The sequence below is a fragment of the Malaciobacter halophilus genome, assembly GCF_002837275.1.
Taxonomy (GTDB): Bacteria; Campylobacterota; Campylobacteria; order Campylobacterales; family Arcobacteraceae; genus Malaciobacter; species Malaciobacter halophilus.
This window is the reverse complement of record NZ_NXIF01000005.1, coordinates 1-57,671: the sequence shown is the minus strand read 5'-3', so window position 1 is coordinate 57,671 and position 57,671 is coordinate 1. Positions and strand designations below refer to the sequence as shown.

The following is a 57,671-nucleotide window of genomic DNA, read 5'->3' as shown; positions in this document are numbered from 1 at the left end:
TAATTGTTTTATATGATAAAGTAAATCAAAAAGGCTTAAATATGGATAATTTTTTTGAATCACCTTTTATAGGTAAGCCAATTAAAGAGCAAATTAGCAATCCAAATATTATTTGTGAAGATTATAGTTACTATTCTGGATACTATCATGGTCATAGTTTTGATGAGTGTGCAAGATATCTAATGCCAAATAGAGATGATGTTGATAAACTAAGAATTGGTAAATTTTGTTCTATTGGAAGTGGTGCAAGCTTTATTATGGCTGGAAATCAAGGTCACAACGCAAAATGGATAAGTACATTTCCTTTCTTTTATCAAGATAATGAGCTATTTTTAAAAGCAAAAGATGCTTTTACTAAAGCTGGAGATACAGTAATAGGCAATGATGTATGGATAGGAAGTGAAGCTATGATTATGCCAGGAGTTAATATAGGTCATGGGGCAATTGTAGGAAGTAAAGCTTTAGTTACAAAAGATGTAGAACCATATAGTGTTGTAGGAGGAAATCCTGCAAAAGAGATAAAAAAAAGATTTAGTAAAGAAGATATAAATATACTTTTAGAGATAAAATGGTGGGATTGGGATAAAAAATATCTTAAAAATGCTATTGAAATTTTATGTAGTGAAGATATTTCAAAACTTCATAACTATTATTTAAAAAAAGTAAAAAAGGAACAGTCTAATTAGACTGTTCCTTTCTCATACATAGCTCTTAACTTCTCTTTCTCTTTTTGTCTTTTTAATTTGTCAGCCTCTTTAGCTCTAAAGTCTGCAATAGAGAACTTTAATTGAACTAAAAATGATGCAGCAATAAAAATAGAAGAGTAAGTACCTACAATAATACCCACAAGTAGAGTAAATGCAAATCCATGAATAATCTCTCCACCAAATGCAAATAGTGTAGCAACAACAAAGAATGTTGTTAATGAAGTAAGTGTAGTTCTTGATAATGTTCTACTTACTGACTCATTTACAATTAGTTTTAAAGCTGTCTCTTTAGAAGTTTGCACACCCTCTCTAATTCTATCAAAAACAATAATTGTATCATTTAATGAATATCCAAGAATAGTCAAAATTGCTGCAAGGATATCAAGATTTACTTCAACAGAAAATAGTGAAATAGCTCCTAAAGCAATAGTAATATCATGAATAAGTGCTAAAATAGAAGCAACGGCAAATCTCCATTCAAATCTATATGATACATAAATTAAAATAATAAAAATTGATAAGCTTAATGCCATCAAACCTTTCTCTCTTAACTCTCCACCAACTTTAGGTCCAACAATATCAACCCTTCTAATCTCAAAGTTTCCTGTTGGGTCTAATACTTTATGAATTCTATCACTAATATCAGTTGATAAATCAGAAGAAGAACCAGAAAGTCTAATAACAACTTCTTTGTCACTACCAAATTTAGAAATTATAGCATTAGCATACTCTGGTTTTGTTTTTAAAACATCTCTAATATCAGGTATTGGAGCAGCTTTTTCATACTTAACTTGAACAATAGTTCCTCCAGCAAAATCAATACCAAAGTTTAATCCTTTAACTAAAAGTAAAACTATTGAAGCAATAAATAAAATAGAAGATAATCCTAAAAAAGGGATTCTTCTTCCCATGAAGTTATATACTTTATTTGATTTAAAAATTTCCATTAACTAACTCCAAACCATTTTTTAGCATTTTTATCTTTTGAGATTTTTGGTAATAATGCTTCGTAAATACCATGTGTTCCTAATATTGCTGTTAACATAGATGCTAAAATACCAATAGAAATAGTTACAGCAAAACCTTTAATAGGACCTGTTCCATATGCATATAAAATTACTGCAACTAAAAGAGTAGTAATATTCGCATCAAGAATTGCTCTCATTGCATTTGCATATCCATCTTCAATTGCTTTTGGAATTGACATACCTTTTTTAAGTAACTCTCTAATTCTTTCTGTAATAATAACATTGGCATCAACTGCCATACCCACGGTTAAAACAATACCTGCCATACCAGGTAAGGTTAAAGTAGCTCCAAACATTGCCATAACAGATACAATAATAAAAATATTAGTAATAAGTGCAATATTTGCAACAATTCCTGCAAGTCTATAATAAACTACCATGAATACAACTACTAAAACAAAACCCAAAATAAGTGCAATCATTGAAGCTTCAATTGAGTCTGCACCAAGGCTTGGACCAACACTTCTTTTTTCAAGTAGTTTTACAGAAGCAGGTAATGCACCACTTCTTAAAGCAATAGCAACATTTCCAGCTTCAGCAATAGTAAATCCACCAGAAATCTGACCACTTCCTCCACCTATTCTTTCTCTAATTGAAGGAGCTGAATATACTTTCCCATCTAATACAACTGCAAGTCTTTTTCCTACACTTTTTGCAGTAAAATCACCAAAGATTCTTGCACCAGCTGAGTTTAAAGTAAAATTAATGATAGGTTGATTTGATTGGTCAAATGCTACTTTTGCATCAATTACTTGATCTCCACTTAAAATAGGAATCTCTTTTACTAGATATAAAATATTTGGATTATTTGTATCTTCTAAAATAATATCCCCATACTCTGCTGCTTGGGCATCACTCATTGTATATACTTGGTCGGCTCTCTCTTCATCAACAGCCATTAACTCTAAATTTGCAGGTTTTGAAATAAGTTCCCTTGCAGATTTCTCTTCATCTTGAGACTTTATCCCTGGTAGTTGAACAACAATATCTGTTTCACCTTGTCTAATAACAGTAGGTTCAGCTAAACCAAATTGGTCAAGTCTATTTCTAATAGTTTCAACTGCTTGAGATACAGATAAATCTTTTGTTCTTATTGCTTCTTCTTCAGTTAAACTCACATCAATATTAAGTCCATCAATAGCAATATTTAAACCATCGATTTTCTCTAACATTTTCTCTATTTTTGGAATTTCATCACCATCTAATACTGTAAAACTTACACTATTTTCATTTATACTTAATTCTTCAATTAGTAGGTCTTCATCTTCAGCAAAATATTTAATTGATGAAGCAATACTTTTAATTTTTGAAGTTACAGCTTCATCAGTCTGAACTCCTAAAAGCATATGTAACCCACCTTGTAAATCAAGTCCTAGTGCAATTTTTTTACCAGTATCTGTCTGCATAAATGAAGGCATTGAAAAAACAACTCCAAATATGATACTTAATATAAAAATTATTAGTCTATAATTAAAGATTTTCAATCATTTTCCTTAGCTTGTAGTACATAGAAAATTTAAAACATACAAAAAGTTGTATGTTTTAAAATAGGTATATTAGTCTAAAAGTTTTGCAACAAACTCTTTTTTTAACTTCATTTCAGTGTTATCATGATTTTTAACAATTAAAAAGTCTTCTTCAACTTTTGTAATTTCTACCATTAAGCCACCATTTGTTACAATCTTATCACCTTTTTTTAATTCAGTTATCATTTGCTTATGAGCTTTAGCTTGCTTCTGCTGTGGTCTGATAATTAAAAAATAAAAAATTGCAAATAATGCAACTAGAGGTAGTAATGAGCTTATTAAATCAGCACTTTGACCTTCCATTAAATTTCCTTTTAGTAAAGTATTTTCTATGTTTTTAGTAAAACAGGTTAATTTTAACAAAACTATTATAATAAAAGGCTTGTTAACTGCTATTTTACTTAGCTGTTTTATTTACTTATCACATTTTAAAATAGAAATAAAACTTCTTAACTCTATTTTAGGTCTAGCCTCTATTTATATGCTACTTACAATTCCTAGATTATCATTAGTAATTGCTGGTTTTTTTACAGGAATTTTATGGTTTTATTGGATTGCTTTTAGCTTTGTTTATTATGAACTAAGCTATTTAATTCCTTTTATCACAATAAGTTTTGGTCTTGTTATGGCTTTATTATTTTTCTTAATAGATTTTATAAAAAAGCCTATATTTAGAGCATTTGCCATTTTTGCATTAACTTATATTGAACCTTTTTCATTTAACTGGTTTAAACTAGAATTACTTTTTATTGATTCTTATTTCAATACATCAAAACTAGCTTTTGCATTAATAATTATAAGTATGTTTTTTCTTACTAGAAAATTAAAATATAAACCTCTTGCAATTGTTTTTTTACTTTTTGCAATTGATTACTCAAAACCAATAGAGATAAAAGAGCCTAAACTGAAAATATATATGTCAAAACTAAATATTTCACAAAGTTTGAAATGGAGTAATAAAAATAGATTAAATATAATTGATAGAAATATAGATGAAATAAATAATGCTATTGATAAAGGCTATGATTTAGTTATATTACCAGAAACAGCTTTCCCATTAATTCTAAACAAAAATCAATTTCTTATGGAGTTTTTAAAGAAAAAATCTATAAAAATTGACATAATCACAGGTGCCATGTCATCTGATAAAAATGGTTATTATAATTCAACTTTTCATTTTTCAAATACAAAAGTAAAAATTGCAAATAAAGTAGTTTTAGTTCCTTTTGGAGAAGAGATACCTCTTCCAAAAATTTTAACAAATTTTATAAATAAAATTTTCTTTGATGGAGCACAAGATTACTCAAAAGCGACACTTCCTACCAACTTTGATATAAATGGCTATAGTTTTAGAAATGCAATTTGTTATGAAGCAACAACAGATGAGATTTTTCAAAATCTAAATAAAACAAAATATATTATTGCAATATCAAATAACGCATGGTTTGTGCCATCAATTGAACCAACAATACAAAAACTTCTAATGAAATATTATGCTAAAAAGTATGGTGTAATAATTTATCATATTGTAAATAAAAGTGATAATTTTATAATAAAACCTTAATGATACTTAATTTTTATTTGTTTTAAAATAGTTTCTTTATCCAGATTTTCATCTATTTGTAAATCTAAAGCATAATCTAGTATTTCTTTGAATTGTTTTGATGGTTTATATCCCAAATCAATCAAATCTCTTCCTAAAACTAAAGGTTTTAAAGCACTATTTTCAATATTTAACTCTTTTGCTTTATTTAGTAACCAATTTATAGCTTTTGGGCATTTTTCTTTATCTTTTATATCTCTTCCTAAACAGTCTGCAAGGCATACTAAACACAAATCTTCAATATTAACTTTTAAAGATAATCTTTTAACTGCTTTTAGTGATGAATTTGCTAAATAGAGTTGAAAAGGAGCTAAGTGAGTCTTTACAAGTGGTATTACTTTTTCTATTAATTTTTTTTCATTTGTAAGTTTTGAAAGAAAGCTAGTTGTTGGCTTTTCACCTAAGGTTTCATGTTTGTGTGAAGTAATTTTTCCATCAATTAATTTTGTACAGTATGGTTTACCTAAATCATGACAAAGTATCGCATAAAATAGATATAGTTTTCTACTCTCATCTTCAATTTGTTCTTTTTTTAATATTTTTGCTAATTCATCAATAGTCATTAGAGTATGAACCCATACATCTCCTTCTGGATGATACTGTTTATCTTGTACACACCCAACTAATGCTTGCAACTCTTCAAAGTGTTTTAAAATTTCTAAACTCTTCATAAGTTCAAACCCTATTGAAGGTCTATTTGATTTTAAAAATAGTTTTTTAAACTCTTCAAAAACTCTCTCTTTAGGAAGTTGTGTTAACTCATTATTATCAACCATACTTTTACATAAATTAAAAGTAGATTCACTCATTTTTAATTCAAACCTAGCACAAAACTGTACTGCTCTATATACTCTTAAAGGATCTTCAATAAATGTTTTATCATTTACATGTCTTAAAATACCATTTTTTAAGTCTTGTATTCCATTATTAGGGTCTAGTAACTTATCCTCAAAATAGTCATATCCAATAGAGTTTATTGTAAAATCCCGTCTTAAACTAGCTTGTTTAAAACTCATATCTTTATTAGTTAAAACTTCAAAACCTTTATGTCCTAAACCTACTTTTTTCTCTTGTCTTGCAAGTGCAAAATCAAAATCGTAGCCATCAACATTTAAAGTTAAAACTCCAAATGATTTCCCCACAAGTTTTACACTTCCAAAAGAGAATAAAACTTCTTGAATATCTTCAAGTTTTTCTATATTAAATAGTTCAATATCATAATCTTTACAAGGAATTTTTAGTAAATTATCTCGAATGCAGCCACCTACAAGAATAGGCTTTGCACCTACTTCTTGTAAAGCTTTTAGTATATTTTTTAGTATTTGAGGAAGTTTAGCTTTTATGTTTATATACATGTACATCTGTTTGTGGATAAGGAATAGAAACTCCTTCTTCATCAAATCTTGTTTTAACTTTTTCTGTTAAATCAAATTTAACAGCCCAATAATCAGGGGTATTAACCCAAGCTCTAACAACAAAATTAACTGATGAATCTGCCAATTCTGAAACAGCAACAGTATTTGCTTCTTCTTGTAATATTTTATCATTTGATTTAAGAATATCTTGAAGAATTGTTTTTGCTTTTTTTATATCATCATCATAGCCAATGCCAACAACTAAATCAACTCTTCTTTTTTCATTTGCATTAACATTTGTAATTGTATTACTTGTAATAGCTCCGTTTGGAACAATTAATCTTTGGTTATCTGGTGTTTTTAAAATTGTATTAAAAATAGAAATCTCTTCAACTGTACCACTAGAACCACCAGCTGTTACATAATCTCCTACTTTAAAAGGTCTAAACATAATAATCATAACACCAGAAGCAAAGTTTCCTAGTGAATCTTTAAGTGCTAAACCAATTGCAAGACCAGCAGCACCTAAAATTGCAAAAAATGATGTAGTATCAATTCCTAATTGTTTTAATGCCGTTAAAGCAACTATTACCATTAAAACATAATAAATAATATTTTTTAAAAACTTTACTAATGTTTCATCAACTCTATTACTTTTTGTCAAAAGTTTCATTGAAGTATCTGTTAACTTTGTTGCAAGCCACTTACCAATAACAAAAATAACAATAGCAATAGCTATATTAAAAGCATAAGTTCCGATTAAATCAGATACTGATTGTACACTTCCTTGCATTTTATATCCTTATTTTATTAGCTCTTCTAATTTAGATACAACTTCAGTGATTAAAACTTCAGTTTTCTCCAACGTTTTTCTATTTACAATTTCAACCATACCATCTTTTAGCTTCTTTCCAACTACAACTGCAAAAGGAAAACCAATAAGTTCGAAATCACCCATTTTAAAACCAAATCTAGCATTTTTTCTATCATCTAAAATTGTTTCAATTCCTGCTTGTTTTAATTGATTATAAATATCAACTCCAACTTCTAACTCTTCATCTTTTTTTGCATTTGAAACAATTATATCAACCATAAATGGAGCAGTAGCTTTTGTCCAAATACAACCTTTTTCATCATGGTTTTGTTCAATTACTGCTGCAACAAGCCTACTTACTCCAATCCCATAACATCCCATGATAAATGGTTGTGCTTTTCCATTTGCATCTAAAAATGTTGCATTCATAGCACTTGAATATTTTGTTCCAAGTTGAAAGATATGTCCTGCTTCTATTCCTTTAGTATGAGATAAAATTCCCCCACAACAAGCACAAGTATCTCCATGTTTTACAGCTATTAAATCAGCAAACTCTAAATCAAACTTAGTTAAGTCAACACCAGTTAAGTGATAATCAACCTCATTTGCTCCGCAAACAACACTATTTTCATCTTTTAATTCTTTATCAAAAACTACTTTAATATCTTTAGGAAAATTTACTATTCCACAAAAGCCAGCTAATAAATTAGCATCTTTAAGGTCTTGTTCTGTTGCATCTTCAAGCTCAATAGCACCCACTGCACCACAAGCTTTTGTCTCTTCAAGTTCGTCTGTTCCTCTTACAAAAAATACAACTGTTTGAGTTTTATCTTCAAAAATAGCTTTTTTTATCACTGCTTTAATAGAGTAATATGGGTCAACTTCTAAGAAATTTGTCACTTCTTCAATTGATTTTAGATTTGGTGTATGTACTTTTTTTATTTCTGTTGTTTGTAAAGGCTCTTTTTTTAATACTTTTCTAGTAGCTGCTTCAATATTTGCTCCATAATCGCATGAATCACAAACTACAATTGTATCCTCTCCTGAGTTTGCCAAAATCATAAACTCTTTTGAACCACTACCACCAATAGCTCCACTATCAGCTTCAACTACTCTAAACTCTAATCCTAATCTTTCATAAACTTTTTTATAAGTTTCTTCCATAAGATTAAACTCTCTTACTAAATCCTCTTGTGAATCGTGAAAAGAGTAAGCATCTTTCATAAGAAACTCTCTACCTCTCATTAGACCAAATCTTGGTCTTGCTTCATCTCTAAACTTAGTATTTATTTGGTAAAGATTAATTGGTAAGTCTTTGTATGAAGTAATTCTATTATTTACCATATCAACTAAAGCTTCTTCATTTGTAGGAGAAAGCACAAAACTTGCATTTTTTCTATCTTTAAATTTTAGAAGTTCAGGCCCCATTGTATTTGCTCTACCTGATTCTTCCCATAAAGATGTAGGAGTAACAAATCCCATTTGTACTTCATTTGCACCTGAATTATCCATTTCTTCTTTTACAATGGCTCTAATTTTCTCTAATACAATTTTTCCAAGTGGCATAAAGTTATAAATACCTGCACCTACTTGGTTTACAAAACCACCTCTTACTAAATATTGGTGGGATGCTAAAGTTGCATCTTTTGGTGCTTCTTTAGTAGTTGGTATAAACATATTTGAAAATTTCATTAACTATTATCCTCTTTCATTTATTTTCAATGCGTGTTCACATTTATATTTATTTAACATATTTGAGTCAGTATTTAAATCAAACATTGATTGAACTGCTCCTAAAACAATATCACACTCCATATTTTTTGATAAATGTTTCATTTTTTTAGAAGGATGATGTAAATACTCTGTTAAAACTGTTTTGCAAAGTTTTCTAATATTTGCTTCATCTTCTTTTTTTATAAAACCTTTTTTTATAGCATTATTAACTTTTTTATCAATAACCTCATCACCTTTTATATATAGATGCTTAATTACAGGTTCTACTTCTAAAGTCTTTAGCCAATCAAAAAACTCAACTGACATCTTACCTACTATTCCATATGCAGTTTTTGCTTGTTTTGCTTTTAATTCCATATTTGAATTTACAATAAACTGTAAATCATCTACGGAGTAAATTGTTAAGTTAGGCGATTCAATCTCATCAATATCTCTTGGTACTGCAATATCAAACCAATACCTATCAAATTCACATTCACTTACCATCTCTTGTGTAATAATAGGATAAGGTGCAGCTGTTGCTGTAAGCATAACTGGAATATGATTTAACAATTGCTTTAAATTACTGTACTCTTCAACTTCTATGTGCTCTTCAAAACTTTCAGCTAAAATCTTAGCTTTTTTAATATCCCTACTAATTAAAGTTACTTTAAAGCCTTTTGAGATTAAGTGCTTAACAGTAAGTTCACTCATCTCCCCTGCTCCAATTACTAAAGCTTTAATTCCGTCTTGATTTTCAACTACTTCTTTTGCTTTTAAAACTGCTGTACTAGCAACAGAAACAGAACCTGTTCCTAAACTTGTTGCCGTTCTAACTGCAGCAGCACATTTAAATGCATAATGAAGAGCTCTTGGTAGATTTTGTTGACAGTAGCCTTTTGAAAGAGAGAATCTAAAGGCATCTTTTAATTGTCCTACTATTTGCGTTTCTCCAATTACTAAGGAGTCTAAAGCTGAAGCAACAGAAAACAAGTGATGGATTGCTCCTTCGTTATCATAAATATCTGCTCTTTCAAATAAATCATCATAATCTAATTGTGAATATTGAGCTAATCTTTTAATAATTAGTGACGATGCATAAGATACATTTGAAGTTGAAATAACAATTTCAACTCTATTACATGTAGATAATAAAATAGCCTCTTTTATAACAGCTTCTGCATGTAACTGTTTTAAAAATCTATCTTTATTCTCTTCATTTGGAAAAGCAAGTTTTTCTCTTGTTTGTATATCAGTATTTTTATGTGAAAAGCTTATTACTAAATAACTCATTACTAAAACTCTCTTTCAATCATAGCTTTCATTATTTGAACCAAAGAGTCATCTTTTTCATTTTCAACTGCTTTAATAGCCTCTAAACCTAAAGTTTTTGCTTGCTTTATACTATCATCTAAAGCTTTTGTAGCTTTCATTTGCTCTTTAATCCAAGAGCTTTGTTCAATAGTTAACTCTTTTTTATAAAGCTGTTCTAATTTTTCTTTATCTTCAACTCTTTCATGTAAAAGTAAATATGGAATAGTAACCTTTCCTTCTACAAAATCTAAAAGTGCAGGTTTACCAAGAGTTTGTGAATCTTGTGTAATATCCAAAATATCATCAATCATCTGAAAAGCCAATCCTAGATTTTTCCCATAAAGTGCAAACTTTTGTGCATCTTTATTTACTAAAAGAGCTGCAGCTTTTGCACTAGCTTCAATTAAAGAGGCAGTTTTTTTATAAATCATATCTAGATATTTTTCATATGAAGTATTAAACTCTTCTGTTAAATCAACATCTAACATCTCTCCAATACTTAATAGAGTAACAGCACTAGAAACAGTAGTGGCAACTTGTGTTGGCATTTTTGCTAACTCAGTAAAAGCTTTTGAATATAAAACATCTCCAAACATAATAGCTGTTTTATTATCATACAAAGCATTTACAGAAGGTTTTCCTCTTCTTGTATCTGATTCATCAATTACATCATCATGCAAAAGAGAAGCTGCATGTATCATCTCAATAACAGCACAAAGCTTTATTGATTCTTCACTAACTCCTGCTATTTTTAACACAAGTTTACTTCTTAACATTTTTCCTGTTGATAGTTTATCTAATAACTCTAAACATTTTTTATCATTACACTCTTGCACAAAAGTGTGTATTTGTGCTTTTACTTTTTCTAATTCAATCAATTTTAATACCTTATGAGTCTAATCTTTGTATTACTTCACCAGTAAACTCTATATATAGACTTTTTTTCATTTCATGGACTTTATCACTATTTTTTAAAGCATACTCATCTAATATTTTATTTATATCAAAGCTTTCATCTTTATTTTCACTAAGAATTAACTCCATAATTGCATACTTTTCTATTATTTTATCTAATTCATCGTCCACTATTTGTGTATTAGCATTTCTCATTGCATCTAAAAACTTAGATTGAGGAGTACCTGTAAAAATATCATCCTCATCTTCAAATAACGCATCATATTTTGACATCAATTGTCCTTTTTTAACCTTACTCTTACAGACTCTGCGTGAGCTGTTAACCCTTCAGTATCTGCTAATATAGCACAAGCTTCTCCTAATTCGTCAATTGCTTGAGATGAGAAGTTAATAATAGAAGACTTTTTCATAAAATTTTCTACATTTAATGGACTATAAAATTTTGCTGTACTTCCAGTAGGAAGTGTATGATTTGGCCCAGCTATATAATCACCAATTGGTTCAGGAGTATTTTCTCCTAAAAATATTGCACCAGCATGTTTTATTTTTGAAAGAAGGTCAAAAGGATTTGTAGTCATAACCTCTAAGTGTTCAGGAGCTATTTCATTCATCAACTCACATGCTTCATCCATAGAGCTTGCTACAATAATTGCACCTCTTTCATCAATAGATTTTCTTGCAATTTCACTTCTACTTAAAGTTTTTAAATAGTTCTCAACTTCAATTGATGTTTGCTTTGCAATATTCTCATCTATTGTAATCATAATAGAACTTGCCATTTCATCGTGTTCCGCTTGAGACAGCAAGTCAATTGCTAAATATTTTGGTTTTGCCGTACTATCACTTAAAATTCCAATTTCACTTGGACCTGCAATCATATCAATATTAACCTCACCAAAAACTAACTTTTTAGCAGTTGCAACAAAAATATTTCCAGGTCCAGTTATTACATCTACTTTTGGAATAGTTTGTGTTCCATATGCCATAGCTGCAATTGCACTTGCTCCCCCTACTTTAAAAGCTTTTGAAATATTACAAATATGACAAGCAGCAAGCAATAACTCATTTACTTCATTGTTTGGTGTAGGAGTACAAACTACAATCTCTTCAACTCCTGCAACAATTGCAGGAATTGCATTCATAAGTAAACTACTTGGATATGCAGCTTTTCCTCCTGGGATATAAAGACCTGCTTTATCAACAGCAGTTACTTTTTGTCCTAAAATTGTTCCATTTTTTTCAAAATCAATCCAAGACTTTGGTAGCTGTTTTTCATGGTAAGCTTTAATTCTATCATAAGCAGTATGTAGTGCAGATTTTAAGTTTTCATCTATGTTTTCATAGGCTTTTTTCATATCCTCTTTTGATATTAAAAGTTCTTCATCACTTTTTACTTCCCACTTATCAAACTTTTGAATATGTCTTTTTAAAGCGCTATTTTTCTCTTCTATTATTTCAGTTATAATTTGTGTAACTATTGATGAAACACCTTTTATATCAGTTTTAGCTCTTGCTAAAATTTCATCAAACTCTTTTTTAAAACTATCACTTTGTGTACTAATAATTTTCATATTTCCCTCTATATGTTTTTAAGTATCTCATTTGTTATATCTATAATATCTCTATTCTCTACACTAACAGTAATATCTGCAACTGCTTCATACTGTTTAACTCTTAAATTAAAAAGTTTTTTCGCTTCATCTAAATTTTGTAGAAGTGGTCTTTTTCTTAACTTTTTTTGAGCATTTTCTGAGGCATTTATCCTATTTAAAATACCATCAAAACTTGATTGCAAATATATTACTTTACCAATTTTTTTGATATTTTCTTGTTTATAAAAGCCTCCACCAGTTGAAATAATAGTATTAGCTTTTACATTTTCTTCAAGCCATAATGCACATCTTTTTTCTAAGGCTCTAAAATAAGCTTCCCCATCTGTGTCAAAAATTTTTTTGATTTTTCTGTTCTCAACACTTTGTATTAAGTCATCAGTGTCTATTGCGAACATTGAAGAGTTTTTTACAAGACTTCTTGCAACTGTACCTTTACCTACTCCCATAAAACCTATAAGTATAATATTACTCTTATTCAACAAAACTTTCCTTATGATTTATAACAAGACAATATTATATCCAAAATTAGGTAAAACTCAAAATGATTTAAATCAACTTGTTTTATAAATGAGAAGGTATAGTTATTATAAACTTTGCACCTTTGTAAGAGTTTCTATTGTAAATAAATTTTGAATTGACAGCTTCAATTCTTCCATGAATATGTTCATGTACAATTTGATAAGCCATATATAAACCTATTCCTGTTCCATCGCTTTTATGTTTTGTTGTAAAATATGGTTCAAAGATATTCTCTATTATCTCTTCTGGAATACCTCCTGCATTATCTTTTATACTAATTACAACACCTTGTGGTTTTTTAATAGCGTCTATAAAAATCAACTTCTCTTCTAAGTTTTTTTGTTTAAATGCATCATTTGCATTATTTAAAATATTTAAAAGTGCTTGAGTTAACTCATTTTTATATGTATTTAACTCTAAATTCTCATCTACATTAAGTTTTATATTTATAAAATTTGTTTTAAAAATACTATCTAAAAGAACTAAATTTTGTTCAATTAATGAACTTACAAAAAATCTCTCTTTTTTCTTATCTGGTTTAAAAAAGTTTCTAAAATCATCTATTGTTGAAGATAGATGCTGAGAGGTTGTATTAAGTTTTTCTAAAAACTCAATTGACTCTTCTTTATTATCTGTTTGTGTCTCTATTTTCAATTTTAAACCTGTTGAAATTGTTGAAATTAGACTTAAAGGTTGTCTCCATTGATGGGCAATATTTCCTATCATTTCTCCCATAGAAGCAAGTTTTGATTGTTTAAATAGTAATCTTTCTTTATTTTTTAATTCAGTTAAGTCAACAATTGTAAATAACTTAACTCTTTCATTATTAAGATTAATATATCTATCTTTTACAAGTGCAGGAAAAGTTGTTCCATCTGTTCTTACAAACTCAATTTCATATGAATCAAGGTTTTTATTTAAAGACTCTTTTAAAGTAACAATAAAATCATCATGAACATGGTGGTAAAGATTTTGACCAAGTACTTCTGATTTGCTACTATATCCAAGAAGTTTATAACCTACTTTATTAATATCAATACAATCATGGTCTTTAAATACTAAAACAGCCTCCATTGTAGAATCAAGTAGAATTTCAAAATTACGAACTGACTCTTTTAAAGCATTTTGTGTAGCTTTTAACTCTTTATTTTTTTGTTCTAGCTTTTCTCTTTGTTTTTGAATCTTCTCTTTATTGCTTGCAAGTTCTTTATATCTATATGTTATTATTAATACTATTACTGCAAAAATTAAAAATATTTTCCAAAAAAATGAGTAATCAAAACCTGCATCATAATTAAAACTTATCCATTTTTTTAAAATATCATTTTTTGTTTGTACATCTAATTTCTGAACTAATTTATCAAAAATAGAATAAAGTACAGCATCGTCATTTCGAATACCAATTCCTAAGCTATATTTTTCATCAAATTTACCTGCAATTTTAAGCTCTGAGAAGTAACTATTTTGAAGTTTATAACCTATTGTTGTTATACTATCAATAAGTCCAAAAAGTTTTCCTTGAGCAACTAACTGTAAACCTTCATCAACAGAAGAGACATTAACAAATTTTTTATTAGGATACTTTTTCTCTAAAATAGAAGTATAAGCATATGATTTAACAACTCCAATTTTTTTATCTGCTAATAAATCATCTAAACTATTTATAAATCTTGCTTCAATTTTTGTTGCTATTACTAAAGGAAATTCTAAATAAGGTTTTGTAATATTCATTATCTTTTCACGTTGTTTATCTTTTACAACAACAGATAAAATATCACATTTTTTATCCTTTATTGAACGTAAACTCTCTTTCCAAGATTTAGTTTCATATAAAACAATTGGCACTTTTAATTGTTTTTGAAAAAACTTTATATAGTCACTTACAATTCCTATATGTTTACCATTTTGTATCTTTTCATAAGGCATCCAAGAAGGATCTGTACACATTTTAATTCTTTTTTTTCTATTTAAATACTCTATTTCTTCATTTGTAAAGCTGTATGTTTTTGAGTATTTACTAAAAGAAAATACTATATCATTAATACTTAATGACCTATCTACAATATTTCTATTTTTTGCACTTTTCAACTCTTCTTCAATGATAGTTTTTCTAATCTCTCCTAATTTATAAACATCTAAAAGCATCACTTTTTCTATTTTATTAGCCTCATATAAAAGAGCCTGTTTAGTTTTATATTTAGAGTACTTTTCATAAATTATATCTACTAACTCTTCTTTATTGTCAAGTGCATACTTCCATCCTTTGTTTGTTGCTTTTATAAACTCTTTTATTTTTTCAGGATTTTCTTGTACATATTTTAAAGAAGCAAAAAGATTTCCTCCAAAACTATCTATTTCATAATTTGAAGGAGTAATTAAATTATAAGGAACTCTTTGTTTATCTAAAATATATGTTTGATTAGTAATATATGCAGAGATTGCATCTGCTTCATTTAAGATAAATGAGTCCAAAGAATCAATAGAACTAATAAGATTAATATCTGATTTTTTAATATTAAATTTTCTAAAAAGTTTTGATAAAGATGAGTTTTCAAATTCAAACTCACTCATATATATTTTTTTATTTATTAAATCTTTAGGGGAAAAAATAGACTGTTTTGTTATTAAAACTAAAGGAGATTTTTTTAAATAGTTTGCTAAAAGAATTATTGGTTTTTTTTTATCATAATTTGATAAAATTGATGAGTCATATATTCCAAAGGTTGCTTTATTATTTTTTACTTCTTCTATTACATTTGTATCTTTTTTTAACTCTTTTAAAGTTACATCAAAACCTACATCTTTATAAAAACCTTTTTCAATAGCGGCAATATAACCTGCAAATTCAAACTGATACTTCCAATTTAATTGTATGGAAACTTTTTTTGTTTCATTTGCAAAAGAGTAATTAAAAAATATTAAATATATAAAAAACAAACACCTAAATATACTCAATTCAAACCTTTTAAAAGTGTTACAAAATTATACCATTAATTATTAAAACTTAACTTTCTCATATATCTTTGCTTCATAGATTCGTTTCCTAAAACTCCTCCTTGATGGATATATAACAAACTATAATTAGAATTAAAATATTTAGAGTTTATAAGAGATATAAATCCTAAAGGGTCATAAAGTAAATCAAATTCAATATTTGTGCTACTTTTAAGCTCTTCCCAAATTTCATAAAACTCTTTATAAAGCTTACCAAAATGATAATTCTTTTTTGTTTCTAAGATAATAGGATGATACTTTTCATCTTCTTCTAAAGAGAAAAATTGCTTCTTTAAATACTCTTTTTTCCCTACACAAGCACAAGTTATAACTTTACAATCTAAAAATTTTTGTAAAAAAAGAGCTGTTGTTCCTGTTCCACTTGGTAAAGCAACAACTAAATTTTTAATTGAGTTACTCTCTTGCCACTTTTTAATTTCTAAAGCTAAAACTTCAACTCCAAATGCAGCCTCTTTTACCCTTCCACCTTCTTGAATATACAAACTTGTATCATCTAAACAATTATTTGTTATATATTCATGCAAACAATCTTCATCTTTTTCAATTATTTGTGCATTATTCTCTAAAGCAGCCTTATAATTTCCTTGTGGATTATTTTTTAAATAATTTGATATATGCTTTACGTAAAACTCTAATTTCCAACCTTTTAATTTTGCTAAAACAGACATAGAATAGAGTGAGTTTGCTTGTGCAGAACCATAAGAAACTATTTTTTTAACTTTTTTAAAATCATGCTTTAAAAAATAGTAAAACTTTCTTGCTTTATTTCCAGAAAAATCAGTATGAAGTAAATCATCTCTTTTAATATAGATATTTTGTTTTTTAAATTTTACTTTATGTATGGGTGAGTCTGTAAATTTCATATGTGATTGTACCATTTATTAATAAAAATTCTGTACAATATCAAAAAAATAGAAAAAGGTATTTTATGAATTTAATGGAATATATAGATAAAGGTGGAATAATAGTTTATATTTTAATCTTTTTAAATGTGATTGGATTTACTATTATTATCTGGAAATTCTTTACTCTTCCAAGAAAAAATGCAATGATTAATAAAATCAAATTAAGACTTGATGAGAATAGTGATTTAAAAACACAAATTGAGTATGAAGTTCAAAAACTAGAAATAGGCTTAACATACATAAAAAATATTGCTTCAGTTGCTCCACTTTTAGGTCTTTTAGGAACAGTTTATGGAGTTTTTAAAGCTTTTGAAACAATTACAGCACAAGGATTAGGTGACCCTACTTTATTCTCAAATGGTATATCAATAGCACTTATTACAACTATTGCAGGATTAATAGTTGCAATTCCCCATCATATTGCATATAATCATTTTATATCACAAATTGATGCAATTGAACTAAAAGCAAAAAAAGAGCTTATTAAATGAAACGAAGAGAACCCTTAGGTGCAGATTTGACACCCATAATTGATGTGGTGTTTATACTTCTTATATTTTTTATTGTTACATCTGTATTTAAAAAAGATGAATTAGCTTTAATGCTTGACCTACCTAGTTCTCAAGCAAAAGAGTTAGAGGTAAATAAAGAGCAAATATTTATTGAGTTAAGTGAAGATAAACTAGCAATCAAAGGAATAGAAGTATCTTTTATATCTTTAGAAGATAACTTAAAAGAAGTAAAGAATAAAACCAAACCAATAGTAGTAAGAATTGATAAAAATGTAAAATATGAAAGAGTTGTAAAAGTTCTTGATTTACTTCAAAAATATGATTTAACTAATCTTGCTTTAATTACGCAAGAACAATAAAAACTAAGCTTACTGCTTAGTTTTTATTTAATGCTTGAAGGTCAGAAAATGCAACTTTAAGTCTAGCTATCATAGACTCTTGACCAGCTCTTAACCATTTTCTTGGATCATAATATGATTTATTTGGTTTGTCTTCACCTTCTGGATTTCCAATTTGACCTTGTAAGTAATCTCTTTTTTCAGATTCATACTTTCTTACACCATCCCAAAATGCCCATTGTGTATCAGTATCTATATTCATCTTAATTACACCATACTCAATAGCTTCTGTGATTTCACTAAGTGCAGAACCAGAACCACCATGAAATACAAAATCAACTGGTTTTTTATCAGTATTATGTTTTTGCTCAATGAATTTTTGAGAGTTATCTAAGATTTTTGGACTTAATACAACATTTCCTGGTTTATAAACACCATGTACATTACCAAATGAAGCTGCTATTGTAAAGTTCTCTCCAACTTTTCCTAACTCTTCATAAGCATAACATACCTCTTCTGGTTGTGTGTAAAGTAAAGCATTGTCAATATCTGTATTATCAACTCCATCTTCTTCACCACCTGTTATACCAAGTTCAATCTCAATCATCATATCAAGTTCATTCATTACTTTAAAATAATCTACACAAGTAGAGATATTCTCTTCTAAACTCTCTTCACTTAAGTCAAGCATGTGAGATGTATATAATGGTTTACCTGTTGCTTTAAAGTGCTCTTTTCCAGCCTCTAATAAACCATCAATCCAAGGTAGAAGTTTTCTTGCAGCATGGTCTGTATGTAAAATCACTGGAATACCATAAGCTTCAGCCATTTGGTGAACATGCTTAGCACCTGAAATTCCACCTAAAATTGCTGCATTAGAAGTTTTTAACCCTTTACCTGCAAAGTATTGTGCTCCACCATTTGAAAACTGAATAATAATAGGTGAATTAACTTTAGCAGCAGCCTCTAAAACTGCATTTACAGAGTCAGTTCCTACTACATTAACAGCAGGAATTGCAAAACTATTTTTCTTAGCATAAGCAAAAAGTTTTTTTGCTTCGCTACCACTTAATACTCCAGGCTTTACCACATCTAGTACACCCACTTAACTCTCCTTATTTAATAACTATTTTTGCTTGTTTTTTTAATCTTTTAGCTGTATCACTAATAGATTTTCTAAATTTATCTTGAAGTAAAAACTCTTCAATTTTCTTTTGAACTTTAGCATACTCTAAAGTTTTTGCAGGCTCTTTTGACTCTAAGAAAATTACATGATAACCAAATTGAGTTTTAACTGGTTTTTTTGAATATTCACCAACATTTAAAGCTTTTGCACCAGCACTAAACTCTGGAACCATTCTATTTTCAGGGAATTTACCTAAATACCCACCTTTTGAAGCAGTAGGACCTTTTGACATCTCACCAGCTAATTTAACAAAAGTCTCTTTTTTATTTTTTGCTTTATTTAATTTTTCAATAGCTTTTTTAGCATCAGCTTCTGTTTTTAATAAAATATGTCTTGCTTCTAAAGTAGCAGGTGTTTTAAATCTACTTTTATTAGTGTTGTAGTAATCTTTTTGCTCTTTTTCAGTAACTTTAATCTTTTTAAACTGATTTTGCATCCAAATTTCTAATGCTAAATCTTTTTTAATTCTTTCTAAAGCATCTTTAAATGCTTTATCCTTTTGAACACCACTTTTAATTGCTTCGCTTGTTAAAAGTTTCTTTTCAATAGCTTGCTGAATTGCTTTGTCTTTTCTATCTTTTGGTAGTAAGTCAAAGTCTATATTTGGATTTCTTAATACTACTTCTAAGTCATTTTTAGTGATTTTTTCACCATTTACAGTAGCATAACTATCTGCTGCACTTAAAGTAGCTGTACTTAAAGCTAGTGTAGCAATTACACTTGTAACAATCTTTCTCATAATATTCCTTTTGTTTAGTATGGAGTTATTCTATCTATATTTTATTAACAATTAGTTAATTTGAAAATAATGTAAATTTTTTTTCAAAATAAAGGATACATTATACCTAAAATAAGATTATAAAAATCCCTTTACTAATAAAATTTCAAGATTTAACTTAAAAAGCCTTTAAATTTTTAAATTTTTATGGTACAATTCGCACAAAATTTAAACTTTACTTAAATTTAAGGGAATTATGACATGAGAATTTTAATTATTGAAGATGAAATAACATTAAATAGAACTTTGCAAGAAGGTCTAACTGATTTTGGTTATCAAGTAGACGCTGCAGAAAACTATAAAGATGCTGAATATTTTATCGATATTAGAAATTATGATTTAGTATTAACTGACTGGATGTTACCAGATGGTGATGGTATTGAATTATGTAAAATCGTTAAAAATAGAAGCTCAAGAACAGCTGTTGTTATTATCTCTGCAAGAGATGATAAAGAGAGTGAAATCGAAGCTTTAAAATCTGGTGCAGATGACTATATCAAAAAACCTTTTGATTTTGATATTTTACTTGCAAGAATTGAAGCAAGATTAAGATTTGGTGGAACAAATGTAATTGAGATTGAAGATTTAATCATCAATCCAGATGAAGAAAAAATTATTTACAATGATGAAGAAATAGAGCTAAAAGGTAAACCTTTTGAAGTATTAACTCATCTTGCTAGACATAGAGATCAAATTGTTTCAAAAGAGCAATTATTAGATGCTATTTGGGAAGAGCCAGAATTAGTTACTCCAAACGTTATTGAAGTTGCTATAAATCAAATTAGACAAAAAATGGATAAACCATTAAATATTTCAACAATTGAAACTATTAGAAGAAGAGGTTATAGATTCTGCTACCCTGAAGCACACGAAGATACTGAATAATTTTTAAGGGATTATATATGAACACGAAAAGCATTTATAAACAGTTTTATCAAAAACTAATACTTGCAACTTCGTTGTTCATAACTACTCTTTCGTTTATATTTTATGGCTATACAAAAGCTACAATTTACGAAGAGTTAAAAGAGAGTCTTGTTTCAGACGCACAATTAATTTATAAAATCAGTAAAAGTAAAGATGCGAATAAAACTAATTTCAATATTATTACTCATACAGGAATTACTGTTGATTTAGTAACTATTGATAACTTATCAGAAATTAGTTTTGAAACTTTTAAAAATGGAGAAGACCACTATGTTGAACTTCTTTATCCATTTGATATAAAAAGTAAAAAATTTATTAAAATAGTAAAAAATATAAACTCATCAAGAGAAATGCTTACTAAAATTTTTAATAATCTATTATTTTTATCTCTTGGTGGACTAATTTTAATTATACTATACGCTTTTACTGTATCAAAAACTCTTCTTAGACCAATTTTACAAATCAACAAAAAACTATCAAATATGAATGAAAATTATCTTACACAAATACAAAAAGATACTTTGCCAATAGAGTTTCATCCATTAGCAGACTCAATTAATTCATTAACAAATAGAATTGAGACTTATGTAAAGTTTAAAAAAGAGCTTTTTGTTGGTGCCGCGCATGAACTAAAGACTCCTTTAGCAGTTATGAAGTTAAAAAACGAAGTAACATTAATGAAAAAAAGAGAACCAGAAAAATATCAAGATACTTTAAAACTAACAATCAAACAAATTGATGATATGAATAAAATGATTGGTTCTATACTTGATATTGGTAGGGCAGAAGGTGCACAATTTGAAAAACCAACAGAGATTGATTTAGTACAATATATGCAAAGAAAAACAAATGATTATAGAATGCTAAGTGCACAGAAAAAAATTACTATAACATTTTATGCAAATGTAAACTACTATAATACTTTACTTCAAGTAACTTTACTAAATCAGATTATTCAAAACTTTGTTCAAAATGCAATAAAATTTACACCTGAAGAACACACAATTGCAATAAGACTTGAAAAACAAAAAGATGTTACAACTATTACAGTAACAGATGAAGGTATTGGAATTGATGAAAGTATTGATCTTTTTGCTCCATTTAAAAGAGTAGGAAATGAAAGTGGTGCAGGACTTGGATTATTCTTAGCAAAAAATGCAGCAGATGCTATGGGAGCTAAGCTATATCTTGAAAATAGAAAAGATGGAAAATCTGGATGTGTTGCAAAGCTTATGCTTTACAACAACCTAGTTTGTAAACTATCTTAAAATAAAGCAGCATGCTCGATTTTAGTGCAATTATTTTGCACTACTTTCATTCCTGCTTGCTTTGCTTTTTTTGCAGCATCATTATTTACTAACCCCAATTGCGTCCAGATGGTATTTATATCACCTCTTTTTATTGCTTCATCTACAACTTTTTCTATAACTTCTGGTTTTCTAAAAATATCCACCATATCAATTTTAAATGGAATATCACTTAAACTTCTATACACTTTTTCACCTAAAATTTCATCCTCTTTTGGATAAACAGGAACGATTTTAAATCCAGCATCTTTTAAATATGCTGCAACCTTATTACTAGCCTTTGAAGTGTCTGGAGAACAACCAATAATAGCAATTGTTTTTGTAGTTTCAAAGATTTCTTTAATCTCTTGTTTATTTGAATTAATAGTTGCAAATTCGCATTCCATTGGGTATCCTTTGTATAAAATAATCTAATATTATAACAAATTTTATAAAATTAATTATAAACAAAAAAATTAATAATTTTACAAAAGAGCTATAAAGTGTCAAAATACTTAATTTAATTATATTCTTGATATAATAATTTTCAATAAATATTTAAGATTATAAAGAGAACCAATGACAAAAAGATACTTTTTTATTATTTTTATTTTTATAGAAATTACTATATTTTCAATATTTTATATAAATTACAATTCTAAAAAGCAAACTATTTTAAACTCAACTAATAAACTAGTTAAATCACAATTTAAAACTATAAATGACTCTTTTCAAACTTTAGCTAATACTGTATTTAAAGGTTACATTAATTCAAAAGAGATATTAAATAGCTTTGAAGTAAAAAACAGAGATAGATTATTTAAACTTTTACATAGTGATTATAAATATTTAAGGCTAATTGATTTTGAACAAGTACATTTTCATCTACCAAATAATAAATCCTTTTTAAGAATGCATAAACCAAATAGATACGGAGATGATTTAAGTAATATAAGATATAGTGTAAAATATGTAAATAAAAACAAAAAAGCAATTTCTGGTTTAGAAATGGGAAGAGTTTTGCCTGGCTTTAGATTTGTTTATCCTTTATATAATAACAACAACTATATAGGAAGTGTAGAAACATCTTTTTCTATAAAAGCTTTTATAAAAAAACTAGAAAAAGTATATAATGTTCATGTTCATTTTTTACTCAATAAAAATATCTACAATGATAAAGTTTTTCAAAAGTATAAACAATATTACTCTTCTAGTATTGAATCAAATGATTTTATACTTTTGAAAAGAGCCATTTACCATAAAGGTGAAAAAAAAGAGAAATATATAAAAGAGTTTTATCAAAAAAATCTAAAAAATTTTTTAAAAGATAATATAAATAAAAAAGGTACTTTTAGTTTTGAAATAAAACTTAACTCATCTGCATTTAAAAATAGCCATAAAATTGTGACTTTTTTAAATCTAAAAAATATTCAAAATAGAAATATTGGATATTTTGTTATTTACCAAGATAATAAAGAGTTAAAAGAGATTGAAGAGGAATTTTATGAAAATATTTTACTATTTTCAATAATTCATATACTTTTATTTTTCTATATATATAAAGAGCTATCAACTAAACTAATTTTAGAAAAAAAAGTAAAAGAAAAAACTAAAGAGTTAAAAATATTAAATAACTCCTTAGAAAAAAAGATAAAAGAAGAGGTTAAAAAGAGTAAAAAAGCACAAGAACAGCTATATGAGTATGAAAAACTAGCACAAATGGGTGAACTAATTGGAAATATTGCACATCAGTGGAGACAGCCACTTAGTGCAATTTCAGTTGCTGCATCTGGGCTTAAATTAGCTGATGAATTAAAAATTCTTAATAGTAATGATATAAAAGAACATACAAATAGTATTATTAAAAATACTAAGCAATTATCAAATACTATTGATACTTTTAGAGATTTTACAACACAAAATTCAAAAATAAAATATTGTTTAATTCAAGATTGTATAAAAGATAGTTTACATATGATAAAACCTTCTTTAGAAACAAATCATATTAAATTAGAGACAAGCCTAAGTGAATCTCGTGCAATTTACAAATATCTAGTACCAAATGATATTTCACAAATTGTTATTAATATAGTAAATAACTCTAAAGATGCTTTAATAAAAAATAGTATTGAAAATCCACATATAAAAATATCTTTAGAAATTTATAAAGACTATTTTAAAATCTTATTTCAAGATAATGCAAAAGGAATTAAAAAAGATATAATAAATAAAATATTTGAACCATATTTTACTACTAAACATCAAGGACAAGGTGTTGGACTTGGACTTCACATATGTAGAAAAATTGTTACAAATAAATTAAATGGTACAATTGAAGTTCAAAGTTGTAATATGGGTACAAAATTTATAGTAAAAATTCCATTTAAATAAGGATAAAAAATGAATCTACCAAAAGATGCAAAAAAAATCAAAATAGATAATAGCACTGTTGATTTTTATACATTTATAAAAGATGGAACAAAATATTACTATTTTGATACATCAATTTGTGCAGCTCCAGAGCCTATGATAAATGCAATGGCAGGATTAAAAATAATAAATGATACAAATGATAAACTAATTATGCTAAATCATCAAATACCTTCAGGATTATTTCCAAGAATTGATAAAGTTTTTGATTTTGAAATAGAAAGATTAGAAGAACAAAATAATGTTCTTATTACTTTTACCTACAAAAAAGAGTCATTAGCAGAAGTAGATTTTAATAATAATTCATGTGCAGGAGTATAGAGTAGTTTTACTCTATACTTTTTAGTTTTTCTTGAACATAAGTTTTTACTTGTTCATAATCAATTGTTTCTTTAAAATCTTCAAACTTTGCTCCACTTGCATTTACATGGCCACCACCATTTGCAAGTTTTTGAGCAATATATGAAACATCTACTTTTCCATCTGCTCTAAAACTAGCATTACCTTTTCTTCCAACATCAATAAAAAAGTCATAATCAGGATTAGCTTTTAAAAAAGCATTTGCAGGAATAGAAATAGAACCTAAAGTATAAGTTAAAATTCCTTTGTGCCCTTTGTAGTAAACAGTTAAATTCTCTTTTATACCTTCTAAAGAGTGAACCAAAAATTTAGCACTTAAATTATCTATTGTATCATCCACTCCTGTTGTATTTAAAAACTCTTTTTTAAGTTTATGAATATCATTGTCAAGCTGAATATTTGCATTCTTTTTTGTAATATATGTAGCTGCTTTTTTTAATAAAAAAAGTCTAAATTCTCTATTTAAATCAGCAAATAAAATATTATTAATCTCTCTTACACGACTTATCATGCTTAAAAGAACTTTTCCAAATTCAAAATTAAAAGTCTCTTCATCTAACCAAATATCAATAGCATTTACACTATTTATTAAAGGCTTAATCCACTTATCATCATCTTTAAATCCACCATACTCTTGTGTTAGATAATCATAAGTAATTTTTGCAGCACATCTATTTAAATCTAAATAATACCACTCATAAGAGTCTGCACTTTTCTGTCCTGTTGCATGGTGGTCTAATAGTTGAAGTTTTATATTAAAACCTTCATCTTTTAATCTGTTTATATCTTTATTTAAATCTTTTGATTCTTGATAAGTCAAATTTAAATCTGTAATTAAAAAAAGTATCTCTTCACTTTTATCAAGCTTACTAATTAGTTCTAAAACTTTTTTTATGCTAAGCTTTACTTCAAGCCCATAGTTTGCATTTAGAAAAACTCCACTTTTAAAAAGTTCTTTTGTTAGTAAATGGCAAGAGAAACCATCTAAATCCGTATGTGAAATATGGAATAATCTCATGAAGCGATGTCCTTTAGAGTTAAATCCTCTAAGAACACGTTTATTTTATTTTGTAAATTATTTAGTAAAGGCCAAATTGTACAAGTATTAGCAATATCTGAAGGACAAGAGTTTACTGAAGGAGAACACTCAAAGACCGAAGGAACTCTCTCTTCTGCTGCTGTTGTTATTTCTAATATTGTAAGTTTATCGTATGCTTTTTTTAAAGCAAATCCACCATTTACACCTCTATGAGATACTACAATATCATGCTTTGCTAGATTCTGCATAATCTTCGCTAAAAAAGATTTTGAAATATTAAGCTCTTTTGATAAAACATCTACATTCTTTGGTTTATCACTTCTTGCAATAGAAATCAAAGAGAGTAATGCATATTCGCTTTTCTTTGTTAATAACATACTATTCCTAACTAAATTTTAATAAACATATTCTACTAGAAGTAAAATTAATATTAATTTTTTTTAAAAACTAAATTATCTTTTTATAAAAATTTTAAAAAAAAAGGTTGCAAGAAAACTTGCAACCTTTAAAACATCTCAATAATTTATTAAAAAATTACTTAGCTCTAATACCTAATTCAGCAACTAATGCATTGAATCTTGCATAGTCTGTTTTCTTTAAATATTGTAAAAGTCTTTTTCTTTTACCAACCATTTTTAAAAGACCTAATCTTGAAGAGTGGTCTTGTTTATTTGTTTTTAAATGCTCAGTTAATACTCTAATTTGCTCTGTTAATAGTGCAATTTGTACTTCTGAAGAACCTGTATCGTTATCATTTCTTTTGAACTTTGCAATTATACTTGCTTTTACGTCCTGATCTAAAGCCATAATTGACCTCCTAATAGGTATATAATCTCACTTAAACAAAATTAAGCGGTCGCGAATTATATTAAAATTACTATTAAAGCAAGTTTAAGTTATAATCTAATCTACTGTAAAAATCAAAAACTATAATAAATTAAAGGTACTTAATGTTAAATATCACCTATAAAAAAGAGATTATTTACAAACTATATATGCTTGTAGCATTTGCAATGTTTGCACTTGTAATGTATCAAGGATACCTGCAAAAAGGTGGAGTTTATACTTTACTCCTTTTTTTGGCTTTTTTTCTTATGGCATTTCAAGTAGCTTCAATAATTTATGTTTTATTAGTTAAAAGAACATTAGAGTTAAAAGTTGAAAATAACACTTTATCATGGACTATATTTGATAATAAAAGAGTATATAAAAAAAATAGTATTAATATAGATGATATAAAACAAACTACAACAGAGATAAATTATCTTACAGGAAATATCTATTCAAGTTTTACTGCAACTTTTATTTTAAAAGATGATACTAAAGTTGAGTTAACTGATGGAATTTTATACGATTTTGGCCTTGAAAAGTCAGAAGAGATTGCAACTTTTTTATTAAAACATAATTTAGGAGATGAAGCTGATATAAGATTTTCAAACCTTGTTGAACAATTAAATATTGATATAAAAAAAGAGCAAAAGTTTACAAAAAAAGATGGTAAATCTTATGTTATTGGTGTTATATCAAAAAATAAAAAAGAGTTTTTAGCATTAAGACTACAAGTAGAGTCTTTATTTAGTGATTATAATGATGTACAAAAAAATACAAATAATCAATACTTAGTAAAAAATCCTAATTTAAAAGATAGTTATATATCTATTCGTTCAAATCCTATTGGATACATGGTTGAGTTTTATAATGTAAATAAAAAGTGTGAGTTAAAAATGCTAAAAGAGTTTAAAGGTGCAACAATAAAAAATAAGCTTGCAAATATAGTAAAAGGGAAATAGTAAAAGTTTAAACTTTTACTATTTTATATTTTTACCCACCTGTTTCATAAAATGCTCTAGTAGAAGTTTCAGAACTATCTTCTTCTGACCATTTATTTTTTTCTGGCTTTGTTCGTAAAACCTCTTTTAAAATTTCTACTGCTTTATCAATTTCATTATTTTGAACTGCATCTTTTATACTCATAGCATCTTCAAAGTATAAACAAGGAATTAAGTATCCCTCAGCTGTTAATCTAATTCTATTGCATGCAGCACAAAAATCATCTTTATGAGGTTCAATAACTCCAAACTTATATCCATCTTCAAGTTCAAAATATTGTGCTGGTGAACTTGTATCTCTTGGTACCATTTTAAAATTATATTTTTTAGAAATTATGTTTTGTATCTCTTCTGAGCTTAAACCTTTTGCACCATCTTTTGCATGATGGTTTTCCATAAACTCAATAAATCTAACAACATAACCTTTTTGTTTACAAAACTCTAAAATATCAATAATTTCATTGTCGTTTATTCCTTTCATAGGAACACAATTAACTTTTATTTTTAGCCCTACTTCATCTGCTTTAGAAATACCTTCTAATACTTTACCTAAAACATCTTTTTGTGCTATTTTTGCTGCAACATCTGGCTTTAATGTATCAAGAGAAACATTTATTCTTTTTAATCCAGCATCCTTGAGTTTTTGGGCAACTCTAGGCAATAAATAGCCATTAGTAGTAAGAGCTAAATCAATATCACTTTTATAATCATAAATCATTTTTATAAAGTTGTCTAATCCCTCTCTTAAAAGAGGTTCTCCACCTGTAATTCTAACTTTTTTTATACCTTCATCAATTGAAACTTTTATAAATTTAAATAAATCTTCATATGAAAGTAGATTCTCTTTTGGAACCCAAGAAAAAGGTTTTTCTGGCATACAGTATTGGCATCTAAAATTACATCTTTCAGTAACAGATACTCTTAAATAATCAACAACTCTATTATGTCCATCTATTAACATAACTTTCTCACTTTTTTTTAAAAAATTTTAAAAGCTTAATATAAAAAACCTTAATTCTAGAAAAAATTTAACTATATATACTAATCAACTCTTCTTGATTTATAGTTTTATTTTTCATATCAATATAACCTTTATCTTTATAATTTCGAAGAACTCTTGATAAAGTTTCAGGCGTAATATTAAGCATTTGAGCAATCAAAATATTTTTTGTTTTAAAAAAATCTTCTTGATGCTCAACTATATACTTTGCAACTCTTTGATGAGTATCTAAAACCAATTGAGAAGATATAATTCTTTCTAAATTTTTTATCTTTTTTATCAATGAAGATTGAATTTTTAAAATTAAATCTTCATTTGAATATATTATTTTTCTAAACTTCTCAAAATCAACTCTTAATACTTCACAATCACTATAAGCAACTGCACTTGCAGGATAAGGAATATTTTCAAAATTACTTAACTCAGCAATAAGTTCATTGTCATAGAAGTATTTCATTACAATCTCCTTATTACTACTTGTACTTTTATAAAGTTTTACTATTCCTTTTATTAGAAGATGTAAATATTTAGAATCTTCACCTTCATAAAAGATAATATTATCCTTTGAAAACTTACTTTTAACACTAATGTGTTCTATTTGCTTTATAGTACTATCGTCTAAATCTTTAAATAAATAAAGCTCTTTTAAATTCATATATTATCCTTAATTCAATCGTTGCCAAGCTTCATCTAAAGAGTTTACTCTTTTAGAAAATAGTAAATATAGTGCAATATTAAACTTACTTAGCTTTATAATATCTTCATCTGGATTACTAATTATTTTTTTAGTCTCTTCTAAAGTTATATGTTCATATTTTCTATCATAATTTATACCATAATCTTTTAATTTAAAACTTTTTTCAACTATTTTTTCATCTTTTTGCCAATATTTACCATCTGTAAAAACTTCAGGACTTCCTTCTGGTGCTTTAACAATAGTAATTTGTTTATAATAATCTTCAAAAACTTCTATGTACTTTTTGACATAAGGTTTATGAAAAGCTGTTGTTACTGCATATTCACTTTTTCCAACACCTAGAAGTTTTTCAACAGTATTAAATACTGTTCTTAGACCTAACTCATGTCTTAAAGTTGTTAACTGACTTAGTGGTTTTAAATATTCACTTCTATCAAAAATATGTATATTTTTACCTAAATCAAAACATTGTACTAAATCCTTAACACACATACCTACTTTTGCGGGTTGAAGTTTATCTGTAGAAATAACTAAATTCAAAGGTTTAATATCTGAGTTTTTTTTATGAAAGTTACTTAATATATCTTTAAAAAGAGGAAATAAAAAAGGATTCCTAATCCTTCCATCAAAAGAGTAGCCAAGTTCAAGTGAATCTTTTACTTCATGAAAAGTTATAAAACTTTTTAATGCTTTAACGCAAGCTTTTAACTCTTCATCTGATTCTAATTTTACTCTAAATCCTATTAAAAAAGCACCAACTTGAGCAGGAGTTACTTCTTTATTTAAAATTTTTGTTATAGCATCAATAACTTCATTTTCTTCTAAATCTCTATTCCCTTTAAAGCCTGTACCTACGGCTTTTATATAATTTTTGAAACTCAATTTTTTTACCTTATAAATAGATTTATTTTTTCATTTAATCAAATTTTACAACAGGATAATATAGAATTACTTAAATAAAAAAACTACTGAGGGAAATTATTGCTGCTAAAAGATACCATAAAAAACATTGATTTTTTTGAAGAGTTAACCGAAGAACAAATACAAACTCTTTCAGAATTTTCAAATGTATCGACCTATCCAGAAAAGTCTATTTTATATTATGAAAGTGATATAAATAACAAACTACTTTTTTTAGTTAAGGGTTTAATTAAAATATATAAAGTAGATAAATTTGGAAATGAAATTTTTTTATATCACATTTATAAAAATAGTATGATTTCTGAACTTTCATCTTTAAATAGTAGTGAAATACACTGTTTTTCAAATGCAGAATTTACAGAAGATTCTACTGTTTTATCTATTGATTTTGAAAAATTTAAAGAGCATTTTTTAGACAAAAATATACTCACATCAAAGCTAATAGAAGTATTATTAAATAAGAGTCAACAGTTTCAATGTATTATAAACAGAGAATTAGTATTTGATGCAACTGCAAAAGTTGCTTTCATGTTAGCTCAAGATTTAGATATGTTTAACAAATTAAAAAGACAAGAAGTCTCTTTTATGCTACATATTCAACCAGAAACACTATCAAGAGTTTTAAAAAGATTAAGTAGAAGTGGTACTATATCTATTCAAAGTAGCAAAGTGACAATATTAAATAAAGAGGAGCTCGTATCTATGTTCAAAGGAGTTGGGGTATGAGAAAAACAAAAACTATAAGTAATAAAATAAAAACAATAGGTTTGCTATTTATCATTTTAATGTCAAGTGTTATAGGAACAACAATATACCTAAACGCAAAAAATGAAAAAGATGCTTTAATTATAAATATTGCAGGTAAACAAAGAATGCTTACGCAAAGAATATCAAAAAATGTATTCTATCTTTATCACAATAATCAACATAGCTTTTCAGAACTAGATAATGCTACACAAGAGTTTATTTATAATCTAAACTCATTAAAAGATGGAAATCATTTAATTGGAATAGACCCTGCTCCAACAGCTGATATTTCAAATCAAATCTCAAAAGTAGAGATTTTATGGACAAACTTTTATAAAAATGTACAAGATATAAAAAAACTACTTCAAAACAGAACACCAAAAAATGAAAAAACACTAAAAATCTTAGTTGATACAGTATATGCAACTAATAATAATCTTCTAAATGAAGTTGATAAGATTGTTAGTTTATATACTACTTATGCAGAAAGAAAAACAAACTATATTAAATATTTTCAATATCTTTTTGCTTTTATAATAATCCTTCTTATTATATATAGTTTTATTCAGTTAAAAGCTATGGAAGAGAATGTAAAAAAATTTCTTGATTTATCAAAACAGATAAAAGAAGGAACTTTAAATGAACCAATAGATTTAATAGAGTTTGAAGCAGAAAAAGAGATTGTAGAAGCAACTGATACTTTAAACTGCTTTATAAATAAAATAAACTCTGCTATGGATTACTCAAATAATGCTTCAAAAAAATTAGAAGATTTAACAGATGAATTTGATGAAATATTAGAAGAGTTAAAAGATTCAAGGGATTTATCTAGCCAATTAAATAAAAGTGAAGATATGGTAATTGAGTCTCAAGAAAATTTACTTAATTTCACACATAAACTTGAAGAGTTAAAAAAAGAGTTAAACTCTCTTGCACTAAATTGTAAATCTAAGTAGTTTAGTTTTTTAAGTTTGAGATATAATTTTGGGCCTTTTTTCTTAAAAGGTCCATTCTTTTTTTTCCTTTTGGCAAACTACTTCTTAATTCTTTCATCTGTTTTAAAAAATAATCAATATCATTTGGAATTAGTTTTTGAATATATGATTTAAACTCTTTTGCAAAAGCTGGAGCACTACCCATTGTAGAAACACATACCACTAAATCATCTCTTTTTATATATGAAGGTAAAATAAAATCACAATACTCTTCAAAATCTGAGAAATTACACATAATATTTTTATCTTTTGTTTCTTTATAAATTGTTTCTTGTAATTGTAAATCATCAACTGCAACAATTAAAATATCAGTTTTTAATATATATTTTTTATTGTAACCATCTTGCAAATATGTTAAGTTATATTTATTAATAGTGTTTTTAAGCTCAGGTTTGATTTGTGGTGCAACAATCAAAATCTCTTTAGAAAACTTTACTAAAGAAAGGATTTTTCTATGAGCAACTTCCCCTCCTCCTATTACTACTATTTTTTTATCTTTTAAATTTAGAAAAATTGGTAAGTAACTCACTTTATTTGCCTTAAGTTTTTCTTTTAATTTTACTTTGTTTAGTTTAAAAAGTAGATTTAAAGGATTAAATCCGACAAGAATTATCTTAATTTAAACTTAGATAATTTGACTAAGGTCAATTATTATATTTAAAATAAGTGATACAATTCTTATGAAACAAAAAATTTTAAAGGAGATAAGATGTCGCTTTCAAGAAGAGATTTTCTTAAAAGTTCAGCCGCGGCTTCTGCAGCAGCTGCAGTTGGTATGAATATGCCAACAGAAGTTCAAGCAGCAGCAAATAAGCTAGAGGGTGACTGGAGATGGGATAAAGCAGCTTGTCGTTTCTGTGGTACTGGTTGTGGAATTATGCTTGCTACAAAAAATGGTAAAATTGTTGCCGTAAAAGGTGACCCAGCAGCACCAGTTAATAGAGGTCTTAACTGTATTAAAGGTTATTTCAATGCTAAAATCATGTATGGTGCTGATAGATTAAAGCAACCTTTATTAAGGGTTAATGCAAAAGGTGAATTTGACAAAAATGGTAAGTTTGCTCCTGTTTCTTGGAAAAGAGCTTTTGATGAAATGGAATTTCATATTAAAAAAGCACTTAAAGCTTCTGGGCCTGAAGGAGTTGGTGTATTTGCTTCTGGACAATATACTGTTATGGAAGGTTATGCAGCTCAAAAAATGATGAAAGCTGGTTTTAGAAGTAATGCAATAGACCCAAATGCAAGACACTGTATGGCTTCTGCTGTTGTAGGTTTTTATCAAACATTTGGTATTGATGAACCATCTGGATGTTATGATGATATTGAACTTACTGATACTATTGTATCTTGGGGTTCTAATATGGCAGAGATGCACCCAATTTTATGGTCAAGAGTAACTGATAGAAAACTATCTGACCCTAATAATGTAAAAGTAATTAACTTATCAACTTATAGACACAGAACTTCTGATTTAGCAGACATCGAAATCATCTTTAAACCAAATTCTGATTTAGCTTTATGGAACTATATTGCAAGAGAGATTGTTTATAACCATCCTGAATCAATTGACTGGGATTTTGTAAAAGAACATATTGTATTTGCTGCAAGTCCAGTAAATATGGGTTATGGAATGAGAAGATCTGATGAAAAGTCTATCAAAGAAGGTAAATATACTGATAAAGAAATGGAAACAATCTCTAAAGAGATGTCAAAAATCGTTTCAGAAGACGAAGCTCCTGCCTTAGCTCCATATGGATATAAAGCAGGTGATAAGATGATAAATAAACCAGCTGGATTAAAACACTGGGAAATCTCTTTTGAAGAGTATAAAAAATTCTTAGAGCCATATGATGCTGATTATGTTACTAAAGTTTCAAAAGGAAATCCTGATGAATCAGATGAAACTTTTAAGAAAAAAATTAAAGAATTAGCAAATTTATATATTCAAAAAAATAGAAAAGTAGTATCATTCTGGACTATGGGAATGAACCAACATACAAGAGGTACGTGGGTAAATACATTAGCTTATAATGTTCACTTTTTATTAAATAAACAAGCAAAACCAGGTTCAGGAGCTTTCTCACTTACTGGTCAACCAAGTGCTTGTGGTACAGCAAGAGAAGTTGGAACTTTTTGTCATAGATTACCTGCTGATATGATGGTTAAAGTAAAAAAACATAGAGATATTTGTGAAAAAGCTTGGAATATTCCAAATGGAACACTAAATCCAGTAGGAAATCAGCATATTATGAAAATCCATAGAGATATTGAAGATGGTATTATAAAATTTGCATGGGTAAATGTATGTAATCCATATCAAGATACTGCAAGTGCTAGTCATTGGATTAAGGCTGCAAGACAAATGGATAATTTTATTGTTTGTTCAGATGGATATCCTGGTATTTCTGCAAAAGTATCAGATTTAATTTTACCAACTGCTATGATTTATGAAAAATGGGGAGCATATGGTAATGCAGAAAGAAGAACACAACATTGGAGACAACAAGTACTACCTGTTGGTGACTCTATGAGTGATACTTGGCAATGGGTTGAATTATCAAAAAGATTTACTATTAAAGATGTATGGGGTGAATATACTTTAAGAAATGGTAAAAAATTACCAGATGTAATCTCTAAAGCAAAAGCTATGGGATATGATGAAAATACATCTATGTATGAGATTTTATTTGCAAATGAAAAGGCAAAATCTTATAAATTAGATGCAAATGATCCTATACAAGCAGGTTTTGATAACTCTGAGGCATTAGGTGATAGTAGAAATGTAAAAGGAAGTGATGGAGAAGTATTTAAAGGTTATGGTTTCTTTATTCAAAAATATCTATTCGAAGAGTATGCAGACTTTGGTAGAGGACATGCACACGACTTAGCAGACTTTGATACTTATCACAGAGTTAGAGGATTAAAATGGCCAGTTGTAGATGGAAAAGAGACACAATGGAGATTTAATACTAAATATGACCCTTATGCTAAAAAATATGGAAAAGCTGGAACAGATTTTGCATTTTATGGAAAACTTGCAAAAGCTTTACCACAAGGTGATTTACAAGGAATTAAAGACAAAAATAAAAAACCTTTATTAAATAAAGCAAAAATCTTCGCAAGACCTTATATGGATTCACCTGAAATGCCAGATGAACAATATCCAGTATGGTTAAGTACAGGTAGAGTACTTGAACATTGGCACTCTGGAACTATGACAATGAGAGTTCCTGAACTTTATAGAGCAGTTCCTGAAGCACTTTGTTATATTCACCCAGAAGACGCTAAAAAATATGGTGTAAAACAAGGTGAATTATGTTGGGTAGAAAGTAGAAGAGGAAAAGTAAAAGCAAGAGTTGAAACTAGAGGAAGAAACAGACCTTCAAGAGGACTAGTATTCGTACCATGGTTTGATGAAAAAGTATTTATTAACAAAGTTTGTGCTGATTACACTTGTCCAATGTCTAAACAAACAGACTTTAAAAAGTGTGCAGTAAAAGTTTATAAAGCTTAATAAATAAAATTGAATTGATAATGACATCAAATGCAAATCTAATGAGCAATCTTTACTTGTATCATGGAAATTCATTATCAATTAAAATTATCAATTCAAAAAAGGGAGTATTGTCTTGAGCAATAACATTCCAAAAAAAGATCAAAAAATGAATAGAAGAGAGTTTTTTTTAAATGGTGCAAGAGCTTTAGGGCTTACAGCACTTGGAGGTTTAATATGGAGTGCATATGTTGATGAAGTAACAGCATCAACACTTCTATTAAGACCACCAGCAGCACTAGATGAAAATGATTTTCTTAAGACATGTATTAAGTGTGGGATGTGCGTTGAAGCATGTCCTTATGATACATTAAAATTAGCAAAGCCAGGAGATAACATGCCTTTAGGAACACCATATTTTATTCCTAGAGAGATTCCATGTTATATGTGTCCTGATATACCATGTGTACCTGTATGTCCAACAGATGCACTTGATGAGACAAAAGTAACAACTAATAAAAAGCTTGATATTAATAAAGCTTCTATGGGTGTTGCTGTAATAGATGAGAATAGTTGTATTGCATTTTGGGGTATTCAATGTGATGCGTGTTATAGAGCATGCCCACTTTTAGGTGAAGCAATTACTATTGAATATACAAAAAATGAAAGAACAGGAAAACATGCCTTTTTAAAACCAGTTGTTCATGCAGATGTATGTACAGGTTGTGGTTTATGTGAAAAAGCATGTGTAACTCAAAAAGCAGCTATTTTTGTATTACCAAATGAAGTTGCTAAAGGAAAAGCTGGAGATTATTATATCAAAGGCTGGGATAAAAATGACGAAAAGAGATTAGAAAAAGCAACTAGCAAAACAACTAAAACAAAAATTAGTGAAAGAAAAGCTGTTGACTCTTTAAACGATTTAGGAGGACTTTTAGATGATTAACTTAATCAAAAAAAGTAAATTCTTAATTGCAAGAAGAGTAACACAAGTAACAATTATGTTTTTATATATTGCTGCTAATATTTGGGGTTTTAAATTTCTTATGGGAAATCTTAGTTCTTCAAAACTTTTAGATACGGTTCCTTTAAGTGACCCTTATGCAGTCTTACAAATGTTTGTAGCTGGTGCAGTAATAGCAAGTGATGTTTTAATAGGAGCTATTATCATATTTATATTTTATATGTTTATTGGTGGAAGAGCCTTTTGTTCTTGGGTTTGTCCTGTTAATATGATTACTGATTTAAGTAATTATATTAGAAGAAAATTTGGATTTAATAAAATTCAAAAAAGACAACCTGCAACAAGAAATATAAGATATTACGTACTAATTTTAAGTCTATTTATCTCTTTTTTCATGGGATATGCAGCATTTGAGTTTGTTTCACCTGTATCTATGATACACAGAGGTTTAATCTTTGGATTAGGCTTTGGTTGGGCTGCTATGGTAATTATATTTTTATTTGATCTTTTTGTATTAAAAAATGGCTGGTGCGGTCATATATGTCCAATTGGTGGTTTTTATTCACTTATTGGAAAATTTAGTTTAATAAGAGTTCATCACAATCACGAAAATTGTACAGCGTGCATGAAGTGTAAAGAGGTTTGTCCAGAGTCACAAGTACTATTTATGGTAACAAAAGACTCTATACCTGTTACTTCAGGTGAGTGTACAAACTGTGGTAGATGTATTGAAGTATGCGATGATGAAGCTCTTAACTTTTCAATAAAAAATTTAAAAAGGAAACAAAATGAAGTTAACTAATATAGCTTTAGGTATTGCAACAGCAGCTACGTTATTTGTTGCTGGATGTGCTACAAGCCAAAAAACTGTTAGTGAAGAGTCTTTAGGATTAAGAAAAACTGACCTTTACTCTGAAAGTTCAACTGTTGCAGATAAAACACAATATACAAGTACTCCAGCAGGAACAGGTATTACTTACCAAAGATCATTTGAGAATGCTCCTCCAATGATTCCACATGATGTAGAAGGTATGTTACCAATTACAATAAATAACAATTCTTGTACAAGTTGTCACACTCCAGGGGTTGCAGAAACAATGAATGCAACACCAATTCCAAAATCACACTTTACTGATTTTAGACCAGTGACAAAACTTTTAGAAGATGGTAAAATAGTTAAAGATGGAAAAATAGTAACAAACACAAGTGATTTAGTATTAGCAGATTATAAAAAATTAAATACATTAGCTGGTGCAAGATTTAATTGTAGTCAATGTCATGCGCCTCAATCAAAAGGTCAATTAGTTGAAAATACTTTTCAACCTGATTTTAAATCAAAAGATGCAAAAAATGCATCAAATTTAATTGACACTATGAATGAAGGTGTTAAATAGATATTAAAATAGAAGATACCCTCTTCTATTTTAAAAGGTAGCCTATGAAAAGAAGAGAACTTTTTAGCTCGATAAAATCTAAACTTACAAATGAAGAAGTATTAGAAATAGTAAGGCCTCCTTATTATGATAATAAAGAGCTTTTTTTTGAAAGTTGTATAAAATGTGATGGAGCTTGTGCAATTGCTTGTGAGGAAAAAATTATTTCAATTTGTGAAGATAAAACTCCTATTATTGATTTTTCAAAAGGTGGTTGTACTTATTGTGATAAGTGTGCAATTGCTTGTCCTACTGATGTTTTAAAAGTAGAAAATAAAAAGAGTATTGATGTAAAAATTTCAATTAATATCTTAAAATGTCTTGCGTGGAACCAAACTATGTGTTTTTCATGTAAAGACCCATGTTTAGATGATGCAATTGATTTTGTAGCTATGTTTAGACCAGAAATAAATAGTAACTGCACCTCATGTGGATTTTGTATAAAATACTGTCCTGCAGATGCAATTGAAATAGGAGCATAAAATGAGAATAATTAAAGTTGTTTTTATAATCCTTTTATCAACACTTTATTTAAACGCAAGTATAAAAACTCTTAAACCAATTGACTCATTAAAAGCAAATGGTGGGGTTACAGATATGGTTATAAATAATCAAAAACTTTATGTAGCTACTACTAATAGTAGCATCGATATTTTTGATATAAACACAAAAAAAAGATTAAAACAGATATCTATTCCTAAAATAAAAGATTTCATGGGAGATACAATTAATGCTAAAGTATATAGTGTTGATGTATTTAAAGATAAAATACTAATTCTTTCCCAAGGAAATAAAGGTGGAAGAAATATTTTTATTTATGAGAATGAAAAACTTCATACTATTATTAGTGATGAAAAAAGACTTTTTATAGCAAAAGCTAAATTTCTTTCTAAAAATAGGATTTTATATACACTTTTAAGTAATCAACTATTTTTATATGATTTAAAAAACAAAAAAATTATCTATGAAAGACAAGCTTCTCAATCAAGATTTTCAGACTTTTCATTAAATGATGATAAATCAAAAATAATAATAGCAGATGAAAGTGGTGTACTACACGAATATAAAACATCAAATGGAAAATTTGTAAAAGATTATAAGTATCAAAACTTAGATAATGTTTATCAAGTTGATTGGAAAAAGAATAAAATAATAACAGCAGGTCAAGATAGAAGAAGTGTAGTTTACAATGCAATAAATAAAAATGCATATTACAAAGAGGTTGCTTTTCTAATTTATAGTTGTGCCTTAAGTCCTAGCTCAAGTTTAGGAGCTTTTGCAAGTGATGAATTAAATAATGTAACAATTTTTAATACATTAACTAAAACAGAACTTTATAAACTAGTAGGAAATAAAATGATTATTACAAATATTGTTTTTTTAAATGAAAAAGAGGTATTTGTTTCTAGTGATGATAAAAACATTAACTATTATAAACTAAAAAACTAAAGGATTTTAGATGAATATTTCAAGTATTGTTGTACAAACTTTACCTAAACACTTAGATGAAGTAGTACAAAATCTAAAAGAGTGTGAAGCATGTGATTATCACATGCATGATGAAATAGGAAGAGTAATTATTACTATTGAAGGGAAAAATGTAGAAGAAGAGCTTGAAAAATTAAGAGTTATAGAAAGCCTTCCTCATATAATTAGTGCAGATATGCAAATGGCTTACAGTGAAGAGGAGTTAAATGAGCATATGCAAGTATTAGAAAACTCTGATGTTGTTCCAAGTATGCTAAATGATGATAATATAAACCCAGATGATATAGTTTATAGTGGTGACTTGAAAAAGAAAAATGTACAAGGTTTTGCTAAACATTTTGATAAAATAGGAAAATAAAATGCAATACAATCAAAGTGAATTTCTAATAGAGACTATTGTTCCTAAAAATGAGTTAATTGTTTCAAGAACTGATTTAAAAGGAAATATCACTTACGCAAATGATACTTTTGCACAAATAAGTGGTTATAGTATTGATGAGCTTATTGGAAAACCTCATAATTGTGTAAGACACCCTGATATGCCTAAAAAAGTTTTTAAAGAATTATGGGATAGTTTACAAAAAAATCAATCATGGAGTGGAGTTATAAAAAACTTACGAAAAGATAAAGGTTTTTATTGGGTTTATGCACAAATTAGTGTTGTAAAAAAAAGTAATCAAATAGTTGAATATAAATCAGTTAGAACACCAATATCTTTTGAAGATAAAATGAAATATCAAAAACTATATGATGATATGAAAATACAGAATAATGAAAAAAGAAGAGTAATCTCATATATTTAAAAAACTACACAAATCTTTCACATTAAAAGAGTAAAATTACTTATGAAAAAATTGATTTTTTTTAAAGTAGTTTTACTTTTTTTATCTTTAAACCTTTATAGTGCTTCAACAAATATTAAAAGTGCCCATGCCATTGGAATCTTTGATGAACATGGAAATGGTGAAAATGTACAACATACTAGAAGAACAAAAGCTGATTATAATGGTACTTGTTACACTAAAATTGTTGTTTTTGGACAATATTTTCATACTAAGCCAGAAGTGTACATTGGAAATTCTAAAGGATATTTCCAAAAATCTGAATCTATATTTAATAAAAGAAAGATAAAAATAGCAGAAGTATTAACCTATAAACACTATACAGTAACTAAAGGATATATTAAAGTTAAGATTGATAATAAAACATATGATTTTAAAGTTTATGTAAAATAATAAATTTTTTAGCTATTGTTTTTTACTTAAAGCTAAATTTAATTTTTATTTTTAAGAAATTTATAAATTTACACAAATTTAACACTACAATATAACAATAAAACTATGTATAAGATTAATTTATGATTCTTGCTTCAAAAACACCATATATAGCCTACTTCTTCTTTTAAACTAATTTTTAGAACTACTATTACTACATAAACAATAATTATTAAATATGAATGAATATTCACTTCAATTGTAATTTCTTGATTTAAGTCAAGAGAGTTACCTTTAATTAATTTTATAATTTCAGAGTAACTTAAAGGATTTAGGATGGAAAAGAACAAAAAAATTGTTGTTTATGGAACAGTTTTAAGTATTCTTGTTGCCGCTTCGCTTTTTGTTTACACAGTATATGCATCTAACATGTTGTCATATTTATCAAGTGACCCAAAGGCCTGTATTAATTGTCATACAATGAATTCAGCCTATGCAACTTGGGAAAAAAGTTCACATAAAAATGTGGCAGGATGTGTTGATTGTCACCTACCTGTTGGAGATGTTGTAGCAAAATACAAATCAAAAGCAATAGATGGGTGGAATCACTCAGTTGCATTCACATTAAACACTTATGAGAACAATATTCAAATAAGTGATGATGGTGCAAGCCGTGTACAAGCTAACTGTATTCGATGTCATGCAAGTGAAAGTGCGACATTGAAGCTAAATGCTGACAAATATCATAGCGGTGAAGACGGAAGTCTTGAGACTGGTAGAAAGTGCTGGGAGTGTCACAAATATGTGCCACACGGTAAAGTTCGTAGTTTAATATCAACTCCATATAATCTTGGGGTTAAAGAAAAAATGAAATAGAGGTAAGTTGTCATGAAAAAATATAAAATTCTTCTTGCTATTTCTTTAATAGCAATTGGACTAATGTCTGTTTTAGTTGCGTCAATTAATGAAAAAAAAGATGAACAAAAACAGATTAACAGTGTTCCACAAATGGAAAAAAGATGGGAAACAAAAAATGAAGAGTTTAGAAAGTACTATCCAAGACAGTTTGATTCTTGGAAACAGACTAAAAACTCTGATGATATCCATGATATGTTAAAAGAGTATCCTGAGCTTGTTGTGTTATGGGCAGGATATGGGTTTTCAAAAGATTATAATGCTCCAAGAGGGCACTTTTATGCAATTGAAGACAATAGAAATACATTAAGAACAGGAGCACCAGTTGATGAAAAAACTGGACCAATGCCAACTGCATGTTGGACTTGTAAATCACCAGATGTTCCAAGATTAATGGATGAACAAGGTGAAGAAGAGTACTTCACAGGCAAATGGGCAAAATATGGTTCAGAAGTTATAAATCCAATTGGATGTATGGACTGTCACAACCCTAAAACAATGGAGTTACAAGTAAATAGAAAGTATCTTGATAGAGCATTAGCAACAGAAGGTACACTAAAAATGGAAGATGCTACTCAACAAGATATGAGAACATTAGTTTGTGCTCAATGTCACGTAGAGTACTATTTTGACAAAAGAAAAACTGCTAGTGGTAAAAAAGCAGCTGTTGTTACATTACCATGGAAAAATGGTTTTACAGTTGATGATATGGAAAAATACTATGATGAAATTGAGTTTTCTGATTGGACACATAAGATTTCAAAAACTCCAATGTTAAAAGCTCAGCACCCAGGATATGAAATGTGGAAAACAGGTGCACATGGAAGAAATAATGTTTCTTGTGCAGATTGTCACATGCCATATACACAAGAGGGTGGAATCAAATATACTGACCACAATATTGGTAATCCATTAGAGAATATGAGTAAAACTTGTATGAATTGCCACAGAGTTAGTGAAAAAGAGTTACTTGCTAATATCAATGAAAAAAGAGAAAGAAAAAATGAGCTTCATAAAAAAGCTATGGTTCAAATCTCTGCTGCGCACCTAGAAGCTGGTAAAGCTTGGGAAGTGGGAGCTACTAAAGAAGAGATGGCACCTGTATTAAAAGATATTAGACACGCACAATGGAGATGGGATTATGCTGTTGCTTCACACCCTGCTTTCTTCCATGCACCAGAAGAAACACTAAGAGTATTAGCAACTGCTATTGATAAAGCTGGACAAGCTAGAATCAAATTAGCTAAAATTTTAGCTAAACATGGAGCTGTTGATTATAAGGCACCTGAGTATAAAACTAAAGAAGAAGCTCAAAAAATTATTGGACTTCCATTTAAAAAACTTGTTGAAGATAAAGAAAGATTCAACAAAAACTTAGTACCACAATGGAAAAAAGAGGCTGAGAAAAAAGGTCTTTATAATCCAGAATCTACAAAAGGAATAGAAGATAAAACTTCTTATAACTAAAAATAAAAAGAGGATTTTCCCTCTTTTTATTATATACTCTAACTTTTATAAGTAACACAATCCCTATCTTCCTTACTTCTTGTGTTACTTATAAAATTTAAATATTTTATGGATTAATTTATGAAAAAAACAATAAGAAATCTTTTTAGTATGGAAATCATGACTGTATTTATGCTATTTTTTGCTCTTGCATGTGCAGTTGCTACTTTTGTAGAGAATGACTTTGGGCCCTTAGGCGCAAAATCTTTCATATATGGACAAACTTGGTTTGAATTAATAATGTTAATACTAACTTTAGGTGTAGTTTTTAACATCTATTGGTTTAAAATGTATCAAAAAAAGAAATTTTTTATTTTATTAATTCATATCTCTTTTATTTTTATTTTTATAGGTTCAGCACTTACTAGATATTTAGGTTATGAAGCAACCATGACAATTGATGAAGGTAAAAAACAAAATATCATTTATACACTTGATGAATATATTCAAATAGAAGCAAATAGACAAAATGAAAATTTAAAATATGAGCAAAAAGTTTTAATGACTAAACTTAATCAAACAAATTTTGAACATAATTTTAATTTTAAAAATAAAAATATCAAAATTAAATTTGATAAATTTGTACCAAATGCTATTGAACAAATAGTTGATGATGAAAATGGTATTCCAATGGCAAATATAGTAGTATCAACATTTAGTGGAGTTAAAAGTATAGACTTAAAAGATACACAACTAAAAAAGACACAATTTTTAGATTTTGCATTAAATAAACAACTAAAAGATTATAAAAGACCTCTTGTAACAATCACAACTAAAAAAAATGGACAAATTTTATATAAAGCAAATATCTCTACTGCGTGGTATTCAATTGAAAATAAAAAAGATGGAATAATTCCAGCAAATAAAGAGATAATTTTATCTAAAACAAGAGTATATAAAGTGGGGCAAACTCAATTTATGATTAAACAAGCAAGTGTAAAAGGTACTTTAAAAGTTGTGAGTGCACAAAACAATCAAATAAAAAAAGAAAATCAGCTAGATGCTATTTTAGTTGATTTAATCTTTAATAACAAAAGTAAAAAAATTGCTTTATATGGAAAAGGTGGCTCAAATAAAGGGTTTATTTCTAAAACAACTTTTCAAGGAATAAATTTTAAATTACAGTGGGGTTCTAAGCCTATAACTCTTCCTTTTAGCATAAAATTATTAGATTTTCAACTTGATAGATACCCTGGTTCTAACTCTCCATCATCATATTTAAGTGATATTGAAATAGTTGATAAAAATTTAAAAGAGAATAAATTTTATAGAATCTATATGAATAATACTTTAGATTATAAAGGATATAGATTTTTTCAATCTTCTTATAAACAAGATGAAACTGCAACAATATTATCAGTAAATAAAGACCCAGGAAAAATACCTACATACATTGGATATTTCTTACTTTTTACAGGTCTGTTTTTAAATCTTTTTAGTAAAAATGGAAGATTTAGAAAACTAAGTAACAAAAAGTTTAATATTGAACAGATAAAAAGAGATTACAAATTAAAAAATGTTTCAAATTCAATTTTATTAACACTTTTTTTACTACTTGGTCTAAATACACCATCTTTTGCAAAAAATGTAATTAATGAAGAGTTAATTAGCAGTATTAAAAATATTGATAAAGAACATTCAGATTATTTTGGAAGTTTTTTAATTCAAGATTATCAAGGAAGAATAAAACCAGTTAACTCACTAGCTATTGAAATTGTAAATAAAATAGCAAGAAAAGATAAGATTTTTAATCTTGATGAAAACCAATTCTTTTTAAGTATGATGTTATACCCAAAAGTTTGGCAAAGTGTTGAATTTATAAAAATAAAAAACGATAAATTAAAAGAGATTTTAAAAATTGATAAAAATAAAAAAGCTATAAGTTTTAATGATATATATACAAAAGATGGGAAATATAAACTTCAAAATCTTTTAGAAAAAGCTAATACAAAAAAACCTATAAATAGAACAAAACTTGACAAAGAACTAATCAAAGTTGATGAAAGATTAAATATTGCATATTCATTATTTATAGGAGATTTTTTTAAAGCTTTTCCAATAGCTTATGATGAAAAAAATAGATGGGTTGCTCCTTCTATTGCGTTAAGAGTTTTAGATGATAGTTCTGATATTAGTATGCCAAAAGAACAAGCACTTAATATAAAACAACTTATGCAAGACTATTTTATTACTTTAAAACAAGCAAATGAAAATAGTAGCTCTTGGGATGAAGTTAATGAAAAATTAGATGAAATTAAACTATTTCAAAAAAAATATGCAACACATATAATACCAACAAAATGGAAAATACAAGCAGAATTAATGTTTAATAAATATAACATTTTTGAAAGATTAACACCTTATTATTTGATTTTAGGATTTACTCTTTTAATAACTGTTTTTATAAATATTTTTAAACAAAATCTTAATATAAAAAAGTTTACACAAATCACTCTTATATTACTTACTTTAGGATTTATTGTTCATACTTTTGGACTTGCACTTAGATGGTATGTAGCAGGTCATGCTCCTTGGTCAAATGGTTATGAATCAATGATTTATATTGCTTGGGCAATAGTATTATCAGGGATGTTTTTCTCAAGACAATCAAATCTTGCATTAGCAACAACTGGTATATTAAGTGGAATTACACTATTTGTTGCTCATTTAAGCTGGATGGAACCACAAATTACGACTTTAGCACCTGTTTTAAAATCATATTGGCTTACTATTCATGTTAGTGTTATTACTGCAAGTTATGGCTTTTTAGGATTAAGTGCTTTACTTGGTTTTATAGCTTTAACTCTTTTTGCTTTAATAAATAAAAATAAAGAAAATGAAAACTTCTTTTCTATTCTTCTAAGTATAAAAGAAGCCAATAGAATAAATGAGATGTCACTTTTAATAGGATTAGTTTTATTAGTAATAGGTAACTTTTTAGGAGGTATTTGGGCAAATGAATCTTGGGGTAGATATTGGGGTTGGGATCCAAAAGAGACATGGACATTAGTATCTATTTTAATTTATGCTGTGATTATTCATTTACGCTATATAAAAGGTATTTTAACAGAGTTTTTATATGCAGTATTATCACTTATAAGTTATGCTTCAATTATCATGACTTATTTTGGAGTAAACTACTATTTAAGTGGAAAACATTCTTATGCAGCTGGTGACCCTGTACCTATTCCTACTTTTGTTCCAGTAAGTGCACTTATTATACTCTTTATAATTGCACTTGCATTTAGAAATAGAAAATTACTATAATTATTATTTTATAGTAATTTATCTATAAATTTTAGAATTTTATTACAAGAATCTCTTTTTTATTAAAAAATTTACTAAAAGTTTACTTTTATTTGATATAAATCAAGTATATAATTTTTATAAAGTTATATAATACGGTCAAAGAAGTTTTACTTATATATATGTCTCCTTCCCTACATAATAAGTCTTACAAAACTTCTTTTGTCTTTTTTTTAATTCTCTCATTTAGTCATTCTCATTCCTAACTATGAACTAAAGAGAGAATTAAAATTTACTTCTTAAATTATTGATAAATAGATGTGAATGTATTATTAAAATTGCGAATTTAATTTTTAGAAGAGTAGGAAACTAAAAGTTTCCTACTAAATAGTAAAGATAAATTACATATACTTTTTAAGTACTTCAGGTATTTTTATAGAACCATCTTCTTGTTGATAGTTTTCCATAATAGCTACTAAAGTTCTTCCTACTGCTAAAGAAGAACCATTTAATGTATGTGCTAAAATATTCTTTTTATTCTCTTTATATCTAATTTTTGCACGTCTTGCTTGAAACTCTTTAGTATTTGAGATTGAAGAGATTTCTCTATATTTATTTTGTCCTGGAAGCCAAACTTCTAAGTCAATTGTTTTTGCAGCACTAAATCCTAAATCACCTGTACAAAGCATCACTTTTTGATGTGCAAGTCCAAGAGAAGTCAATAAATCACTAGCACAAGCAACCATTTTTTCAAATACTTCTTCTGAGTCTTCTTGTTTAGTAATTGCTACCATTTCAACTTTGTCAAATTGATGTTGTCTAATTAATCCTCTAGTATCACGCCCTGCACTTCCTGCTTCTTTTCTAAAACATGGAGTATATGAAGTTAACATTAAAGGTAGTTCATCAACTGCAATTATTTCATCACTATAAAGATTCGTAAGACTTACCTCAGCTGTAGGAATAAGATATAAGTCCTCACCCTCAATTTTAAATAAATCATCTTCAAACTTAGGAAGTTGTCCCGTACCTTGCAAAGTATTTGAGTTTGCCATAAAAGGAACATACCACTCTTCAAAACCTCTTTGTCTATTAAAATCAAGCATATAATTAATCAATGCTCTTTCTAATCTTGCAGCAACTCCTTTCATAGCTGAAAATCTAGATTTAGCTAGCTTTACTCCTCTTTCAAAATCTAACCATCCATTTTTTTCACCTAAATCCCAATGCTCCTTTGGTTCAAAATCAAAAGAAGGTTTTTCTCCAATAGTTTCTAAAACAACATTTTCATCTTCACTTTCACCATTTGGAACATTTTCATCTGGAAAGTTTGGAACACCCAAAGCAATTGAAGTTAATTTCTCTTCTAAAACTCTTACTTCATCTTCTAAATCTTGTTTTTTTGATTTTAACTCACCAATATTTTTTTGTAATGGTGCTATATCAAGTCCCTCTTTTTTATATCTTCCAAACTCTTTTGATAGTCTATTTTGTTCAGCAGTAACCTCTTCCATACTTTGTCTTTTTACTTTAGCATCTTGTGAGATTGTTTTTAAACTATCAAGTAATTCTTGAGCAACACCCTTTCTTTTTAGAGCATTTGCAGTAGTTTCATAATCTTTTTGTAGTAACTTTATATCTATCATAACTATCTTTCATCATAAAATTTTTGCCATTATATCTAATTTTTTCTATGTGATTGCTTTGCGATTTACTTATTCTTATCATGTTATAAATATTATTAAGTTTTTATTCATAGTTTAATGATTATAATTATCAAAATTAAATAAAGGTGCGTTTTTGAATAACAAATCAATTTCTATACTTAAAAAACTAAACACTCCTGAAAAAAGCGGAAAAAAAATTGGCCTTTTTAGGACTATATGCTCGATATTTGGTGGTCTACTAGTTGCTTATCTAGCTATGACCTTACTTGTATTCATACTTCCAGGAACTGCAGGAGAATCAATAATAATACCATTGATGTTTAATACTCTAGCATGGGCAGTTGCTGCTTTATGGATATCTTTATCTTCAACTAAAATGATAGCTTTATACAAAGTTTTTATTCCTTCTATTATTTTTATAATAGCTATTGCATTTTTTATTTTAGGAAATTAATATGAGTGATAATTCTTCAAAACTTTTAAAACAAAGATTACAAAGAGTTCATGTAGCTGTTGGGATTAGTTTCTCATTATTTATGTATGTTGCTGTATTTTTTGGGATTTTTGCAATTTTATTACCATATATAAATACTTGGGAAAAACCTTCACGACATTTTCAAGCTGCTGACATTAAAGAGATAAACTATTCAGCTATGATTGACCCAGTTATTTCAGACCCTGAATTTCCAAGAAATAATATAGTTATTCAATTACCAGGATACAGAGGTGACCCTGCATTAAAAATTAGACATAGATTTACTCAAGCAGTTGTATTTAATCCAAATACTATGGAAAGAGTAAAAGATGAAAAGGATATTTCTGAACTTGCTTGGTTTTTAAATAGTATGCATTATGGAAGACCTTTAAAAACCTTTGGATATGTACTTTTTGGTTTTGTTGCTGTTGGAGTAATGTTTTTAACAATTGGTGGTTTAATACAAGTATATATTATCAAATATAAGAACAAAGGTAAAAATCAACAAAGTAAATTCTCAAAATGGCATAGAAAAATTTTCACTTGGATATTTGCTCCTTTTATTATTGTAACACTAACAGGTGCACTTATGAATATTGGTTATACAGGCTCTGCACCTATGGCTTATATTAGTTCACAAGGAGAAACACATCAAATAGGTAGATTAATAAGACCTGTACTAAATCCAGATAGACAAAAAATTGAAAAAAAAGGTGATACAGTACAGATGCTTCCAATAAATGAACTAATAAAAAAAGCACAACAAATTAATCCAGATGTAAATTTCCATAAAATAAAACTTATTAACTGGAAAGATTCAAGTGCACAAGTTGAACTTGAAGGATACAATCCTAAAATGCCATTTTTAAATGGAATATATAATGACCCTACTGTTATTTTAAGTGGTGTTGATGGAAGTTTAATTGAAAATATTAAAGTTTTAGATGCCCATTGGTCAAAACTATTTGTAGATAGTATGTATTTTTTACATTTACTTTTTGGAGTTGATGTTTTTACTCGTTTTTTTATTGCAATTCTTATGGCTATTTGTGGACTTGCTATTGGTTTTGGTGTGATGCTTTGGCTTGAAAAAAGAGCAAAAAGATATGAACATAAAATCCCTTTTTATCACTGGTTTGGGAAACTTTCTCTTGCAGTAATGATTGGAGTCATTCCAGCAACTGGTTTAATTTTCTTGCTTCAATGGATTTTGCCATTTGATATGCAAGATAGACTTGTTTGGCAAAAAGGACTATTTTTTGTATTTTGGTTAGCAACACTTACTTGGGCATTTTATAGAATTTGCTCTTATCAAGCAACAAAAGAGTTCCTTTTTATAGGAGCATTATTTTTTATATTTACTCCATTCATGCATTTTTATAGTGTAGGTTTCACTCCTTTTGATTTATATACTTTAGGAATGAATACTATTTTAAATGTTGATATAGCCTTGTTTTTATTTGGGTTAGTACTTATGCTATTAGCTTATAAACTACCAAATAATAGAACTGAAGCAAAAAAATTTTTTAAAGCAAAAATATAAAGGAAAACAATGAAATTAAGATATATATTTTTAACACTTTTTTTAGTAACAAACTTAAGTGCACATACTCTTTTAATGAATGTATTAGATAATGAAGATAATACAATTACAGTTATAGGTGAATTTAGTAATGGCCAAAAAGCAGCAGGTGCTATGATAAGACTTGAATCATTAGCAACAGGAGAAATTTTATTTAAAAAAAGACTTCCTGATGAGAGTGAAATAACTCTTGATATTCCAAAAGAAGAGTATCAAGTAGTTTTAGATGGAGGGCCAGGACACCAAATAGTAAAAGCAGGTATTGCCCCACTTGAAGGCTTTAGTGTAAAAGCCTCTAAGGAAGTTAGTAAAAAACTATCACAACCAAGACAAAGAAGTAAAGAGTTAGGAATGCCTTTAATTATACTTTTATCTCTTGGTTTTTTATTTATTGCATTAGCTTTATATTTTAGTGCAAAAAATACAAAACTCTTAATGGCACAATTAAAAAAGTAATTACATACAAATACATATATAAAAATCTAAATTTAAACAGCCTTCATTTATTAAATAGTTTGTATTATTATAAACTACAAATGAAGGCTCAGTTGTAGCTTCAAAACCACTATTTATCAACCAATCAAAATATACCCAAATAACAAAACTTTTAAACTCTTCATAACTACCATTGAAAGTAAATTTTGCAAATACTGCACTTGGCATTGTAAGAGTAGCAAAAGTTGTATCTTTAATATTTTCATCTAAGATTACTGCTGCTGTACATCTTGAATCATCAAGTAAATCAATAGCAATATTATGATGAAAAAGATTAATTCTTTTAGCTTTTTTATAACCTTTTAATAAAAGCCATGTATCTATTTTTTCCCATGCCTTACAAAAAGATTCTTTATCACCTTTATGCCTTATATAGTATGCTTTTTGTTCCTCTATTTTTACAATTTTTGCTTTTAGATTAAATTTTTTTAGGCAATTAAAACTAATTAACTCTTTATATCCACCATTTCTATAATATTTAGGTGTCATATTATATTTAGTTTTAAATACTCTAATAAATGCTGCTTGCGAGCTATAACCACAAACTCTTGCTACTTCACTTAATGTTGAGTTTTTATTTGTAAGAAGTAAGCTAACTGCTTTTTGTAATCTAATTGATTTTATTGTTTGATAAATATTTTGTTCAAACTCTTCTTTAAAAACTCTATGCATATGAAATTTACTAATATTTAAACTTATACTTAACTCATCTAAATTTATATCAGTGTTTATATATTTATATATATAGTGCATAACATCATTTGCAATTTTACTATGTCTTTTTTGAGTATCTTTTTTCATTTTTATATTATATCTTATAAAATTATTTTAAGCAATAATAGATAATAAAATAGACAATTTTAGTGAAGAATAAAAATCTATTTTTACCTATAATCTGCAAAAAAATTAAGGAGTATTATGAATTTAATAAAAAAAGCTTTTTTTATTACTTTTGGTTCATTTATGATATCTTATTCAGCAGTTGCTTTTTTAAGTCCAAATAGTATTATTACAGGAGGAGGAGTAGGTTTAGCACAACTTTTTTATACTCTTTTCCCTTCTATTACTCTTGGCTTTTGGATTGCAATTGTAAGTGCACCACTTATACTTATAGGAATGAAATATTTTGGAAAAGGTTTTGTTATAAGAACCTTAATAAGTATTGCATTAATCTCTTTTTTTACAGATATATTAAAAGAGTTTTTAGATGTAAATGCAGTTACAAATGAAACTATACTAGCTGCAATTTTTGGAGGTTTACTAGTTGGTTTAGGAGTTGGCTTTATTATGCTTGGAAAATCTTCAACAGGAGGAACTACAATTCTTGCAGAAATTCTTGCAAATTATAGTAGATTTAAAACTTCTCAAATTCTTCTTTTCATTGATGCGCTAATAATGTTTAGCTCTATTTTTGTCTATAATGATGTACAAAAAGCGCTATTTAGTGTTATTGGAGTATATATTACTTCAAGAATCATAGATATTTTACTTTCAGGGAAACCTGCTCAAAAATCAGTAACAATAGTAACAAATAATGTAAAGATATTATCTGAACATATAGATGAAAAGTTAGGTGAACATGGAACTATACTTTATGGATATAATTTGAAACATCAACAAAATAAAACTCTTATTTTAGTTATTATTGATATTTCAAAACTACAACTTTTAAAAAGTATAATTAATAAATATGACAAAGATGCTTTTTTAATAATCCAAGAAGCATCAGAACTTTATGGAAGAGAGTATTAATCTATAAATTTCAAAATTTCTTTGTATTTTTTTACCGTTTTTTTGAATATTATCGTCTTAATATATTAGATAACGGTTATCAAAATCAAATACAAGGAAATAGAATGTCAATAAAAAAATCTTTTATTGCACCAGGATTAGCATTATTGCTATTAACAAATTTACATGCAACAAATACTTTTACGATTAAGAATAAAACTCTTAAAGAAGCAATGGAAATTATCTCTAAAAAAGCAGATATTCCATATATTGTTAATAGTAGACTAATTGAAAATAAAAAAGCAAAAAATATTGAAAATGTTAAAGGTTTAAAAAAGACACTTAAAAAACTTCTTGAAGGAACTAATCTTGAATCAACAATCGAAAATGATACTATTTTCATAAAAGAAAAAAATACTACAAAACATGAAAAGAGTAGTTTAGGCGAAGTTAATATTGTAGAAAACATCTATAATGTTACTGAAAAATCTAACTCTTATACTATTGCAAATATGAATAGTGCTACTAAAATGAATCTTTCTATAAAAGATACTCCTCAAAGTATTTCTGTTCTAACAAATGAGCAATTAAATGATTTAGGGGTTGAGTATTTAGAAGATATTACTGATATTGCCACAGGAATATCTTATGATAAAAATAATGGTTCAACTCCAACATTTTACTCAAGGGGTTTTGAAATAAAAAACTTTCAAGTTAATGGTATAAATAGATATATGCCAAATAGAGGTACTGCAAAAGCACAAGACTTATCAATCTACGATAGAGTTGAAATAGTCAGAGGTGCAACAGGACTTCTTTCTGGTACAGGAGAGCCTTCTGCAACTATTAACTTAGTTAGAAAAAAAGCCTATAGCAAAAATTTTAATTCTTCTATTTCATTAGAAACTGGAAGTTGGGATAAATATAAAACACAAATTGATTTGATGTCCAAACTTAACGATAAAGGAACATTAAGAGGAAGAATCATTGCTTCATATGAACAAGAAAACTCTTTTATTGATGAAATAGAAGAAGAAAAAAAAGTTCTATTTGGAACAATCGAAGCTGATTTGTCAGACAAAACACTTCTTACATTGGGAAGTTCATATGTTAATACACGAGTAGATAATTCAATTAGGTCATTACTGCCAGTTACTTTTAGTAATGGCTCAAAAACAATTTCTTTAGATAGATCAACTTGGCTTGGAAGTGATTGGACATATAAGGATTCTACTGAAAAGTCTTATTTTATTGAATTAGAACACTATTTAAAGAAGGATATAAAAATTCATGCCACATATACTCATACAAATTTTAGTTTGCCTGAAAAAAACACCTTAGTAAACGGTGATGTATGGGGGACACTAAATCAAGCATTAAATAAAAATACTGGAGCAGGACTTGTAAATTTTGTCCAAGCATATTATCCCAAAAGAGAAACAAAAACAGACAGTTTTGATATATATACTTCAATACCCTTTGAATTATTTAATTTAGAACATGAATTTTTAATGGGATACTCAATAAGTAAAACTAAAAACTACACAAAATATGCTTGGAATTATGATGGTCCATCTATAAACATTTATAATAATAACAGACCAGATGAACCAGATTGGGATAACTTTGATATCTTTGATGACTCAAAAATTACACAAACTGGACTATATGCAGCTTCAAGGTTAGCATTAAGTGATAACTTAAAAATTATTTTAGGTGCAAGATTAGCTAATTATAAAGAAGAAGGAATATTAAGAAGAAGTGAGATTGATTTAGAGTATAAAAATGAGATTATTCCGTATGCAGGTATTATTTATGATATTAATGATATTTACTCTTTATATGGAAGCTATACTAAAATATTTCAAGTTCAAAACTTAAGAAATCAAAAATCAAAACTTCTTGAGCCTATTGAAGGAATAAATTATGAAATTGGAGCTAAAGCATCATTTTTAAATAATAAATTAAATACTACTATTAGTTTATTTAGAATTGAACAAGATAATATTGGTCAAATAGATGGAGTAATCCAAGGTACAGCAGAAAGAGCATATAAAGCAGTTGAAGGTTCAACAAGTAAAGGAGTTGAACTTGAAGTTGCAGGGGAATTAACAGATTCAATACAACTACTTTTAGGCTACTCTTATTTTAGACTTGAAGATGCACAAAATAATAAAATAAATACAAGTAATCCAAATAAACAACTTAAATTAAATGTTAAATACTACAAAGATAAATTTAGTATAGGTGGTGGAGTAAATTGGAAATCTGCTGCTTTTGAAGGTGATGCAAGACAAGAAGCTTACATGCTTACAAATTTATTTGGAGAGTATAACTTTACAAAGAATTTATCAGGACAATTAAATATCAACAACTTATTTGACAAAAAATATTATTCATCAGTTCATAGTTTTGGAGTAAACTATGGAGAACCAAGAAGGTTCAATTTTAAATTAAAATATACATTCTAAAAAAATAGGGTTTAAAATAGTACTAAACCCTATTTTATATTGATTATGATAATATATATTAAAATAAAAGGTAAATATTTTTGATTGACTATTATAAAGAAATTCTAAATTATGTTCAAAAACTTACTGGAGATAAAGAAAAAGCAAAAGATATAACACAAGAATCATATGCACGGATTATTGAGATAGAAGATAAAAATCAGATAAAAAATCACCGAGCATATCTTTATAGAATGGCAAAAAATCTTTTAATAGATGAATCAAGAAAAAATAAAAATTTTTTTAAAATCGATTATGAAGAAGCAAATTTTACAATTCCAAAAGAGCAACAGCCTGAAGAACTTTTTTACAAACAAACTCAATATATTGAACTTTTAGATTTAGTTCAAAACTTACCTAAAAGAAGTAAACAAGCTTTTACACTTCATGTAATTCAAGGTTTTACAAGAAAAGAAGTTGCACATAAAATGAATATAAATATTAGTACTGTAGAAAAACACATTACAAATGCAACACTTAAAATCAAAGATAGACTTGAAAATGGCCAAGGAGAAAAAGCTTGAAAAGTAATGAAAAGATAATTGAAGAAGCTATAAACTGGCTAAACCTTGAACAAGAAGGATTAAATAATAGTGAACAACAAAGATTTAATTTATGGATAAAAGAGCTTGAAAATAAAAAAGAATATGAAAATATTAAATTTCTAAGAAATAGTTTTAAGCAGATACCATCTTCTTATACAAAAAAATTGACAGATGAAGTAGACAAAGAGATAAAAAGAGAGAAACTTTTTAGAAGTTTTAAGCCTTTACTTGCAGCAGCAGCTCTTTTAATTATACTTTACTTTAGTGTATATACAAAATTTATGCCTATTTATACAAAAGATTATAGTACGAAACATAAAATATTAAAAAATATCATTTTACCAGATAACTCTATAGTAAACTTAGATGTAAATACTAAATTAAAAGTAACCTATTTCAAAGATTCTAGAAAAATTAAATTGTTAAAAGGAAGAGCATTTTTTAATGTTAAAAAAGATAAAAATAGAGCATTCTTTGTAGAAAATTTAGATACTCAAATAAAAGTTATAGGAACAATGTTTGAAGTATCAAGTACTGAAAGTGATTTTACTGAAATAAAAGTAAAAGAAGGTATTGTTAAAATTTCAAATATAAATAACTACAATAAAGAAAAAATTATTGCTGTTTTAGAAAAAGGAGATTCTTTAAAAGTAAATCAAAAAGGCAAGATATTTGTTAATAAAAAAATCCAACCTAAATATATAGCTTCATGGAAAGAAGAATATTTATACTTCTCTAAAACTTCTATTATAGATGCAATTAAAGAATTTTCAAGATACAATAACTATAAGACTACTTTTGATAAATATGAAAATACTTTACATGAAATTGATGGTAAATTTCCAATTAAAGAGTTTGATAAATTTTTATATGCACTTGAAAAAATCTACCCAATAAAGATAAAAAAAGAGAAAAAAAATATATCTATTTCTTCAAAATAGTTTAATTAAACTTCAATAAAAAAACAAGCACCTTCTTTGGTGTTTGTTACTTTTAAATCTCCTTTAAAGTGAGAGTTGATTATTGTTTTTGACATATAAAGCCCTATTCCACTCCCTTTTTCTTTGGTAGTAAAATATGGTTCAAATATCTTTTGAATAGTTTTACTATCAATTCCTCCTGCATTATCACAAACTGTTGTAATACTACAATTTGCTTTTACATCAATAACTATTTCTATTTTAGCACGTTTAATCTCTCTTTGAACTAATACATCTTTAGCATTTGTTATTAGATTTAAAACTACTTGTGAATACTCATTTTCATAAGAGTAAACTCTTCTATCTTTCTTAACCTCTAATGTAAGATTTATCTTATGTTTTTTTAAAACTACAGTCATAATCTGTATAGCTTGTTTTACAGCACTTGAAATATAAAAATACTCTTTTTGTTTTTGTGGTTTATAAAAATCGCTTAAACTCTCAATCGTATTTGACATAAACTCAAGTTGATTATTTGATTCTTCTATTTTTTCATTTAGATATTCTTTATTTAGTTGATTATCATAAAATGCCATTTGTAGGTTCATATTTATATAACTTAAGTGAGTCAAAGGCTGTCTCCATTGATGGGCAATATTATTTATCATCTCACCCATAGAGGCTAATTTACTTTTATGAATAAGTAATTTTTCCTTTTCATTCTTTTCATTTACAATAGCTCTTAAAGTAAAAGCTAATGCAAAACTAAAAATTAAAGACTCCATTGGTGCAACTATATGTATTGTATATATTCCACTTAAAGGAATTAACTCCATTTCAGCCAAATATATAAAAACAGTCATAAAACTCCAACCAATTGTATATATTATAGTATTTTCATTTTTGTTAACTATTGAAACAATACCTAAAATAGTTGGTAATAAAAAGATTATATAAAAAGGCATATATTCATATAAAATAGAATATTTAGTAAAAAAGATTATAAAAATATCAATAATATTAATACCTATAAAAAAACATAATAAATAGTTTGCATATGGCATCTTCTTTTCTGTTTTTAAAATCTCTTTTGCAAATAATAGAGTAAAAATAAAACTCATATTTTCAAAAATATCAACAATTGCTTGAGCATTATTTGTAGGATATGCTTTAAAGCTAAAATAGACAAAACCAATTAAAGATGCTAGTACAAATATTTGCATTATAGAGTAATATAAAAAGTAATTTTTTCTAGTTGAAAAATATATTATAAAATAGTATAAAAAAGCACAAAAAATTATTCCATAAGCTACTCCATATAAAATTCCCTCAAATGGAAAAATATTTTTATACTCAAATTCACTAATAATTTTAAATCTAAAACCTGCTCTTTTAGGTTTATCATAAGAGTAATA

56 protein-coding genes are annotated in these 57,671 nt (G+C 27.4%); 30 read left to right on the top strand and 26 right to left on the bottom strand.

Translation table 11 applies throughout. From position 1 onward, the window contains the following. Window positions 1–41: 41 nt before the first annotated feature. Complete coding sequence (gene catB / locus CP960_RS01090) at window positions 42–686, top strand: type B chloramphenicol O-acetyltransferase (protein WP_101183369.1); 645 nt, start codon at window positions 42–44, stop codon at window positions 684–686. Here the strand turns inward: catB and secF are convergent. The 3 genes from secF to yajC all read right to left on the bottom strand — a co-directional run bounded on the left by secF (window position 683) and on the right by yajC (window position 3,564). Next, window positions 683–1,654: a protein translocase subunit SecF gene (gene secF / locus CP960_RS01085; protein WP_101183366.1), complete on the bottom strand. Its 972-nt coding sequence runs from the start codon at window positions 1,652–1,654 to the stop codon at window positions 683–685. The genes catB and secF overlap by 4 nt on opposite strands. Beyond that, the gene (gene secD / locus CP960_RS01080) at window positions 1,654–3,219 is read right to left on the bottom strand and encodes a protein translocase subunit SecD (RefSeq protein WP_101183364.1); all 1,566 of its coding nucleotides are present in this window, start codon (window positions 3,217–3,219) and stop codon (window positions 1,654–1,656) included. The genes secF and secD overlap by 1 nt, the downstream gene beginning before the upstream one ends. Before the next feature lie 72 nt (window positions 3,220–3,291). Continuing rightward, entirely contained in the window at window positions 3,292–3,564 is a 273-nt protein-coding gene (gene yajC / locus CP960_RS01075) for a preprotein translocase subunit YajC (protein WP_101183362.1), read from the bottom strand. A 28-nt stretch (window positions 3,565–3,592) separates the two neighbouring features. Here yajC and CP960_RS01070 point away from each other — a divergent pair, with 28 nt between their 5' ends. Next, window positions 3,593–4,825: an apolipoprotein N-acyltransferase gene (locus CP960_RS01070; protein ID WP_101183361.1), complete on the top strand. Its 1,233-nt coding sequence runs from the start codon at window positions 3,593–3,595 to the stop codon at window positions 4,823–4,825. On the opposite strand, the gene CP960_RS01065 is transcribed toward CP960_RS01070, so the two are convergent. The 10 genes from CP960_RS01065 to CP960_RS01020 form a co-directional block, all read right to left on the bottom strand. Then, complete coding sequence (locus tag CP960_RS01065; RefSeq protein WP_101183359.1) at window positions 4,822–6,219, bottom strand: CCA tRNA nucleotidyltransferase; 1,398 nt, start codon at window positions 6,217–6,219, stop codon at window positions 4,822–4,824. The genes CP960_RS01070 and CP960_RS01065 overlap by 4 nt on opposite strands. Then, entirely contained in the window at window positions 6,197–7,012 is an 816-nt protein-coding gene (locus CP960_RS01060; RefSeq protein ID WP_101183357.1) for a mechanosensitive ion channel family protein, read from the bottom strand. Before CP960_RS01060 ends, CP960_RS01065 begins: the two co-directional genes overlap by 23 nt. A gap of 9 nt (window positions 7,013–7,021) precedes the next feature. After that, window positions 7,022–8,725 (bottom strand): proline--tRNA ligase, encoded by a 1,704-nt coding sequence (locus tag CP960_RS01055; protein ID WP_101183355.1) that lies wholly within the window; start codon window positions 8,723–8,725, stop codon window positions 7,022–7,024. Window positions 8,726–8,731: 6 nt separating this feature from the next. Further along, the gene (gene hemA, locus CP960_RS01050) at window positions 8,732–10,039 is read right to left on the bottom strand and encodes a glutamyl-tRNA reductase (RefSeq protein WP_101183353.1); all 1,308 of its coding nucleotides are present in this window, start codon (window positions 10,037–10,039) and stop codon (window positions 8,732–8,734) included. A gap of 2 nt (window positions 10,040–10,041) precedes the next feature. Further along, window positions 10,042–10,938 carry a polyprenyl synthetase family protein gene (locus CP960_RS01045; RefSeq protein ID WP_101183351.1) on the bottom strand — a complete coding sequence of 299 codons (897 nt, stop codon included), beginning with the start codon at window positions 10,936–10,938 and terminating at the stop codon, window positions 10,042–10,044. Window positions 10,939–10,948: 10 nt separating this feature from the next. Continuing rightward, window positions 10,949–11,248, bottom strand: coding sequence for a DUF2018 family protein (locus tag CP960_RS01040; protein WP_101183349.1), 300 nt, complete (start codon window positions 11,246–11,248; stop codon window positions 10,949–10,951). Beyond that, on the bottom strand, window positions 11,248–12,546 hold the full coding sequence (gene hisD / locus CP960_RS01035; RefSeq protein ID WP_101183347.1) for a histidinol dehydrogenase: 1,299 nt from the start codon (window positions 12,544–12,546) through the stop codon (window positions 11,248–11,250). Before hisD ends, CP960_RS01040 begins: the two co-directional genes overlap by 1 nt. 8 nt (window positions 12,547–12,554) lie before the next feature. Further along, the gene (locus tag CP960_RS01030) at window positions 12,555–13,067 is read right to left on the bottom strand and encodes a shikimate kinase (RefSeq protein WP_114815535.1); all 513 of its coding nucleotides are present in this window, start codon (window positions 13,065–13,067) and stop codon (window positions 12,555–12,557) included. Between the two features lie 82 nt (window positions 13,068–13,149). Then, window positions 13,150–16,062: an ABC transporter substrate-binding protein gene (locus CP960_RS01025; RefSeq protein WP_101183345.1), complete on the bottom strand. Its 2,913-nt coding sequence runs from the start codon at window positions 16,060–16,062 to the stop codon at window positions 13,150–13,152. A 35-nt stretch (window positions 16,063–16,097) separates the two neighbouring features. Further along, the gene (locus CP960_RS01020; protein ID WP_101183343.1) at window positions 16,098–16,985 is read right to left on the bottom strand and encodes a 1-aminocyclopropane-1-carboxylate deaminase/D-cysteine desulfhydrase; all 888 of its coding nucleotides are present in this window, start codon (window positions 16,983–16,985) and stop codon (window positions 16,098–16,100) included. A 65-nt stretch (window positions 16,986–17,050) separates the two neighbouring features. Here CP960_RS01020 and CP960_RS01015 point away from each other — a divergent pair, with 65 nt between their 5' ends. Both CP960_RS01015 and CP960_RS01010 read left to right on the top strand, forming a co-directional pair. Then, entirely contained in the window at window positions 17,051–17,518 is a 468-nt protein-coding gene (locus CP960_RS01015) for a MotA/TolQ/ExbB proton channel family protein (protein ID WP_101183341.1), read from the top strand. Continuing rightward, the gene (locus tag CP960_RS01010; protein ID WP_101183340.1) at window positions 17,515–17,898 is read left to right on the top strand and encodes an ExbD/TolR family protein; all 384 of its coding nucleotides are present in this window, start codon (window positions 17,515–17,517) and stop codon (window positions 17,896–17,898) included. Before CP960_RS01015 ends, CP960_RS01010 begins: the two co-directional genes overlap by 4 nt. Window positions 17,899–17,914: 16 nt before the next feature. On the opposite strand, the gene fbaA is transcribed toward CP960_RS01010, so the two are convergent. After that, window positions 17,915–18,982: a class II fructose-bisphosphate aldolase gene (gene fbaA / locus CP960_RS01005; protein ID WP_101183338.1), complete on the bottom strand. Its 1,068-nt coding sequence runs from the start codon at window positions 18,980–18,982 to the stop codon at window positions 17,915–17,917. A 10-nt stretch (window positions 18,983–18,992) separates the two neighbouring features. Then, entirely contained in the window at window positions 18,993–19,802 is an 810-nt protein-coding gene (locus CP960_RS01000; protein WP_101183336.1) for a foldase protein PrsA, read from the bottom strand. A gap of 240 nt (window positions 19,803–20,042) precedes the next feature. Here CP960_RS01000 and hsrA point away from each other — a divergent pair, with 240 nt between their 5' ends. Beyond that, a complete protein-coding gene (hsrA, locus tag CP960_RS00995; protein WP_101183333.1) occupies window positions 20,043–20,726 on the top strand; it encodes a homeostatic response regulator transcription factor HsrA in 684 nt (227 codons plus the stop codon). A gap of 17 nt (window positions 20,727–20,743) precedes the next feature. Next, on the top strand, window positions 20,744–22,036 hold the full coding sequence (locus CP960_RS00990) for a sensor histidine kinase (RefSeq protein WP_101183331.1): 1,293 nt from the start codon (window positions 20,744–20,746) through the stop codon (window positions 22,034–22,036). Here the strand turns inward: CP960_RS00990 and CP960_RS00985 are convergent. Beyond that, complete coding sequence (locus CP960_RS00985) at window positions 22,033–22,461, bottom strand: CoA-binding protein (protein WP_101183330.1); 429 nt, start codon at window positions 22,459–22,461, stop codon at window positions 22,033–22,035. The genes CP960_RS00990 and CP960_RS00985 overlap by 4 nt on opposite strands. Window positions 22,462–22,633: 172 nt before the next feature. On the opposite strand from CP960_RS00985, the gene CP960_RS00980 reads away from it, so the two are divergent. Together CP960_RS00980 and CP960_RS00975 are read left to right on the top strand one after the other, a co-directional pair. Beyond that, complete coding sequence (locus CP960_RS00980) at window positions 22,634–24,445, top strand: ATP-binding protein (protein ID WP_101183327.1); 1,812 nt, start codon at window positions 22,634–22,636, stop codon at window positions 24,443–24,445. A gap of 9 nt (window positions 24,446–24,454) precedes the next feature. Further along, entirely contained in the window at window positions 24,455–24,805 is a 351-nt protein-coding gene (locus CP960_RS00975) for a hypothetical protein (protein ID WP_101183326.1), read from the top strand. A 7-nt stretch (window positions 24,806–24,812) separates the two neighbouring features. Here the strand turns inward: CP960_RS00975 and CP960_RS00970 are convergent, their stop codons facing one another. From CP960_RS00970 to rpsO, 3 genes are all read right to left on the bottom strand, one after another. After that, window positions 24,813–25,862: a DHH family phosphoesterase gene (locus tag CP960_RS00970; RefSeq protein ID WP_101183324.1), complete on the bottom strand. Its 1,050-nt coding sequence runs from the start codon at window positions 25,860–25,862 to the stop codon at window positions 24,813–24,815. Further along, the gene (locus CP960_RS00965) at window positions 25,859–26,260 is read right to left on the bottom strand and encodes an RrF2 family transcriptional regulator (RefSeq protein ID WP_101183322.1); all 402 of its coding nucleotides are present in this window, start codon (window positions 26,258–26,260) and stop codon (window positions 25,859–25,861) included. Before CP960_RS00965 ends, CP960_RS00970 begins: the two co-directional genes overlap by 4 nt. A 157-nt stretch (window positions 26,261–26,417) precedes the next feature. After that, on the bottom strand, window positions 26,418–26,690 hold the full coding sequence (rpsO, locus tag CP960_RS00960; RefSeq protein WP_101183321.1) for a 30S ribosomal protein S15: 273 nt from the start codon (window positions 26,688–26,690) through the stop codon (window positions 26,418–26,420). Between the two features lie 143 nt (window positions 26,691–26,833). On the opposite strand from rpsO, the gene CP960_RS00955 reads away from it, so the two are divergent. Beyond that, window positions 26,834–27,673, top strand: a complete 840-nt coding sequence (locus CP960_RS00955) for a hypothetical protein (RefSeq protein WP_101183319.1) — start codon at window positions 26,834–26,836, stop codon at window positions 27,671–27,673. Window positions 27,674–27,704: 31 nt separating this feature from the next. Here CP960_RS00955 and moaA read toward each other — a convergent pair whose 3' ends face one another. The 3 genes from moaA to CP960_RS00940 form a co-directional block, all read right to left on the bottom strand. Continuing rightward, on the bottom strand, window positions 27,705–28,673 hold the full coding sequence (moaA, locus tag CP960_RS00950; RefSeq protein ID WP_101183317.1) for a GTP 3',8-cyclase MoaA: 969 nt from the start codon (window positions 28,671–28,673) through the stop codon (window positions 27,705–27,707). Window positions 28,674–28,740: 67 nt separating this feature from the next. Next, the gene (locus tag CP960_RS00945) at window positions 28,741–29,367 is read right to left on the bottom strand and encodes a Crp/Fnr family transcriptional regulator (protein ID WP_101183315.1); all 627 of its coding nucleotides are present in this window, start codon (window positions 29,365–29,367) and stop codon (window positions 28,741–28,743) included. 9 nt (window positions 29,368–29,376) lie between these two features. Continuing rightward, window positions 29,377–30,291: a glycosyl transferase gene (locus tag CP960_RS00940; protein WP_101183313.1), complete on the bottom strand. Its 915-nt coding sequence runs from the start codon at window positions 30,289–30,291 to the stop codon at window positions 29,377–29,379. 99 nt (window positions 30,292–30,390) lie between these two features. Here CP960_RS00940 and CP960_RS00935 point away from each other — a divergent pair, with 99 nt between their 5' ends. Continuing rightward, a complete protein-coding gene (locus CP960_RS00935) occupies window positions 30,391–31,056 on the top strand; it encodes a Crp/Fnr family transcriptional regulator (protein ID WP_101183311.1) in 666 nt (221 codons plus the stop codon). Further along, on the top strand, window positions 31,053–32,033 hold the full coding sequence (locus CP960_RS00930; RefSeq protein ID WP_101183309.1) for a type IV pili methyl-accepting chemotaxis transducer N-terminal domain-containing protein: 981 nt from the start codon (window positions 31,053–31,055) through the stop codon (window positions 32,031–32,033). Before CP960_RS00935 ends, CP960_RS00930 begins: the two co-directional genes overlap by 4 nt. Before the next feature lies 1 nt (window position 32,034). On the opposite strand, the gene CP960_RS00925 is transcribed toward CP960_RS00930, so the two are convergent. Next, a complete protein-coding gene (locus CP960_RS00925; RefSeq protein ID WP_162919054.1) occupies window positions 32,035–32,601 on the bottom strand; it encodes a precorrin-2 dehydrogenase/sirohydrochlorin ferrochelatase family protein in 567 nt (188 codons plus the stop codon). Between the two features lie 180 nt (window positions 32,602–32,781). Here CP960_RS00925 and napA point away from each other — a divergent pair, with 180 nt between their 5' ends. The 12 genes from napA (at window position 32,782) to ccsA (ending at window position 46,352) form a co-directional block, all read left to right on the top strand. Continuing rightward, window positions 32,782–35,586, top strand: coding sequence for a nitrate reductase catalytic subunit NapA (gene napA, locus CP960_RS00920; protein WP_101183307.1), 2,805 nt, complete (start codon window positions 32,782–32,784; stop codon window positions 35,584–35,586). A 115-nt stretch (window positions 35,587–35,701) separates the two neighbouring features. Next, entirely contained in the window at window positions 35,702–36,511 is an 810-nt protein-coding gene (napG, locus tag CP960_RS00915; protein WP_101183306.1) for a ferredoxin-type protein NapG, read from the top strand. Then, entirely contained in the window at window positions 36,504–37,331 is an 828-nt protein-coding gene (gene napH, locus CP960_RS00910) for a quinol dehydrogenase ferredoxin subunit NapH (RefSeq protein WP_101183305.1), read from the top strand. The genes napG and napH overlap by 8 nt, the downstream gene beginning before the upstream one ends. Further along, window positions 37,318–37,923 carry a nitrate reductase cytochrome c-type subunit gene (locus CP960_RS00905; protein WP_101183304.1) on the top strand — a complete coding sequence of 202 codons (606 nt, stop codon included), beginning with the start codon at window positions 37,318–37,320 and terminating at the stop codon, window positions 37,921–37,923. The genes napH and CP960_RS00905 overlap by 14 nt, the downstream gene beginning before the upstream one ends. A gap of 44 nt (window positions 37,924–37,967) precedes the next feature. After that, entirely contained in the window at window positions 37,968–38,444 is a 477-nt protein-coding gene (locus CP960_RS00900; protein ID WP_101183303.1) for a ferredoxin-type protein NapF, read from the top strand. 1 nt (window position 38,445) lies between these two features. Continuing rightward, on the top strand, window positions 38,446–39,411 hold the full coding sequence (locus CP960_RS00895) for a WD40 repeat domain-containing protein (RefSeq protein WP_101183302.1): 966 nt from the start codon (window positions 38,446–38,448) through the stop codon (window positions 39,409–39,411). Between the two features lie 10 nt (window positions 39,412–39,421). Then, entirely contained in the window at window positions 39,422–39,808 is a 387-nt protein-coding gene (locus tag CP960_RS00890) for a chaperone NapD (protein ID WP_101183301.1), read from the top strand. A gap of 1 nt (window position 39,809) precedes the next feature. Continuing rightward, complete coding sequence (locus CP960_RS00885; protein ID WP_101183300.1) at window positions 39,810–40,253, top strand: PAS domain-containing protein; 444 nt, start codon at window positions 39,810–39,812, stop codon at window positions 40,251–40,253. A 42-nt stretch (window positions 40,254–40,295) separates the two neighbouring features. Continuing rightward, window positions 40,296–40,685: a hypothetical protein gene (locus CP960_RS00880; protein WP_101183299.1), complete on the top strand. Its 390-nt coding sequence runs from the start codon at window positions 40,296–40,298 to the stop codon at window positions 40,683–40,685. Between the two features lie 315 nt (window positions 40,686–41,000). Continuing rightward, on the top strand, window positions 41,001–41,540 hold the full coding sequence (gene nrfH, locus CP960_RS00875; protein WP_101183298.1) for a cytochrome c nitrite reductase small subunit: 540 nt from the start codon (window positions 41,001–41,003) through the stop codon (window positions 41,538–41,540). A 12-nt stretch (window positions 41,541–41,552) separates the two neighbouring features. Next, complete coding sequence (gene nrfA, locus CP960_RS00870; protein WP_101183297.1) at window positions 41,553–43,046, top strand: ammonia-forming cytochrome c nitrite reductase; 1,494 nt, start codon at window positions 41,553–41,555, stop codon at window positions 43,044–43,046. A gap of 120 nt (window positions 43,047–43,166) precedes the next feature. After that, a complete protein-coding gene (ccsA, locus tag CP960_RS00865; protein ID WP_101183296.1) occupies window positions 43,167–46,352 on the top strand; it encodes a cytochrome c biogenesis protein in 3,186 nt (1,061 codons plus the stop codon). Between the two features lie 380 nt (window positions 46,353–46,732). On the opposite strand, the gene serS is transcribed toward ccsA, so the two are convergent. Continuing rightward, on the bottom strand, window positions 46,733–47,977 hold the full coding sequence (gene serS / locus CP960_RS00860; protein WP_101183295.1) for a serine--tRNA ligase: 1,245 nt from the start codon (window positions 47,975–47,977) through the stop codon (window positions 46,733–46,735). A gap of 154 nt (window positions 47,978–48,131) precedes the next feature. Between serS and CP960_RS00855 the strand changes: the two genes are divergently transcribed. The 3 genes from CP960_RS00855 to CP960_RS00845 are packed head-to-tail and all read left to right on the top strand — an operon-like array spanning window position 48,132 to window position 50,511. Then, complete coding sequence (locus CP960_RS00855) at window positions 48,132–48,452, top strand: hypothetical protein (RefSeq protein WP_228151971.1); 321 nt, start codon at window positions 48,132–48,134, stop codon at window positions 48,450–48,452. A gap of 1 nt (window position 48,453) precedes the next feature. Continuing rightward, window positions 48,454–50,016 (top strand): PepSY-associated TM helix domain-containing protein, encoded by a 1,563-nt coding sequence (locus CP960_RS00850; RefSeq protein ID WP_101183294.1) that lies wholly within the window; start codon window positions 48,454–48,456, stop codon window positions 50,014–50,016. A gap of 9 nt (window positions 50,017–50,025) precedes the next feature. Continuing rightward, complete coding sequence (locus tag CP960_RS00845) at window positions 50,026–50,511, top strand: hypothetical protein (protein WP_101183293.1); 486 nt, start codon at window positions 50,026–50,028, stop codon at window positions 50,509–50,511. Here the strand turns inward: CP960_RS00845 and CP960_RS00840 are convergent, their stop codons facing one another. Further along, window positions 50,512–51,351 (bottom strand): AraC family transcriptional regulator, encoded by an 840-nt coding sequence (locus tag CP960_RS00840; protein WP_101183292.1) that lies wholly within the window; start codon window positions 51,349–51,351, stop codon window positions 50,512–50,514. A 117-nt stretch (window positions 51,352–51,468) separates the two neighbouring features. Between CP960_RS00840 and CP960_RS00835 the strand changes: the two genes are divergently transcribed. From CP960_RS00835 to CP960_RS00820, 4 genes are all read left to right on the top strand, one after another. After that, a complete protein-coding gene (locus CP960_RS00835; RefSeq protein WP_101183291.1) occupies window positions 51,469–52,302 on the top strand; it encodes a YitT family protein in 834 nt (277 codons plus the stop codon). A gap of 104 nt (window positions 52,303–52,406) precedes the next feature. Next, a complete protein-coding gene (locus CP960_RS00830; protein ID WP_101183290.1) occupies window positions 52,407–54,752 on the top strand; it encodes a TonB-dependent siderophore receptor in 2,346 nt (781 codons plus the stop codon). An 80-nt stretch (window positions 54,753–54,832) separates the two neighbouring features. Continuing rightward, window positions 54,833–55,315, top strand: a complete 483-nt coding sequence (locus CP960_RS00825; protein ID WP_101183289.1) for an RNA polymerase sigma factor — start codon at window positions 54,833–54,835, stop codon at window positions 55,313–55,315. After that, a complete protein-coding gene (locus CP960_RS00820) occupies window positions 55,312–56,277 on the top strand; it encodes a FecR family protein (RefSeq protein WP_101183288.1) in 966 nt (321 codons plus the stop codon). Before CP960_RS00825 ends, CP960_RS00820 begins: the two co-directional genes overlap by 4 nt. A gap of 5 nt (window positions 56,278–56,282) precedes the next feature. Here the strand turns inward: CP960_RS00820 and CP960_RS00815 are convergent. Continuing rightward, a partial coding sequence (locus CP960_RS00815; RefSeq protein ID WP_101183287.1) for a sensor histidine kinase occupies window positions 56,283–57,671 on the bottom strand: 1,389 nt, incomplete at its 5' end.

Excerpts from the sequence above, each read along its gene's own strand:
- CP960_RS00985 (WP_101183330.1), bottom strand. The coding sequence starts at position 22,461 with ATGGAATGCGAATTTGCAACTATTAATTCAAATAAACAAGAGATTAAA.
- CP960_RS00850 (WP_101183294.1), top strand. The coding sequence starts at position 48,454 with ATGAGTGATAATTCTTCAAAACTTTTAAAACAAAGATTACAAAGAGTT.
- rpsO (WP_101183321.1), bottom strand. The coding sequence starts at position 26,690 with ATGGCTTTAGATCAGGACGTAAAAGCAAGTATAATTGCAAAGTTCAAA.
- CP960_RS00880 (WP_101183299.1), top strand. The coding sequence starts at position 40,296 with ATGAAAAAATTGATTTTTTTTAAAGTAGTTTTACTTTTTTTATCTTTA.
- CP960_RS01065 (WP_101183359.1), bottom strand. The coding sequence starts at position 6,219 with ATGTATATAAACATAAAAGCTAAACTTCCTCAAATACTAAAAAATATA.
- hsrA (WP_101183333.1), top strand. The coding sequence starts at position 20,043 with ATGAGAATTTTAATTATTGAAGATGAAATAACATTAAATAGAACTTTG.
- secF (WP_101183366.1), bottom strand. The coding sequence starts at position 1,654 with ATGGAAATTTTTAAATCAAATAAAGTATATAACTTCATGGGAAGAAGA.
- nrfA (WP_101183297.1), top strand. The coding sequence starts at position 41,553 with ATGAAAAAATATAAAATTCTTCTTGCTATTTCTTTAATAGCAATTGGA.
- CP960_RS00945 (WP_101183315.1), bottom strand. The coding sequence starts at position 29,367 with ATGAATTTAAAAGAGCTTTATTTATTTAAAGATTTAGACGATAGTACT.
- CP960_RS00885 (WP_101183300.1), top strand. The coding sequence starts at position 39,810 with ATGCAATACAATCAAAGTGAATTTCTAATAGAGACTATTGTTCCTAAA.
- hemA (WP_101183353.1), bottom strand. The coding sequence starts at position 10,039 with ATGAGTTATTTAGTAATAAGCTTTTCACATAAAAATACTGATATACAA.
- CP960_RS00840 (WP_101183292.1), bottom strand. The coding sequence starts at position 51,351 with ATGAAAAAAGATACTCAAAAAAGACATAGTAAAATTGCAAATGATGTT.
- CP960_RS00990 (WP_101183331.1), top strand. The coding sequence starts at position 20,744 with ATGAACACGAAAAGCATTTATAAACAGTTTTATCAAAAACTAATACTT.
- napA (WP_101183307.1), top strand. The coding sequence starts at position 32,782 with ATGTCGCTTTCAAGAAGAGATTTTCTTAAAAGTTCAGCCGCGGCTTCT.
- CP960_RS01010 (WP_101183340.1), top strand. The coding sequence starts at position 17,515 with ATGAAACGAAGAGAACCCTTAGGTGCAGATTTGACACCCATAATTGAT.
- napH (WP_101183305.1), top strand. The coding sequence starts at position 36,504 with ATGATTAACTTAATCAAAAAAAGTAAATTCTTAATTGCAAGAAGAGTA.
- nrfH (WP_101183298.1), top strand. The coding sequence starts at position 41,001 with ATGGAAAAGAACAAAAAAATTGTTGTTTATGGAACAGTTTTAAGTATT.
- CP960_RS00975 (WP_101183326.1), top strand. The coding sequence starts at position 24,455 with ATGAATCTACCAAAAGATGCAAAAAAAATCAAAATAGATAATAGCACT.
- yajC (WP_101183362.1), bottom strand. The coding sequence starts at position 3,564 with ATGGAAGGTCAAAGTGCTGATTTAATAAGCTCATTACTACCTCTAGTT.
- CP960_RS00930 (WP_101183309.1), top strand. The coding sequence starts at position 31,053 with ATGAGAAAAACAAAAACTATAAGTAATAAAATAAAAACAATAGGTTTG.
- CP960_RS00955 (WP_101183319.1), top strand. The coding sequence starts at position 26,834 with ATGTTAAATATCACCTATAAAAAAGAGATTATTTACAAACTATATATG.
- moaA (WP_101183317.1), bottom strand. The coding sequence starts at position 28,673 with ATGTTAATAGATGGACATAATAGAGTTGTTGATTATTTAAGAGTATCT.
- CP960_RS01060 (WP_101183357.1), bottom strand. The coding sequence starts at position 7,012 with ATGCAAGGAAGTGTACAATCAGTATCTGATTTAATCGGAACTTATGCT.
- CP960_RS00890 (WP_101183301.1), top strand. The coding sequence starts at position 39,422 with ATGAATATTTCAAGTATTGTTGTACAAACTTTACCTAAACACTTAGAT.
- CP960_RS00900 (WP_101183303.1), top strand. The coding sequence starts at position 37,968 with ATGAAAAGAAGAGAACTTTTTAGCTCGATAAAATCTAAACTTACAAAT.
- CP960_RS01020 (WP_101183343.1), bottom strand. The coding sequence starts at position 16,985 with ATGAAATTTACAGACTCACCCATACATAAAGTAAAATTTAAAAAACAA.
- CP960_RS01070 (WP_101183361.1), top strand. The coding sequence starts at position 3,593 with ATGTTTTTAGTAAAACAGGTTAATTTTAACAAAACTATTATAATAAAA.
- serS (WP_101183295.1), bottom strand. The coding sequence starts at position 47,977 with ATGATAGATATAAAGTTACTACAAAAAGATTATGAAACTACTGCAAAT.
- hisD (WP_101183347.1), bottom strand. The coding sequence starts at position 12,546 with ATGAAAATTATTAGTACACAAAGTGATAGTTTTAAAAAAGAGTTTGAT.
- CP960_RS01000 (WP_101183336.1), bottom strand. The coding sequence starts at position 19,802 with ATGAGAAAGATTGTTACAAGTGTAATTGCTACACTAGCTTTAAGTACA.
- CP960_RS00835 (WP_101183291.1), top strand. The coding sequence starts at position 51,469 with ATGAATTTAATAAAAAAAGCTTTTTTTATTACTTTTGGTTCATTTATG.
- CP960_RS00980 (WP_101183327.1), top strand. The coding sequence starts at position 22,634 with ATGACAAAAAGATACTTTTTTATTATTTTTATTTTTATAGAAATTACT.
- ccsA (WP_101183296.1), top strand. The coding sequence starts at position 43,167 with ATGAAAAAAACAATAAGAAATCTTTTTAGTATGGAAATCATGACTGTA.
- catB (WP_101183369.1), top strand. The coding sequence starts at position 42 with ATGGATAATTTTTTTGAATCACCTTTTATAGGTAAGCCAATTAAAGAG.
- CP960_RS00965 (WP_101183322.1), bottom strand. The coding sequence starts at position 26,260 with ATGTTATTAACAAAGAAAAGCGAATATGCATTACTCTCTTTGATTTCT.
- CP960_RS01055 (WP_101183355.1), bottom strand. The coding sequence starts at position 8,725 with ATGAAATTTTCAAATATGTTTATACCAACTACTAAAGAAGCACCAAAA.
- CP960_RS00895 (WP_101183302.1), top strand. The coding sequence starts at position 38,446 with ATGAGAATAATTAAAGTTGTTTTTATAATCCTTTTATCAACACTTTAT.
- CP960_RS00970 (WP_101183324.1), bottom strand. The coding sequence starts at position 25,862 with ATGAGATTATTCCATATTTCACATACGGATTTAGATGGTTTCTCTTGC.
- CP960_RS00830 (WP_101183290.1), top strand. The coding sequence starts at position 52,407 with ATGTCAATAAAAAAATCTTTTATTGCACCAGGATTAGCATTATTGCTA.
- CP960_RS01040 (WP_101183349.1), bottom strand. The coding sequence starts at position 11,248 with ATGTCAAAATATGATGCGTTATTTGAAGATGAGGATGATATTTTTACA.
- CP960_RS01015 (WP_101183341.1), top strand. The coding sequence starts at position 17,051 with ATGAATTTAATGGAATATATAGATAAAGGTGGAATAATAGTTTATATT.
- CP960_RS00905 (WP_101183304.1), top strand. The coding sequence starts at position 37,318 with ATGAAGTTAACTAATATAGCTTTAGGTATTGCAACAGCAGCTACGTTA.
- CP960_RS00845 (WP_101183293.1), top strand. The coding sequence starts at position 50,026 with ATGAAATTAAGATATATATTTTTAACACTTTTTTTAGTAACAAACTTA.